57 protein-coding genes and 1 tRNA gene (2 of these 58 only partly in view) are annotated in these 55524 nt (G+C 66.8%); 29 read left to right on the top strand and 29 right to left on the bottom strand.

Annotation, left to right across the window (positions count from 1 at the left end):
- Positions 1–102, top strand: the final stretch of a protein-coding gene (locus tag V9K97_RS15705) for a DUF3574 domain-containing protein (RefSeq protein WP_337319133.1). It extends 339 nt beyond the left edge of the window; only the last 102 of its 441 coding nucleotides appear in the window; the start codon falls outside the window, past its left edge; the stop codon is at positions 100–102.
- Entirely contained in the window at positions 89–640 is a 552-nt protein-coding gene (locus V9K97_RS15700) for a GNAT family N-acetyltransferase (RefSeq protein ID WP_337319131.1), read from the top strand. The genes V9K97_RS15705 and V9K97_RS15700 overlap by 14 nt, the downstream gene beginning before the upstream one ends.
- Positions 641–667: 27 nt before the next feature.
- Here the strand turns inward: V9K97_RS15700 and V9K97_RS15695 are convergent, their stop codons facing one another.
- The 12 genes from V9K97_RS15695 to V9K97_RS15640 form a co-directional block, all read right to left on the bottom strand.
- On the bottom strand, positions 668–1948 hold the full coding sequence (locus tag V9K97_RS15695) for an amidohydrolase family protein (protein WP_337319128.1): 1281 nt from the start codon (positions 1946–1948) through the stop codon (positions 668–670).
- 36 nt (positions 1949–1984) lie between these two features.
- On the bottom strand, positions 1985–2443 hold the full coding sequence (locus V9K97_RS15690) for a hypothetical protein (protein ID WP_443303443.1): 459 nt from the start codon (positions 2441–2443) through the stop codon (positions 1985–1987).
- On the bottom strand, positions 2443–3366 hold the full coding sequence (locus V9K97_RS15685) for an ABC transporter permease (RefSeq protein WP_337319126.1): 924 nt from the start codon (positions 3364–3366) through the stop codon (positions 2443–2445). The genes V9K97_RS15690 and V9K97_RS15685 overlap by 1 nt, the downstream gene beginning before the upstream one ends.
- 133 nt (positions 3367–3499) lie before the next feature.
- Positions 3500–4561 carry an ABC transporter permease gene (locus tag V9K97_RS15680; protein ID WP_337319155.1) on the bottom strand — a complete coding sequence of 354 codons (1062 nt, stop codon included), beginning with the start codon at positions 4559–4561 and terminating at the stop codon, positions 3500–3502.
- Positions 4561–6171: an ABC transporter ATP-binding protein gene (locus V9K97_RS15675; protein ID WP_337319125.1), complete on the bottom strand. Its 1611-nt coding sequence runs from the start codon at positions 6169–6171 to the stop codon at positions 4561–4563. The genes V9K97_RS15680 and V9K97_RS15675 overlap by 1 nt, the downstream gene beginning before the upstream one ends.
- A 136-nt stretch (positions 6172–6307) precedes the next feature.
- Positions 6308–7252 (bottom strand): 5'-methylthioadenosine/S-adenosylhomocysteine nucleosidase, encoded by a 945-nt coding sequence (locus V9K97_RS15670; protein WP_337319123.1) that lies wholly within the window; start codon positions 7250–7252, stop codon positions 6308–6310.
- Between the two features lie 8 nt (positions 7253–7260).
- Positions 7261–8262: a BMP family protein gene (locus tag V9K97_RS15665; protein ID WP_337319122.1), complete on the bottom strand. Its 1002-nt coding sequence runs from the start codon at positions 8260–8262 to the stop codon at positions 7261–7263.
- A 70-nt stretch (positions 8263–8332) separates the two neighbouring features.
- Complete coding sequence (upp, locus tag V9K97_RS15660; RefSeq protein WP_013541661.1) at positions 8333–8962, bottom strand: uracil phosphoribosyltransferase; 630 nt, start codon at positions 8960–8962, stop codon at positions 8333–8335.
- 32 nt (positions 8963–8994) lie between these two features.
- Positions 8995–10407, bottom strand: coding sequence for a URC4/urg3 family protein (locus V9K97_RS15655; protein WP_337319121.1), 1413 nt, complete (start codon positions 10405–10407; stop codon positions 8995–8997).
- A complete protein-coding gene (locus tag V9K97_RS15650) occupies positions 10404–11756 on the bottom strand; it encodes a GTP cyclohydrolase II (protein WP_337297593.1) in 1353 nt (450 codons plus the stop codon). The genes V9K97_RS15655 and V9K97_RS15650 overlap by 4 nt, the downstream gene beginning before the upstream one ends.
- A gap of 116 nt (positions 11757–11872) precedes the next feature.
- Positions 11873–12340 carry a DUF6152 family protein gene (locus V9K97_RS15645; RefSeq protein ID WP_258506610.1) on the bottom strand — a complete coding sequence of 156 codons (468 nt, stop codon included), beginning with the start codon at positions 12338–12340 and terminating at the stop codon, positions 11873–11875.
- Positions 12341–12359: 19 nt separating this feature from the next.
- Complete coding sequence (locus V9K97_RS15640; RefSeq protein WP_337319119.1) at positions 12360–12779, bottom strand: hypothetical protein; 420 nt, start codon at positions 12777–12779, stop codon at positions 12360–12362.
- A 193-nt stretch (positions 12780–12972) separates the two neighbouring features.
- On the opposite strand from V9K97_RS15640, the gene V9K97_RS15635 reads away from it, so the two are divergent.
- Entirely contained in the window at positions 12973–13554 is a 582-nt protein-coding gene (locus V9K97_RS15635; RefSeq protein WP_443303442.1) for a sigma-70 family RNA polymerase sigma factor, read from the top strand.
- Positions 13551–14192, top strand: a complete 642-nt coding sequence (locus tag V9K97_RS15630; protein WP_337319117.1) for a DUF1109 domain-containing protein — start codon at positions 13551–13553, stop codon at positions 14190–14192. The genes V9K97_RS15635 and V9K97_RS15630 overlap by 4 nt, the downstream gene beginning before the upstream one ends.
- Before the next feature lie 38 nt (positions 14193–14230).
- On the opposite strand, the gene V9K97_RS15625 is transcribed toward V9K97_RS15630, so the two are convergent.
- Positions 14231–15742 carry a helicase HerA-like domain-containing protein gene (locus V9K97_RS15625; RefSeq protein WP_337319115.1) on the bottom strand — a complete coding sequence of 504 codons (1512 nt, stop codon included), beginning with the start codon at positions 15740–15742 and terminating at the stop codon, positions 14231–14233.
- Between the two features lie 101 nt (positions 15743–15843).
- Between V9K97_RS15625 and V9K97_RS15620 the strand changes: the two genes are divergently transcribed.
- From V9K97_RS15620 to fabG, 10 genes are read left to right on the top strand one after another with little or no spacing between them, the layout of a single operon-like run.
- On the top strand, positions 15844–16155 hold the full coding sequence (locus V9K97_RS15620; protein ID WP_055796895.1) for a phosphopantetheine-binding protein: 312 nt from the start codon (positions 15844–15846) through the stop codon (positions 16153–16155).
- Between the two features lie 3 nt (positions 16156–16158).
- Entirely contained in the window at positions 16159–16803 is a 645-nt protein-coding gene (locus V9K97_RS15615; RefSeq protein WP_126746037.1) for a hypothetical protein, read from the top strand.
- Positions 16804–16816: 13 nt separating this feature from the next.
- Complete coding sequence (locus V9K97_RS15610) at positions 16817–18526, top strand: AMP-binding protein (RefSeq protein ID WP_337319113.1); 1710 nt, start codon at positions 16817–16819, stop codon at positions 18524–18526.
- Positions 18526–19524, top strand: a complete 999-nt coding sequence (locus V9K97_RS15605; protein ID WP_258506603.1) for an acyl-CoA synthetase — start codon at positions 18526–18528, stop codon at positions 19522–19524. Before V9K97_RS15610 ends, V9K97_RS15605 begins: the two co-directional genes overlap by 1 nt.
- Positions 19496–20143, top strand: a complete 648-nt coding sequence (locus V9K97_RS15600) for an outer membrane lipoprotein carrier protein LolA (protein ID WP_258506601.1) — start codon at positions 19496–19498, stop codon at positions 20141–20143. Before V9K97_RS15605 ends, V9K97_RS15600 begins: the two co-directional genes overlap by 29 nt.
- Complete coding sequence (locus V9K97_RS15595) at positions 20140–22536, top strand: MMPL family transporter (protein WP_337319111.1); 2397 nt, start codon at positions 20140–20142, stop codon at positions 22534–22536. Before V9K97_RS15600 ends, V9K97_RS15595 begins: the two co-directional genes overlap by 4 nt.
- A complete protein-coding gene (locus tag V9K97_RS15590) occupies positions 22536–23378 on the top strand; it encodes a polysaccharide deacetylase family protein (protein ID WP_337319109.1) in 843 nt (280 codons plus the stop codon). The genes V9K97_RS15595 and V9K97_RS15590 overlap by 1 nt, the downstream gene beginning before the upstream one ends.
- Positions 23375–24148 carry a class I SAM-dependent methyltransferase gene (locus V9K97_RS15585; RefSeq protein ID WP_337319107.1) on the top strand — a complete coding sequence of 258 codons (774 nt, stop codon included), beginning with the start codon at positions 23375–23377 and terminating at the stop codon, positions 24146–24148. Before V9K97_RS15590 ends, V9K97_RS15585 begins: the two co-directional genes overlap by 4 nt.
- The gene (locus tag V9K97_RS15580; RefSeq protein ID WP_337319105.1) at positions 24145–24618 is read left to right on the top strand and encodes a hydroxymyristoyl-ACP dehydratase; all 474 of its coding nucleotides are present in this window, start codon (positions 24145–24147) and stop codon (positions 24616–24618) included. The genes V9K97_RS15585 and V9K97_RS15580 overlap by 4 nt, the downstream gene beginning before the upstream one ends.
- Positions 24615–25346 carry a 3-oxoacyl-ACP reductase FabG gene (gene fabG / locus V9K97_RS15575; protein WP_258506595.1) on the top strand — a complete coding sequence of 244 codons (732 nt, stop codon included), beginning with the start codon at positions 24615–24617 and terminating at the stop codon, positions 25344–25346. The genes V9K97_RS15580 and fabG overlap by 4 nt, the downstream gene beginning before the upstream one ends.
- Positions 25347–25373: 27 nt before the next feature.
- Here fabG and V9K97_RS15570 read toward each other — a convergent pair whose 3' ends face one another.
- From V9K97_RS15570 to V9K97_RS15555, 4 genes are read right to left on the bottom strand one after another with little or no spacing between them, the layout of a single operon-like run.
- Complete coding sequence (locus tag V9K97_RS15570) at positions 25374–26150, bottom strand: glycosyltransferase family 2 protein (protein ID WP_337319102.1); 777 nt, start codon at positions 26148–26150, stop codon at positions 25374–25376.
- On the bottom strand, positions 26117–26920 hold the full coding sequence (locus tag V9K97_RS15565) for a lysophospholipid acyltransferase family protein (protein ID WP_258506589.1): 804 nt from the start codon (positions 26918–26920) through the stop codon (positions 26117–26119). The genes V9K97_RS15570 and V9K97_RS15565 overlap by 34 nt, the downstream gene beginning before the upstream one ends.
- A 31-nt stretch (positions 26921–26951) precedes the next feature.
- Positions 26952–27980 carry a chorismate transformation enzyme, FkbO/Hyg5 family gene (locus V9K97_RS15560; RefSeq protein ID WP_258506588.1) on the bottom strand — a complete coding sequence of 343 codons (1029 nt, stop codon included), beginning with the start codon at positions 27978–27980 and terminating at the stop codon, positions 26952–26954.
- Positions 27981–27982: 2 nt separating this feature from the next.
- Complete coding sequence (locus tag V9K97_RS15555; protein WP_126746026.1) at positions 27983–28771, bottom strand: class I SAM-dependent methyltransferase; 789 nt, start codon at positions 28769–28771, stop codon at positions 27983–27985.
- A 115-nt stretch (positions 28772–28886) separates the two neighbouring features.
- On the opposite strand from V9K97_RS15555, the gene V9K97_RS15550 reads away from it, so the two are divergent.
- The 8 genes from V9K97_RS15550 to rng are packed head-to-tail and all read left to right on the top strand — an operon-like array spanning position 28887 to position 35759.
- Positions 28887–29612: a YebC/PmpR family DNA-binding transcriptional regulator gene (locus V9K97_RS15550; RefSeq protein ID WP_126746025.1), complete on the top strand. Its 726-nt coding sequence runs from the start codon at positions 28887–28889 to the stop codon at positions 29610–29612.
- A 28-nt stretch (positions 29613–29640) separates the two neighbouring features.
- Positions 29641–30939 carry a phosphoribosylamine--glycine ligase gene (purD, locus tag V9K97_RS15545; RefSeq protein WP_258506586.1) on the top strand — a complete coding sequence of 433 codons (1299 nt, stop codon included), beginning with the start codon at positions 29641–29643 and terminating at the stop codon, positions 30937–30939.
- Entirely contained in the window at positions 30939–31856 is a 918-nt protein-coding gene (gene hemF, locus V9K97_RS15540) for an oxygen-dependent coproporphyrinogen oxidase (protein ID WP_337319098.1), read from the top strand. The genes purD and hemF overlap by 1 nt, the downstream gene beginning before the upstream one ends.
- On the top strand, positions 31853–32479 hold the full coding sequence (gene nadD / locus V9K97_RS15535) for a nicotinate (nicotinamide) nucleotide adenylyltransferase (RefSeq protein ID WP_337319096.1): 627 nt from the start codon (positions 31853–31855) through the stop codon (positions 32477–32479). Before hemF ends, nadD begins: the two co-directional genes overlap by 4 nt.
- Positions 32479–33159: a ribosome silencing factor gene (gene rsfS, locus V9K97_RS15530; RefSeq protein WP_258506581.1), complete on the top strand. Its 681-nt coding sequence runs from the start codon at positions 32479–32481 to the stop codon at positions 33157–33159. The genes nadD and rsfS overlap by 1 nt, the downstream gene beginning before the upstream one ends.
- Positions 33156–33623: a 23S rRNA (pseudouridine(1915)-N(3))-methyltransferase RlmH gene (gene rlmH, locus V9K97_RS15525; protein ID WP_081270496.1), complete on the top strand. Its 468-nt coding sequence runs from the start codon at positions 33156–33158 to the stop codon at positions 33621–33623. Before rsfS ends, rlmH begins: the two co-directional genes overlap by 4 nt.
- Positions 33620–34225 carry a Maf family protein gene (locus tag V9K97_RS15520; protein ID WP_337319093.1) on the top strand — a complete coding sequence of 202 codons (606 nt, stop codon included), beginning with the start codon at positions 33620–33622 and terminating at the stop codon, positions 34223–34225. Before rlmH ends, V9K97_RS15520 begins: the two co-directional genes overlap by 4 nt.
- A gap of 7 nt (positions 34226–34232) precedes the next feature.
- A complete protein-coding gene (gene rng, locus V9K97_RS15515; RefSeq protein WP_337319091.1) occupies positions 34233–35759 on the top strand; it encodes a ribonuclease G in 1527 nt (508 codons plus the stop codon).
- A gap of 15 nt (positions 35760–35774) precedes the next feature.
- Here the strand turns inward: rng and msbA are convergent, their stop codons facing one another.
- Complete coding sequence (gene msbA / locus V9K97_RS15510; protein ID WP_337319090.1) at positions 35775–37559, bottom strand: lipid A export permease/ATP-binding protein MsbA; 1785 nt, start codon at positions 37557–37559, stop codon at positions 35775–35777.
- Between the two features lie 251 nt (positions 37560–37810).
- On the opposite strand from msbA, the gene tolB reads away from it, so the two are divergent.
- The 5 genes from tolB (at position 37811) to V9K97_RS15485 (ending at position 41317) form a co-directional block, all read left to right on the top strand.
- Positions 37811–39037, top strand: coding sequence for a Tol-Pal system beta propeller repeat protein TolB (gene tolB / locus V9K97_RS15505; RefSeq protein ID WP_337319088.1), 1227 nt, complete (start codon positions 37811–37813; stop codon positions 39035–39037).
- A gap of 25 nt (positions 39038–39062) precedes the next feature.
- Positions 39063–39581 (top strand): peptidoglycan-associated lipoprotein Pal, encoded by a 519-nt coding sequence (gene pal, locus V9K97_RS15500; RefSeq protein ID WP_258506566.1) that lies wholly within the window; start codon positions 39063–39065, stop codon positions 39579–39581.
- Entirely contained in the window at positions 39581–40330 is a 750-nt protein-coding gene (ybgF, locus tag V9K97_RS15495) for a tol-pal system protein YbgF (protein WP_258506564.1), read from the top strand. The genes pal and ybgF overlap by 1 nt, the downstream gene beginning before the upstream one ends.
- Before the next feature lie 19 nt (positions 40331–40349).
- Positions 40350–41186 (top strand): tRNA threonylcarbamoyladenosine dehydratase, encoded by an 837-nt coding sequence (locus V9K97_RS15490; protein ID WP_443303441.1) that lies wholly within the window; start codon positions 40350–40352, stop codon positions 41184–41186.
- A gap of 55 nt (positions 41187–41241) precedes the next feature.
- Positions 41242–41317 (top strand) — tRNA-Lys (locus V9K97_RS15485).
- 199 nt (positions 41318–41516) lie between these two features.
- Here the strand turns inward: V9K97_RS15485 and V9K97_RS15480 are convergent.
- Complete coding sequence (locus tag V9K97_RS15480) at positions 41517–42236, bottom strand: helix-turn-helix domain-containing protein (RefSeq protein WP_337297576.1); 720 nt, start codon at positions 42234–42236, stop codon at positions 41517–41519.
- Positions 42237–42424: 188 nt separating this feature from the next.
- On the opposite strand from V9K97_RS15480, the gene V9K97_RS15475 reads away from it, so the two are divergent.
- Positions 42425–42658 carry a hypothetical protein gene (locus V9K97_RS15475; RefSeq protein WP_258506558.1) on the top strand — a complete coding sequence of 78 codons (234 nt, stop codon included), beginning with the start codon at positions 42425–42427 and terminating at the stop codon, positions 42656–42658.
- Here V9K97_RS15475 and V9K97_RS15470 read toward each other — a convergent pair.
- From V9K97_RS15470 to V9K97_RS15425, 10 genes are all read right to left on the bottom strand, one after another.
- A complete protein-coding gene (locus V9K97_RS15470) occupies positions 42609–43112 on the bottom strand; it encodes a hypothetical protein (RefSeq protein ID WP_157614029.1) in 504 nt (167 codons plus the stop codon). The genes V9K97_RS15475 and V9K97_RS15470 overlap by 50 nt on opposite strands.
- A gap of 27 nt (positions 43113–43139) precedes the next feature.
- Positions 43140–45158 (bottom strand): ABC-F family ATP-binding cassette domain-containing protein, encoded by a 2019-nt coding sequence (locus tag V9K97_RS15465; protein ID WP_337319085.1) that lies wholly within the window; start codon positions 45156–45158, stop codon positions 43140–43142.
- Between the two features lie 137 nt (positions 45159–45295).
- Positions 45296–46177: a 50S ribosomal protein L3 N(5)-glutamine methyltransferase gene (gene prmB, locus V9K97_RS15460; protein ID WP_337319083.1), complete on the bottom strand. Its 882-nt coding sequence runs from the start codon at positions 46175–46177 to the stop codon at positions 45296–45298.
- Positions 46178–46298: 121 nt separating this feature from the next.
- Positions 46299–47477 carry a succinyl-diaminopimelate desuccinylase gene (gene dapE, locus V9K97_RS15455; protein WP_337319081.1) on the bottom strand — a complete coding sequence of 393 codons (1179 nt, stop codon included), beginning with the start codon at positions 47475–47477 and terminating at the stop codon, positions 46299–46301.
- A 28-nt stretch (positions 47478–47505) separates the two neighbouring features.
- A complete protein-coding gene (locus V9K97_RS15450; RefSeq protein WP_337319079.1) occupies positions 47506–48654 on the bottom strand; it encodes a PilT/PilU family type 4a pilus ATPase in 1149 nt (382 codons plus the stop codon).
- Between the two features lie 58 nt (positions 48655–48712).
- Positions 48713–49546, bottom strand: coding sequence for a 2,3,4,5-tetrahydropyridine-2,6-dicarboxylate N-succinyltransferase (dapD, locus tag V9K97_RS15445; RefSeq protein ID WP_337312449.1), 834 nt, complete (start codon positions 49544–49546; stop codon positions 48713–48715).
- Positions 49547–49589: 43 nt separating this feature from the next.
- The gene (gene dapC, locus V9K97_RS15440) at positions 49590–50810 is read right to left on the bottom strand and encodes a succinyldiaminopimelate transaminase (protein ID WP_337319077.1); all 1221 of its coding nucleotides are present in this window, start codon (positions 50808–50810) and stop codon (positions 49590–49592) included.
- A gap of 44 nt (positions 50811–50854) precedes the next feature.
- On the bottom strand, positions 50855–51502 hold the full coding sequence (locus V9K97_RS15435) for a LysE family translocator (protein ID WP_337319075.1): 648 nt from the start codon (positions 51500–51502) through the stop codon (positions 50855–50857).
- Between the two features lie 23 nt (positions 51503–51525).
- A complete protein-coding gene (argA, locus tag V9K97_RS15430; RefSeq protein ID WP_157614007.1) occupies positions 51526–52872 on the bottom strand; it encodes an amino-acid N-acetyltransferase in 1347 nt (448 codons plus the stop codon).
- A gap of 40 nt (positions 52873–52912) precedes the next feature.
- On the bottom strand, positions 52913–54895 hold the full coding sequence (locus V9K97_RS15425) for an AAA family ATPase (RefSeq protein ID WP_337319073.1): 1983 nt from the start codon (positions 54893–54895) through the stop codon (positions 52913–52915).
- A 479-nt stretch (positions 54896–55374) separates the two neighbouring features.
- Between V9K97_RS15425 and hrpA the strand changes: the two genes are divergently transcribed.
- Positions 55375–55524 carry the 5' portion of an ATP-dependent RNA helicase HrpA gene (hrpA, locus tag V9K97_RS15420; RefSeq protein WP_443303446.1) on the top strand. 3639 nt of this gene lie beyond the right edge of the window, so 150 of the gene's 3789 nt are visible here — the first part of the coding sequence; it begins with the start codon at positions 55375–55377; its stop codon lies beyond the right edge, outside the window.

Raw genomic sequence — 55524 nt, 5'->3', positions numbered from 1 at the left:
GACGACGATGCCGCCATCGCCCGGATCATCGACACCTACAGGCAGCGCTTCGGCCAGGAGGCCGTGCTGCAGGAAAGGCAGTCCGTCTGTGTCCGCTTCTGAAGAAAACGACCACAACGCCGTTCGCCGCCTGGCGGCAGCCGATGCTGCGGCCTACCGCGACTTGATGCTCGACGCGTACGCCACGCACCCCAGCGCCTTCACCACCACCGTTGAGGAGCGCTCCGGCCTGCCGCTTGGGTGGTGGGAAGAGCGGCTGGGTTCGGATGCAAGCGAGGCGAGCGTGGTCTACGGTGCTTTCGACGGCGCGGGCAGGCTGGTGGGTGCGGCCGGTTTGAGCTTCGAAGCGCGGCAGCGTGCCCGCCACAAGGCCACGCTCTTCGGCATGGCCGTGGCGGCTTCCGCGCGCCGCGCCGGCTTCGGCCGGCGGCTGGTGCTTGCGGTGCTCGCGCATGCGCGCGCGATCGAACGGCTGCGGCTGGTGCAGCTCACCGTCACCGAGGGCAACAGCACCGCGCAAGCCCTCTACGAGCGCTGCGGGTTCCAGATTTTCGGCGTGGAGCCGCTGGCCATTGCGGTCGATGGCGCCTTGCTGGCCAAGGTGCACATGTGGTGCGACCTCAGGGCCTCGCCTGCGTAGAGTGCCTGCGCGGCGGCAAGCGCAAAGCTAGGGCTTGCGAATCATCCAGCTTGTGGCCTGCTCGCGGCCTGGAAGGTGCAGCGCAGCGGTGGCGGCCGGCGTTTCCGCCAGCAGCTTTCCCTTGCGGAACACCTTGAGCCTGGTGGCGCGCAGCCGGATCGCTTCGACCGTGTCGCGCGCCTGCAGCAGCACAAAGCTCGCGTCGCAGCCCGCCTCGATGCCGTAGCCTTCGAGGTGCATCACGCGCGCGGCGTTCGTGGTCACGGCCTCGAAGCACTGGCGGATGCCGGCCTGGCTCGTCATCTGCGCCACATGCAACCCCATGTGCGCCACCTCGAGCATGTCGCCCGAGCCCATGCCGTACCACGGGTCCATCACGCAGTCGTGGCCGAACGCCACGTTCACGCCCGCGGCCATCAGCTCGGGCACGCGTGTCATGCCGCGGCGCTTGGGGTAGGTGTCGTGGCGGCCCTGCAGGGTGATGTTGATGAGCGGGTTGGACACCACGCTGACGCCGCTCTGCGCGATGAGCGGCAGCAGCTTGCTCACGTAGTAGTTGTCCATCGAATGCATCGACGTGCAATGCGAACCCGTCACGCGGCCCTGCATGCCCAGGCGCCAGGTTTCGGCGGAAAGGGTTTCGATGTGGCGCGACAGCGGATCGTCCGACTCGTCGCAATGCATGTCCACCAGCTTGCCGCGCTCGGCGGCCAGCTCACACAGCAGCCTCACGCTGGCCGCGCCGTCGGCCATGGTGCGCTCGAAATGCGGAATGCCGCCGACCACGTCCACGCCCTTGTCGAGCGCGCGCGTGAGGTTGTCGACGCCGCCTGCCGAGCGCAGCACGCCATCTTGCGGAAAGGCCACGAGCTGCAGGTCGAGGTACGGCGCAACCTGGCGCTTGACTTCGAGCAGCGCGTCGACCGCAAGCAAGCTCGGGTCGCTCGTGTCCACATGCGATCGCACGGCCAGCAGGCCCTTGGCCACCGCCCAATCGCAATACGCCAGCGCACGCTCGATCAGCGCATCGGCCTTGAGCAGCGGCTTGAGCTCGCCCCACAGCGCAATGCCTTCGAGCAGCGTGCCGCTTTCGTTGACGCGCGGCAGCCCGTAGCTCAGCGTCGCGTCCATGTGGAAATGCGGATCGACAAAGTGGGGCGAAAGCAGCAGGCCCTGGGCATCGAGCTTTTCACGCGCCGGTGCGTCGAGGCCTGCGGTGACTTCGGCGATTCGACCTCCCTGCACGGCAATCGACATGCCGGTGCGGCCGTCGGGGAGGGTGGCGTTGGTGATGAGGAGGTCGAGCATCGTGGGAGGTCTTCTTTTGTGTCGGCCGCCGTGCGTTCAGCGCGTGCGCTGCGCCCGGTAGCGGTACTGCCCCGGCGCCGGGCCGATCTCGATGGTCACGCGGCGCAGCTTGTCGTCGTGGCCGGACGCGGCCTTGGCTGTGACCACGATGCCGCGCGGCGTGGCGCGGCAGGCGAGGTCGGTGAGTGCGATCTCGGCATGGTCGTTGTCGAGCTCGGCAATGGCCAGCGTGTGATCGGCATGCAGGCTGCCGTTGGCGTCGCGCGCCATTCGCTGCACATAGAGGAACGACTGTGCGTACTGGTCGGCGTGCACCACGCGGTACATGCCCTCGTGGTTCTTGCCCCAGGTGCCGCACAGCTGCACCCAGGTGACCGAATCGGGCGTCTTGAAGGTGTCGTAGCCGAGGTCGCTGCCCAGTGCATGCGCACCGGCGCCGCACAACGTGGCCAGCACAGCGAGCAGCATCTTTCGCACTGCGGCAGCGCGCGGCATCAGCGCTCCCCCTTGCGATAAGGCTTCATCAGCGCCTGCGGATAGCTGGCCTTGCGCGCCACCAGCACCAGCGCGAGGATGGATAACAGGTACGGCAGCATCAAGTAGATCTGGTAGGGCAGCACGGCATCGCCCGATTGTTGCAGCCGCAGCTGCAGCGCGTCGAAGAATGCGAACAGCAGCGCGCCAAGCAGGGCCTTGCCGGGCCGCCACGAGGCGAACACCACCAGCGCCACGCAGATCCAGCCGCGGCCGTTCACCATGTTGAAAAAGAAAGCGTTGAAGGCGGAGAGCGTGAGGAACGAGCCCGCGGCGCCCATCAACGCCGAACCGGCGACGATGGCCCCGGTGCGCGTGGCCGCGACCGACACGCCCTGGCTCTCAGCCGCCTGCGGGTTCTCGCCGACCATGCGCAGCGCCAGACCCAGTGGCGTGCGGTAGAGCACCCAGGCCAGGGCCGGCACCAGCAGCAGCGCGAACAGGGTGAGCGATGTCTGCGCGTTCAAGATCGGCACCGGCAGCCACTCCATCGGCGCGAAAGGCGTGATGGTGGGTGGCGTGTTGACCTTCGGAAAACTCACGCGGTAGCCGAAGTAGCTCAGCGCAGTGGCAAGCAGCGTGATGCCCAACCCGGAGACGTGTTGCGACAGCGCGAGTCCGACGGTGAGAAAGGCATGCAGCAGCCCGAACACCATGCCCGTGAGCGCGGCCACGCCGACGCCGGCCCACAGCGGCGCACCGGCATATACCGCGAGCCATCCGGTGAAGGCGCCCGCGACCATGATCCCTTCGATGCCCAGGTTGAGCACGCCCGCGCGCTCGCACAGCAGCACGCCGAGCGTGCCGAGGATCAGCGGCGTGGCGATGCGCAGCACCGCGACCCAGAACGAGGGATTGGCGAGGATGTCGAGCAAATCCGTCATTGCGTATTTCTCCCTCCCCTTTTGGGGGAGGGTGGGGGTGGTGGGGGCACGCGGCGCTCGATGTGGGCGCCGATGCCCCCATCCCAGCCTTCCCCCAGCGGGGGAAGGAGCAAGACCGGGGAGCAGCGCGTTGTCATTTGAGCCGCACCCGGTATTGCGTCAACAGCGTTGCCACCAGCACCGCAATCAGCGAGGCCGCGACGATCACGTCTGCGATATAGGTCGGCACGCCCACTGCGCGGCTCATGGTGTCGGCACCGACCAGAACGCCCGCTACGAACACGCCCGCGGCAATCACGCCCAGCGGGTGCAGGCCTGCGAGCATTGCGATCACGATGCCGGTGTAGCCGTAGCCCGGCGACATGTCGAGCGTGACGTAGCTGGTGCGGCCCGCCACTTCGATGGCACCCGCGAGACCGGCCAATGCGCCCGAGAGCAGCGCCACCATCACGACGGTGCGCGTCACCGGCACACCGGCGAATTCGGCCGCGCGTGCATTGGCGCCGACTGCTCGAATGTCGAAACCCAGCACGGTGTACTTGAAGATCGCCCACACCGTCACCGCGAGCGACACGGCCCAGAGCAAGCCGGTATGCACACGCGTCTGCGCAACCAGCTTGCCGAGCTCCAGGTCAGGCTGCAGCGACACGCTCTGCGGCCAGCCCATGGCGGTCGGGTCTTTCATCGGCCCGTCGAGCAGCGCCGAAACGCCGAGCAGCACGATGAAATTGATCAGCAGCGTGGTCACCACCTCGTCGACGCCGAGCTTGTTCTTCATCAGCGCCGGGCCGAGCAGCAGCAGGGCGCCCGCCACGGCGGCGGCCAGCATCATCAGCGGGAACAGCAGCCAAGGCGAGAGCTCGAAACCCGTGCCGCCGTGCATGCCGCCCACGGCCACGGCGGCAAGCGCGCCGGCGAACAGCTGGCCCTCGGCGCCGATGTTGAAGAGCCGCGCCTTGAACGCGACCGTCGCGGCCAAGCCGGTAAGGATCAGCGGGACGGCGCGCGTAAGCGTTTCGCTCCAGGCGAACACCGAGCCGAAGCCGCCCTGCAGCAACAGCGCATAGGTCCGGCCGACCGGCGCGCCGGCCCAGAGCACGAGCAGTGCGCTCACCACCATGGTGAACACCACCGCACCGATGGGCGCGAGCACCAGCGCGGCGCGCGACGTCTCATGGCGTCGTTCGAGCCGCATCATGGGGCGGCTCCCGCTCGTGGTTGCAGCTGTTGCGGCGCCGTGCCACCGGCCATCGCCAGCCCGATGGCTTCGCGCGTCCAGGCCGCGGCCGGGCGCGCTTCGCCGAGGTGGCCGCCGTGCATCACGGCCACGCGGTCGCCGAGCGTCAGCACTTCGTCGAGGTCGTCGGAAATCACCAGCACCGCAGCGCCGGCATCGCGCGCGGCAATGAGTTGCTGCTGCACGTAGGCGACTGCGCCGATGTCGAGGCCCCAGGTCGGCTGGTGCGCAACGATGAGGCGCGGCGCGCGGTTCGGGTATTTCTTGTTGTCGGCGTCTTCCGCCTGCTCGGGCGCGAGCAAAGCGCGGCCGAGGATCAGTTTCTGCATGTTCCCGCCGGAGAGCGAGCGGGCCGGTGCCATCAGGCCGGCGCCACGTACGTCGTATGCTTTTTCGATGCGGCGGGCATGCAGCCGGGCGGCCGCGCGCCGCACGAACACGGACCAGCGCGAGAAGACCGGGCTGCGCAGCCGCTCGGCCACGGCGTTCTCCCACACCGGCAGGTCACCGACCACGCCGACGGCGTGCCGGTCTTCAGGAATGCGTGCGACGCCGCGCTGCACAAGCCGGGCGGGTGAGGGCGGCAGCGCGCGGCCCATCAGCTCGGCGGTGCCGGAGACGGCGCGGCGTGTGCCGCAGAGCAGCTCGGCCAACGCGACCTGTCCGTTGCCCGAGACGCCTGCGATGGCCGTGATTTCTCCGGCGCGCAGCGTCAGCGACACCTCGCGGAGGGCGCTTGAATGGCCTTGCCCGCCTCCCTTGGCCGATGCGGTGCTCACATGGTCGAGCACGCAGACCGCGTCGCCCACCGATTTGGCGGGCTGTCGCTGCGGCGCCTCGACCGCATGACCGACCATCCAGAGCGCGAGCTGCGCCTGCGTGGTGTCGGTGGTGCGGGCCTCTGCCACCAGCTTGCCGCCGCGCAGCACCGCAATACGCTGCGACACGCGCAGCACCTCGCCGAGCTTGTGGCTGATGAAGATCACCGAGAGGCCCTGCGCCACCATCTGCGCGAGCGTGGCGAACAGTGCTTCGCTTTCCTGCGGCGTCAGCACGGCGGTGGGTTCGTCGAGGATGAGGATGCGCGCGCCGCGGTACAGCGCCTTCAATATTTCGACGCGCTGCCGCTCGCCGACCGAGAGGCTGCCGATCTTCGCGTCGGGTTGCACCGGCAAGCCGAAGCGCTGTGCCACTTCGAGCAACCGGGCGCGAGCGGTGGCGCGTCGCGAGACGAGGCGCCAGAGCGGTTCCGTGCCCATCATCACGTTGTCGAGCACGCTGAGGTTGTCGGCCAGCGTGAAGTGCTGGTGCACCATGCCCACGCCCGCGGCCAGCGCGGCCTTCGGGTTGCCCGGCGGCAGCGGTGCGCCGAACACCTCGATGCTGCCTTCGTCCGCGACGTAGTGGCCGAACAGGATGGACATCAGCGTCGACTTGCCCGCGCCGTTCTCGCCCAGCAGCGCGAGCACCTCGCCGGCCTGCAGGTCGAGCGAAATGGCGTCGTTGGCGACGAGGGTGCCAAAACGCTTGGTGATGCCTTGCAGGCGGAGAACAGTAGTGCCGTTCATGAAGGTCTTGCTCCTTCCCCCGCTGGGGGAAGGTTGGGATGGGGGCAAGCAGCGCTCACAACGCCACTGCGATCGATCGAACGCCGCATGCCCCCACCCCAGCCCTCCCCCGGAAGGGGAGGGAGCGAAAGCGGGATTACTTCCACGCGGCCAGGAACGCCAGCATGACCTTGGCCGAGTTGTCGGCTGCAATGCCCATGAAGGTGCCCATCTCGTTCTCGCCTTCGCCGCCGCCCGCGAGATCGCTGAGCGAGCGGAAGGCGATGTAAGGCACGCCGTTGCTGTAGGCCACCATGCCCACGGCCGCGGTTTCCATGTCGAGCACGTTGGCCTGGAAGGTCTTGAAGGTGTATTCGCGGTACGCCTTGTTGTCCATGAAGGCCTGGCCCGAGACGCCGTTGCCGCCGACGACGAGTTGGGGCTTGCGCGCCAGGCACTTGCCGGCGCTGCAGTTCGCCAGGTCGACATTGCGGATGCTGCGCGCCACTTCGAGCATCTTCGGATCGGCCTCGAACCAGAACTTGCGTTCGATCTGCGGCTTGGCCGCCGAGCGCACCTCCACCGGGCGTGGGTGCATCATCCCGAAGTTGGGCATTTTCGCGTCGGTGATGAAGGGCGGGGCGGTGTACTTGCCCGGCGCGGTTTCGCGGGCCATCAACACTTCGAGGTATTGGCCCCATTGGGCCGGCACCGTGACGTCGCCGACGTGCAGTTGCGGATTCACCCCACCCGCGATGCCACTGAACACGATGCTGGTAACGCGAAAGCGGTCGAGCACCAACTGCGTGTTCATCGTCGCATTGGTCATGCTGATGCCAGAGAGGAACAGCACGACTGGCTTGCCTTCGAGCGTGCCGGTGGTGAACTCGACACCGTTGACGCTGTGCTTGGCGGGCGCTTGCAGGCGCCCGAGCAGCAGCTTGAGCTCGGGCTCGAAGGCCGAGATCACCGCAATGCGCGGCGTGTCGTCCAGGCGGATGCCGCCGATGGTGGCGCCGCCGGGCTTGTAGACACCGGCACAACCCGCGAGACCGAGGGCCAGCACGCCGGCCGCAAGAAGAGAGCGCCAGCGCATCGTCATCCTTCCCTTCACTTCGCGGTCGATTTGGGTTGCGAGTCGTCCACCTTGATGGCGACCTTGCCCGACAGGATGTCGGCCTGCTTGGCCTTGACCTTGGCGACGATGTCGGCCGGCACCTTCTTCTCGAACGTGCCGAGCGGCGCGAGCTCGGAGCCCTTGTGCTTCATGGTCGAGTAAACGCCGTAGTCCTCGGCGGTGAACTTGCCTTCCTTCACGAGCTTGATCGCGCGGTCCGCCGAGGGCTCGAAGTTCCACAGCGCAGAAGCCACCACCGTCTCGGGGTACTGCGCCTGCGTGTCGATCACGTTGCCGATGGCGAGCTTGCCTTTTTCCTTGGCTGCGTCCGAGACGCCGAAGCGCTCGGCGTACATCACGTCCGCCCCCTTGTCGATCATCGCGAAAGCCGCTTCCTTGGCCTTCGGCGGATCGAACCAGCTGTTGATGAAGCTCACGCTGAACTCCACCTTGGGGTTGGTTTCCTTCGCGCCGGCCATGAAGGCGTTCATGAGCCGGTTCACTTCGGGAATGGGGAAGCCGCCGACCATGCCGATGCGGTTGCTCTTGGTCATGCCGCCGGCCACCATGCCGGAGAGGTACGCCGGCTCCTGGATGTAGTTGTCGAACACGCTGAAATTGGGCGCCTGCGGCTTGAGCGACGAGCCCATGAGGAAGGCGACCTTGGGAAAGTCTTTCGCGACCTTGCGCGCCGCCGCTTCCACGCCGAATACTTCGCCCAGGATCAGCTGGTTGCCGCCCGTGGCGTACTCGCGCATCACGCGCTCGTAGTCGGCGTTGCTGACGTTCTCGGTGGCCTTGTATTCGATTTCGCCGCGCGCCTCTGCGGCCTTCAGCGCCTTGTGGATGCGGCCCACCCATTGCTGCTCGAACGGCACGGTGTACACCGCCGCCACCTTGAGCTTGGCCTGCGCAAGCGCAAGGCCGGGCGCGCCCACCGCAAGGGCCGCTGCAATGGCGGTGGAACGAATGATCAACTGACGGCGTGCTGTCACGGTGCTTCTCCTCGAGGTATGAAAATCTTCTTGTTGCTGCCCGAGCGACAGCGTGGCGGCCGTCGGGGCCTTACTTGGTGCCGAAGATGCGGTCGCCCGCATCGCCCAGGCCCGGCAGGATGTAGCCGTGGCTGTTCAGCTCGCGGTCGATTGCGGCGGTGTAGATCGGCACGTCGGGGTGGGCCTTCTGCATGGTGGCCACGCCTTCGGGGCAGGTCAGCAGGCAGACGAACTTGATCGATTTCGGGTTCAGCTCTTTCAGGCGCTCGACCGCAGCCACCGCCGAGTTGCCGGTGGCCAGCATCGGGTCGACCACGATCACGTCGCGGTTCTCCATTTCGCCGGGCATCTTGAAGTAGTACTCGACGGCCGTGAGCGTCTTGGGATCGCGGTACAGGCCGATGTGGCCGACGCGCGCGCCCGGCACCACGGTGAGCATGCCGTCCAGAATGCCGGTGCCCGCGCGGAGGATGGACACCAGCACCAGCTTCTTGCCGTCGATGACCTTGGCCTGCATGGTCTCGAGCGGGGTCTCCACTTCGATGTCCTGCATCGGCATGTCGCGCGTGACCTCATAGGCCATGAGCATGCTGATTTCGTTCAGGAGCCGCCGAAAGCTGTTGGTGGAAGCGTCCTTGCGGCGCATCAGCGTGAGCTTGTGCTGGACGAGGGGGTGGTCGACGAGATGGACGTTGCTCATTTGATTTTTCTGCCGTTGCTGGACCCGCGAGTCTAAAAGACGGTGCCGTCGCTTTCGATCAGGAGCGGTGGCGCTCCGTCACGCAAGCGCTGTGCCAGCACGCGGCCCGCCGCCCAGGTGCCGCCCTCGAGCACGCAGGCCAGCGGCAGTTCCTCCTCGGTGCGGTCGAGCATCTTGCGCACGCGGGGCGCCAGCTCGTCGAGCAGCGCCACGGTGAGTGCACGCCATTCGACGATGAACTCGTCTCCGGCTTTCCAGGTGCGCGCAAGAGAAGCCGGGTCTTTCGGCACGATCACGCCGCTGTCGATCAGGAGGCCGCCGTTGCGGTATTCGGGCAGGGCGGTGAGTGCATCGAGCTGGCGCACCTTCACGCCCGCCCACTCGAAGGGCTCGAGCAGCGAATAGGTGAGCCATTGCGAGAGTTTGTGGAACGGCATCCATCCGTTGGTGAGGCCGGGCCCGCGCACCGCGCTGTGGCGCCAGCAGTCGCCAAGCGCAAGGGCCGGGTCGCTCGAACCGATGCCGCCCGTGGTGTCGCTGCCGTCGACGGCAATGCTGTCGATGGAGTTGGCCGAGGGCCAGATGCGCGAGAGCGTTTCGAGCAGCAGCGACAGGATCTGGTGCGCGGTGATTTCTGCTGTGGGCGGTGCGGCAGCGCCGAAAGGAGCGACCAGCGCGTCGAACATGCCGGCTGGCCGTCCGTCGTCGCCGAAGGTTTCGGGCTGTTCGCTCATCGCTTCGCCCAGCCGGCGCAGCAGCACGGTGCGGCCGGCAAGGCCCACCAGCGGATTGACGTCGCTCACCTGGAAGGCATCGCCGAGCCGGTCGGTGACCAGGCCGCGCAATCCCGCCGCGTCGGCTTGCAGCGGATGGTCGGGGTCGGACGAGAAAAGCCCGCTCGTGAAGGCATGGAAGCTCGCCACGCCCAGGCCTTCGGATCGCGTGAAACGCTGGCCCGTGGCCGGCTCGGTGTAATGCCAGTTGGGGCCGGCGCCGGCATCGAGCAGCACGCTCACCAGCACCAGGTCGATGTGGGCGCGGGCCCGCTGGCGGGCGTCGATGTGGTTGCCGAGCAGTGCGTCGAGCTGCTTCAGCCGGTCGACGCCGCCAGCCTCGAAGTGGCGCCAGCGGCTGTGATACGGAATGGTGTCCCATGGGTAGCGCTCGCGCGTGACCTCGGCCACGGCGCGGGCCGCGTCGTCCGCTGCATCGTCGCCGCCGATGCGAAACCATCGCGACTCGCCGCTGCGTGCGCGAGCGAGCAGCGCGGCCGCGCGCTCGCGAATGGCACCGGTGGTGCGCAAGAGGGTGGCGGCGCCCGCGGGGCGGCTGGTGTCGGGGGCGAATTCGGTCGCCGGATCGATGTCGCCCGCGCTGCCGTCCGGCAGGTTGCCCGATCCGTCCACGGGCAGGTATTTGTTGCTGTGTTCCTTGTTGTCGCTCATTCGCTCAATCCCCGGCCTTTGGCCTTCTTGAGTTCTTCGGCGGTCGGCACCGGGCCGGGCGTGAAGTAGCCGGCGGCCATCTTCGCGTCCATCTCGACCCGGGCGTCGGCCGGAATCAGTTCGTCCGGAATGTTCACGCGCTCGCCGATCTCGATGCCCGAGCCGGTGATCGCGTCGAACTTCATGTTGCTCATCGACACGAGCCGATGGATTTTCTTGATGCCGAGCCAGTGGAAGACGTCCGGCATCAGTTCCTGGAAGCGCATGTCCTGCACGCCGGCCACGCACTCGGTGCGTGCGAAATACTGGTCGGCCGTGTCGCCGCCCACCTGGCGCTTGCGCGCGTTGTAGACCAGGAACTTGGTTACCTCGCCGAGGGCGCGGCCTTCCTTGCGCGAATAGGCAATGAGGCCGACGCCGCCGCGCTGCGCGCCCTGGATGCATTCTTCGATGGCGTGCGTGAGGTAAGGGCGGCAGGTGCAGATGTCGGAGCCGAACACGTCGGAGCCGTTGCACTCGTCGTGGATGCGCGCGGTGAGCTCCACCTCCGGGTTGGCCAGGTCGCGCGGGTTGCCGAAGATGTAGAGCGTCTGTCCGCCGATGGGCGGCAGGAAGACCTCGAGGTCGGAGCGAGTGACAAGCTCGGGGTACATGCCGCCGGTTTCCTCGAACAGCGTGCGCCGCAGGTCGGTCTCTGAGCAGCCGAATCGCCGCGCCACTTCGGGCAGGTACCACACGGGTTCGATGGCGGCCTTGGTCACCATGGCGGCACCGCCGGTGGTGAGAAAGTGGCCGTCGGCCTTGAGCCGGCCGCTTTGCAGCGCCTCGATCACCTCGGGCAGGATCACGTGCGCCTTGGTGATGGCAATGGTCGGGCGAATGTCGTAGCCGGCCGCAAGCTCCGCGGAAAACACATCGGCCACCAGCGCGCCCCAAGGGTCGAGCGAAACGATGCGGCCCGGCTCGCTCCACTGCGGATAGGGGCCGATCACGTCGGTGGGCGCGGTGTTGGTGAGGTCGGCCTTGTGTTCGCGCTTGAGCGCGCCTGCCGCCACGGCAAGCGCGCGGTAGACGCTGTAGGAGCCGCTGTGCGTGCCGATGACGTTGCGGTGCGCCCGCTTGGTCGTGGTGCCGACAACCGGCCCGCGCTCGGTGGCGGTGGCCGCGCCCCATCGGATGGGCAGCGCACCGAAGCCGCCGGCATGGGAGGTCAGCCGGATATGGCCGGTCGACGAGGAAGCGTGGAGCGGGGGAAGGGGAGAGACGGAGATCGCCGGATCCGCGGAAATGCCAGGGGTCGCGGGAGGCGCCGAGATGGAGGAACGGGTCGCTGTGCTATCTGCGGACATTGGAGGCCCTCAAAAAATGCAATGTACCGATGAGCCGCGCCGCTGGCAAGCAGCGGCGCACTCATGGCGATTGCATTCGCGGGCACTCGCGGAGCATGCCCGGGGAGGGGCCTGCTTCAGGCGGGCGAGGAGCGCAGTCCGTAGGCCTTGCCGCCGACGAAGAGGTATTCGGCGCGCAGCACCGGATCGCCTTTTTCGCCGGTGAAGGTGAAGCCCAGCACCGAGACGGGAGTGCCGGGCTTGATCTCCTCGACGCCCCACGCTTGAAGACGCGTGAGAGGGGCCAGCTCGACAAGCCACTTGCGGTCGCGGCGGGTGGGCAACTGGGCCTTGGCCAGCAACCCGGGGCCGTCGACGGCCGTGCTCTGCTTGGGCAGCGGGCGCTGCTTCAGGTCGGCGGGCAAGGTCGGGTTCTCGGGCAGTTCCAGCTCCAGCTCGCCATGAGGGTTGCGCCACATGACCTTGGTTGCGCGGCCCTCCAGGTAGAGCGGGCGGTCCTGGTCGAAACTGCTCCAGCCGTGGTGAGCCCAGGCCGGAAGGGCCAGGCCCAGCGAACCGGCAACGAACATGCGCCTTTGCATCATCTCGGACTCCTTGTTCAGTTCAGATGTAAGCGATCCAACGCCCGCAGATGATGACAGCGAGCCAAAACCCCAACGACAGCAGGCATTGCACCTTGGGTATGGCGCCGCTGGCCGCAAGGCCGCCGCGCGCGTGGAACCAGGCGGCGTTGGCGCCGGCCAGGCAGATCATGAGCAGCTTGACGCGGAATGCCGAGTTGGCGAGCAGTTCGCCGGGCTGGCTGGCAAACATCGTGAGGCCGGTGGCGGCGCACAGGCCAAAACCGGCCAGCGCCGGCAGCAGCGTAAGGCGGGCCAAATGGCTTTGCGACAGTTCCTTGCCTACGCCGAGCACGCGCAGCTCGAACACAAGCAGCCCGCCGAACAGCATGGCAATGCCCACGATATGCACCACCTCCAGCGCCGGGTAGGCCCAGGGGTGCGAAGCGAGGCCGGCCAGCATTCGCGTGCCTCAGGTGCGGGCCGAAGCCGGTTCAGGGGCCAAGGGGCATGCGGCAGCAGGTGGCACGGGCGCTCCTTCAGTGGGTTCGGGCGAGCTTAGCCCAGGACGCGACGCGGCGGGCGCCGGGGTCCGGCGGGTAACGGCACAATCCGGCGGAACCTTTTTCTTGAACGGGCTGTAACCAGCCGGTCCGATGGCACGAAACACTATGGACAGCAGGACGCGAATGAGCGACGCCGAGGCGGCGTTGCGGAGCCTGTTCCTGCGGGGCCTTGCCGGCGACGCAGCGGCTTACCGCGAATTCCTGCAAAAACTCAGCGCGCACTTGCGCGCTTTTCTGGGCAAGCGCCTTTTCGGCTGGCCCGACGAAGTGGAAGATCTTGTCCAGGAATGCCTGCTCGCCATGCACAACCAGCGCCATACCTACCAGAGCGACCAGCCGCTGACGGCCTGGGTGCATGCGATTGCGCGCTACAAGATGATCGACCTGCTGCGCGCCAAGTCGGCACGCGAAGCGCTGCATGATCCACTGGACGATGACCTGGCCGTGTTCGCCGAATCGGCCATCGACGCCAGCGATGCGCGCCGCGACATCGGCGGCTTGCTGCAGACCCTGCCTGAGCGCCAGCGCCTGCCCATCGTGCATGTGAAGCTCGAAGGCCTTTCGGTGACCGAAACGGCAAGCCTGACCGGCATGTCGGAATCGGCCGTGAAGGTCGGCATTCACCGCGGCCTCAAGGCGCTCGCGGCCAGACTCAGGAGCAAGACGCCATGAAAACCGACGATCTCGTGGCCATGCTGGCCACCGGTGCCGCGCCCGCGCCGCGCCGCGCCGCCGGGCGGCGCCTGGCGCTTGCCGTGCTGGCCGGCGTGCCGCTGTCGTTCGCCATCCTGCTCACCGAATACGGTGTTCGCCGCGATCTGGTGCAGGCCATGTTCTGGCCGATGTTCTGGGTCAAGGTGCTGTTTCCGCTGTGCATTGCCGCGGCGGCCTTCGTGGCGGTGCAGCGCCTCGCGCGCCCGGGCGTTCCGGTGCGGCGCGCCTGGATCGGCATTGCCGTGCCGCTGCTCGTGGTGTGGGTGCTGGCGGCGATGTCGTGGTTCAACGCGCCGCCCGAAGAACGCATGCCGCTGCTCATGGGCGAGTCGTGGCGCATCTGCGCGGTCAGCATCGGCCTCATGGCGCTGCCCGTCTTCGCGGCGGCGCTGGTGGCGTTGCGGGGGCTGGCGCCCACGCGTCCGGCCTTGGCGGGCGCGGCCGCCGGCGGTCTGGCGGGCGGGATGGGGGCGGCCGTGTACGCGCTGCACTGCATGGAACTGACGGCACCGTTCCTCGCGGTCTGGTACGTCAGCGGCATTGCGGTGCCGGTGGTGCTGGGCGCGGTGCTGGGGCCCCGCTTGCTGCGCTGGTAGATCGCGCCGAGATCGCGCCGGCCGGGCGGGGCCCGGCCTCAGCGCTTCTTGGCCCCGAAGATGCCGCCCAGAACGCCGCGCAGGATTTCCTTGCCGACCGAAGTGCCCATGGTGCGCACCGCCGACTTGGCCATGGTCTGCACCAGGCCGTCACGCTTGCCGCCGCGCGGGCCGGTGCTGCCGAAGAGCAGGTCATTCAGCATGCTGCTGCCACCCTCGGAAGCTTCCGCCGCGCCCTTGGCACCCGGCTTGGCGGCCGGTGCATCCGGCGCGGTCTCGGCGCGGCCCTTGAGCTTTTCGTAGGCCGATTCACGGTCCACCGTCTTTTCGTACACGCCGGCGACAAGCGAATTGGCGATCACGGCCTGGCGTTGTTCGGCAGTGACAGGGCCGATCTGGCTGCCCGGCGGCACCACGAACACGCGTTCCGTCACGCTCGGGCGGCCCTTGGCGTCGAGAAAACTCACCAGCGCCTCGCCCACGGCAAGCTCGGTGATGGCAGTTTCGATGTCCAGGCCCGGCTTCTCGCGCATGGTGGTGGCCGTGGCTTTCACGGCCTTCTGGTCGCGCGGGGTGAACGCGCGCAGCGCATGCTGCACGCGGTTGCCCAACTGGGCCAGCACCGAATCCGGAATGTCGAGCGGGTTCTGCGTCACGAAATAAACGCCCACACCCTTGGAGCGCACGAGCCGCACCACCAACTCGATGCGTTCGACCAGCGCCTTGGGCGCTTCGTTGAACAGCAGATGGGCCTCATCGAAGAAGAAGGCCAGCTTGGGTTGGTCCGGGTCGCCGATTTCGGGCAGCTGTTCGAACAGTTCAGACAGCATCCAGAGCAGGAACGTGGCGTACAGCCGCGGCGAGTTCATGAGCTTGTCCGCGGCCAGGATATTGACCACGCCCTTGCCGCCCACGGTTTGCATGAAGTCGGCAATGTTGAGCATCGGCTCGCCGAAGAACTTGTCGCCGCCCTGGGTTTCGATCTGCAGCAGCCCGCGCTGGATGGCGCCCACGCTGGCGGCGCTGATGTTGCCGTATTCGGTGGTGAACTGGCTCCCGTTCTCGCCCACGTACTGCAGCATGGCGCGCAGGTCTTTCAGGTCGAGCAGCAGCAGGCCGTTGTCGTCGGCAATCTTGAACACCAGGTTCAGCACGCCGGCCTGGGTTTCGTTCACGTCGAGCATGCGGCCCAGCAGCAGCGGGCCCATGTCGGAAACCGTGGCCCGTACCGGGTGGCCCTGTTCACCGAACACGTCCCACAGCGTAACGGGGCAGGCGGCCGGTTCGGGCAGGTCGATGCCGCGTTCCTTCAGCGTGGCCGCCATCTTCTCGCCGATGCTGCCTTTCTGGCTCATGCCGGTCAGGTCGCCCTTGACGTCGGCCATGAACACCGGAACGCCGATGCTCGAGAGCTTTTCAGCGATGGTTTGCAGGGTGACCGTCTTGCCGGTGCCGGTGGCGCCGGTGATCAGGCCGTGGCGGTTGGCCAGGCTGGGCAGCAGGGCGCACTCGGTGGTGTCGTGGCGTGCTATCAGGAGGGGGTCGGCCATTGAGGGCTCCGGGTCGTATCGAAGCGGGCAGTCTAATCAAGCGGCGCTCCTATAATCCACGGCCCCCGAGGTAGTTACGGAAAAAGTTTCAGGAGGTTTTTTTGTCATCGACTGCTCAGCCCCCCATTCCCGCCGTTGGCGATTCACCTGAACAGTCGCCGATTGAAAAAGAGTTGGCCGTCTTGCTCGTGAACGCGCTCAATCTGGAAGTCGCCCCCGAAGACATCGTGCCGACCGACCCGCTCTACGGCGAAGGCCTGGGCCTCGATTCCATCGACATCCTTGAGGTTGCGCTCGAAGTGTCCCGGCGCTACGGCTTCCAGTTGCGTTCGGACGACGAGCGCAACCAACAGATCTTCCAGTCGCTGCGCACGCTCGCGACCCACGTCGCCCAGCACCGCAGCGCCTCCTGATCCATGTCTCGATGGCGACTGGCGCTCCTGCTGCTGGTGGGAGTGGCCTATGCCGGCCTCTCTCACTGGATGATGCTGTTCCACCCCACCGAGCCGTGGGCGGTGGTGGTCTTGCTCGGCCCGCTCTGGCTGGCTGCCATGGGTTTTGCCGCCAGCAAGCTCGGCCGCTGGGGCTTCATTGCCGCCATGCTGCTCGGCATCGCGGGCTTCGCCTTGGTTTTCCTGGGTGAGGCGGGCGATACGAATCGGCTCTATGTGTTCCAGCATGTGGCCATCAACGGCCTCTTGTGCGGCTGGTTCGGCGCTTCGCTGCGCGGGCCCGGCCTGCCGCTGATCACCCAGTTTGCCCAGCGCGTGCATCCGCTCAAGGGCCATATGCTGGCCTACACGACGCAGCTCACCCGCATCTGGACCGCGTATTTCGCGCTCGTGGTCGTCTCGTCGATCGTGGTGTACCTGAGCCTGCCTTTTTCGGCCTGGTCGCTGCTGGCCAATGTGCTGACCCCGCTTTCGGTGACCCTGCTTTTCGTGGGCGAGCACCTGGTGCGCTACCGGCTGCACCCCGAATTCGAGCGCACGCGGCTCATTGATGCGGTGCGCGCCTTCCAGGGAACATCGCCCATCGACAACGGCACCGGCAGCCGGTAGAGCAGGGCCCTGCGTGACCGCCGAAACCCGCCTGCTGCCGCTCATCACCAACCGGGACCTCGACGCGCCCCTGGCCTGGCGCGCCGGCGTGCCGGTGAGCACGCGCCAGTTCCTGGCCGACGTGGCCCGGTTCGCGCCGGTGCTCCCCGCAGAGGGCAAGGCCGTCAACCTGTGCGTCGACCGCTACGCCTTTGCCGTCAGCCTGGCCGCTGCGCTGGTGCGCGGCCATGCAAGCCTCTTGCCGCCCGACGCCCGGCCCGACACGCTCGCGCGGCTGCTCGACTCCGGTGGGTCGAATCTCTTCGCGCTGACCGACGATGTCGGCCTGGCCACCCCCGGCATGCCGCGCGTGCTGATCGAAGACCGGTCCAGCCCCGAAGGCGGCGCCGGGCTCGAGGTGCCGGCCGTCGACGGCGGCATGCACGCCGTGAGCCTGCTGACCTCCGGCTCGACCGGCGTGCCCCAGCCGCACGCCAAGCGGTGGGAAACACTGGTGGGCGATGTGGCCGTGGCGGTGGAGCGGCTCGCCAGCCTGCTCGGGCGGCCATCGCTTGCCGGCCTGACGCTGGTTGCGACCGTGCCGGTTCAGCACAGCTACGGACTCGAATCGTCGGTGCTGCTGGCCATGCTGGGCGGCGCCGCATTCGAAAGCGGACGGCCGTTCTTTCCGGCCGATGTGGTGAAAACGCTGGCCTCGGTGCCGCGCCCGCGTGCGTTGGTCACCACACCTTTCCACTTGAAGACGCTGCTGCTCTCGGGCATCGAGCTGCCGCCTGTCGACCTGATTCTTTCGGCTACCGCGCCGCTATCGCCGCAGCTGGCGGCCCAGGCCGAGCAGGCGCTCGGCGGCGTGCTGATCGAAATCTACGGCAGCACCGAGTCCGGCCAGGTCGCCACCCGCCGCACCACGCAAAGCGAGGTCTGGGAGAACTTCGGCAACATTCGCGTGCATGCCGAACCGGGCGAGGGCGACGGACCCGAGCGCTTCATTTTCAGCGGCGACTTCCTGCCCGAGCCCACGCCCATGGCCGACGTGCTCGAACTTCTCGATGCGCGCCGCTTCCGGTTGTTCGGCCGGGCCAACGACCTGATTCACGTGGCGGGGCGGCGCAGTTCGCTCGCGCATCTGAACTATCACCTCAACAGCATTGCGGGCGTTGAAGACGGCGCGTTCTGGCTTCCCGACGAAGTGGCCGACGGTGTGGTGCGTCCCGTGGCTTTCGTGGTGGCGCCCACGCTCTCGGCCGGCGAAATCATCGCGGCGCTGCGGCAGCGGCTCGAGCCGGTGTTCGTTCCGCGGCGTGTGGTGCAGGTCAAGGCTTTTCCGCGCGAAGGCACCGGCAAGCTCACCGTGCGCGCGCTGCGCGAATTCGCGCTTGCGCAGCTTGCGGGAGACGACACCCCGGTGGAGTTTGCCCATGCGGTGCCCGTTGATCACCCGGCGTTCGCGGGCCACTTTCCCGGTCAGCCGCTGCTGCCTGGGGCGCTGATACTGGCCGAGGTCATGGAAGCAGTGCAGCGGGTGCCGGCACTGGTTGCCCGGCTTGGCACGCACCCCACGCTTGCTGCTGCCAAGTTTCTGGCGCCCGTGCGGCCGGGGAGCATGCTCTCCATCGAACTGCAACCCGAGGCGGGCGCCGCGCGCGGCGTGCGTTTCGACGTGCGCTGCGACGGCGTGGTGGCTGTCACCGGCCGCTGGACCGCGGCGCCAGGCTCCGCGTGATGAAGCACACCGAAGCCGAGACGCACGCCGTGAAAGAGGCGTCGCAGACGGGGCAGCGCGGCGACTGGGCGCGCGCCCCCGAGCGCAGCAACATGCTGGCCCTGCGCTTCATCTGCATGATGGCGCTGGTTTTCGGGCGCCACATCACGCGGCTGCTGCTGCCGCCGATCAGCCTGTACTTTCTCTTGTTCGCGCCCACGCCGCGCCGCCACATCAAGCGCTACCTGTTCAGGGCCATTGGCCCGCGCGCGGGGTGGATCGACGGCTATCGCCTGCTGCACGCCTTTGCCTCGACGGTGCTCGACCGCGTGTACTTCCTGCGCGGGCGCATGGATCTGTTCGACGTGAAGGTCAAGGGCAACATGCCGCTGGAGACCGAGGCGCTGCAAGGGCGGGGCGCCTTTCTGCTGGGCGCGCACGTCGGCAGCTTCGAGGCGCTGGGCGCCTGCAAGCACCACAGCCAGCACAAGCAGGAGTTGCGGCTCGCGATGCTGATGTATCCCGACAACGCGCAGCGCATCACGGCCATTCTGAACGCGATCAGCCTCCCTGAAGCGCGGCCTCACGTGATCGCGCTGGGCCGGCCGCATTCGATGCTTGCCCTGCGCGACTGGCTCGACCACGGCGGCCTTGGCGGCATGCTGGCCGACCGTACGCTGCCGGGCAGCGAGGACCAGCCCGCGCAGCAGCGCGGCAACAACATCGTGCTGCCCTTTTTGGGCCAGCCGGCCAGCTTCAACGACGGCCCGTTCCGCCTCGCGGCGCTGCTGCGGCGCAAGGTGTTCTTCATGGCCGGCCTGTACGGCGGCGGTGCGCGCTACGATGTCCAGTTCGACCTGCTGGCCGACTTCAGCGAACGCGCCTCCGACCCCGCCGAGCGGGAACGCCGCATCCGCGCGGCAGTCGAAGCCTACGTGGCGCACCTCGAAGCGCTGTGCCGCGCCTACCCCTACAACTGGTTCAACTTTCATGATTTCTGGCTCGAAGATTCGGTTTGACTGGCTTTGCAGGAGCCTGCTGCTGGCACTGGCCTGCTGCGCCGCGCCCGCGTGGGCTTTCGACTTGTCCGAGCTGATGGGTCTTCTTTCCAAGCAGAAGAGCGGCGAGGCGCGCTTCACCGAGCAGCGCTTCGTGCACGGCCTGGAAGGCCCGCTCGATGCGCGGGGCACGCTGAGCTTCGAGGCGCCGGACAAGCTGGTGCGACGCACCTTGTCGCCGCGCGTCGAAACCATGGCGGTCGAAGGCAACACGCTCACGCTCTCGCGCGGCGGCCGCAACCGCACGCTCACGCTCGACAGCATGCCCGAGCTGCTCGGCCTGGTCGAAGCCATGCGCGGCACGCTGACGGGCGACGGCACCACGCTGCAGCGCTATTTCCGCAGCACCGTGGGCGGGTCGGCCAGCAACTGGACGCTCGACCTCACGCCCATCGACAGCCGCCTGGCGGCGCAGATGCGCAGCATCCGCATCTCGGGCCGCGCCAGCGAAGTGCTGGGCCTTGAAATGGAATTCGTCGGCGGCGACCGCTCGGTGATGAACATCACGCCCGAGCGCGCGGGCGCCGCTCCCGTGGCTCCCTCTGCGCCAGCGGGCGCTGCCGGGCGCACCACGCCGTGACCGGGCGCCAGACCGCGGGAGGCCCGCCGAGCTGGCAGCGCCGCGCGTTGGTGCTGCTGGTGTGGGCGCTGGTCCTGATCGGCGGCGCGGTGCAGATCGCGCGCACGCAATTCAGCGCCGATCTTTCGGCTTTCCTGCCCAAGAGCCCCGATGTGCGGCAGCAGGTGCTCATCGAGCAACTGCAAAGCGGCGTCGCCTCGCGCACGTTGCTGCTCGGCATCGAGGGCGGTGCCAGCGTGGAGCAGCGCGCCGCGGTGTCCCGCGCGGTGGCCAAGGCCATGCGCGAAAGCCGTCTGTTCGACCTGATCCAGAACGGCGACACCGGCGACTGGACCGAAGCCGGCACCTGGGTCTTCGATCACCGCTACCAGCTCTCGCCAGGCGTCAAACCCGAGCAGTTCACCGTCGATGGACTGCGCGATGCAATCAACGAGACGCTCTCGATGCTGGGCACGCCGGCCGGCAACGTGATCAAGCCCTTGCTCGACCGCGACCCCACCGGAGAGACGCAGCGCATTGCCGTGGACCTGGCGCCGGCAAGCGCGCCGCGTACCGAGGGGGGCGTGTGGATGTCGCGCACCGCGCCGCGCGCGCTCATGATCGCCACCACGCGCGCCGCGGGCAGCGACCTCGACGCACAGGCCGCGGCCATCGCGCGCGTGCATGCGGCCTTCGATGCCGCCACGCGCGACATGGGCGAAGCCGGGCCCAAGCTGCTGCTCAGCGGCCCGCCGGTGTTCTCGGTGCTGAGCCGGGACAAGATCAAGACCGAAGCGATTCACCTTGCAATCGTGGGCGGCATCGTGATGGGCGGGCTGCTGCTGCTGGCGTTCGCGTCGCCGCGCGCGCTGGTCATCGCGTTCCTGCCCGTGGCCACGGGCGTGGTCATCGGCACTGCCGCGGTGAGCGTGGTGTTCGGCTCCGTGCACGGCATGACGCTGGGCTTTGGCAGCACGCTGATCGGAGAGACGGTCGACTACGCCATCTACTACCTCATTCAGGCGCGCGGCGCCGCCGTGGCCGGCACCGGCTGGGCCAGGTGGCGCGACGTGCATTGGCCCACCGTGCGGCTCGGGCTGCTCACATCGGTGTGCGGGTTTGCGGCGCTGGTGTTCTCTGGCTTTCCAGGCCTCGCGCAGCTGGGCGTTTTCTCGATAGCGGGGCTCGTGGCCGCCGCGCTCGCCACGCGCTACGCGTTGCCCATGCTCGCGCCGGACGGCGCCACCGGCATGGGCATGCGCAAGTACATGGCGCGCGGCGCCGGCCTGCTGGTTCGCGGCCTGCCACGCCTGCGCTGGGTGCTGGCGGGGCTCGGCGTCGCGGCGCTGGCGCTGGTCATCTGGCAGGGCGGCCATCTCTGGCGCGCCGACCTCGGTGCGATGAGCCCGGTGCCCAAGTCGGCCCAGCAGCTCGACGAAATGCTGCGCGCCGACATCGGCACCGGCGATGGCAGCACGCTGGTCGTGGTCTACGGCGCCGACGAAGAGGCCGCACTGCGCAATACCGAGGCAGCCGCGGCGAGGCTCGAGGCGCTGGTCGACAAGGGCGAGCTCGGCGGCTTCGAGACCGTGACGCGCGTGCTCCCGAGCGTGGCGACCCAGACGGCGCGCCTGGCCAGCCTGCCGGACGGCGAGACCCTTCGAACCCGGCTGGCCGAGGCCACGCAAGGCTCACCTTTGCCCGCCACGCGTCTCGGTCCTTTCTTGGCCGAAGTCGAAGCCGCGCGCAAGCTGGCGCCCGTGCGGCGAGCCGACTTGAAGGACGGCCCGCTCGGTTCGGTCGTCAACACGCTCATGTACCAGCGCCCGGGCGGCGGCTGGTCGACGCTGGTGGTTCTTCATCCGGGCCCGAAGTTCGATGCGGGGCGGCTCGAAGCGGCGCTTGCGGGCGCGCCTGAAGTGCAAGTGGTCGATGTGGGCCGCGAACTTGCCGGGCTCTATCAACGCTACCTGCATGAGGCCTTCGTCCAGGTGCTGCTCGGCGCATTGGCCGTGGTGGTGCTGCTTGGCATCTACCTGCGTTCGGGCAAGCGCCTGCTCGCGGTGTGCCAGCCGCTGGTGGTTGCAGTGGTGCTCACGCTCGGCGGCATGGCCGTGCTGCAGGTGCCGCTGGGCATCCTGCACCTGGTCGGCCTGCTGCTGATCGTCGCGGTCGGCTCCAACTACGCGCTGTTCTTCGACCAGCTGCGCGTGGCGGGCCGGGCCGATGAGGACACGCTGGCCTCGCTGATGCTGGCCAACCTGACCACCGTGGTGTCGTTCGGGCTGATCGCGATTTCGGACATTCCGGCGCTGTCGTCGATCGGCCGCGTGGTCGCCCCGGGTGCCTTGCTGGCGCTGCTGCTCTCGGCCGCCTTCGCGAGCCGCATGGCGCCGCCGCCCGCACGCGGCTGATGGGAAAATCCCGAGCCATGTCATCCGCATCCGCCGCACCGTCTGAATCGTGGCCCTGGCCGCCGGCCATTCGCGCGAGCGCGGCCTTGCACGTGGCCGCCATCGGCGCGGGGGCGCTGGTGCCGGGGGCGATGCCCTGGGCCATCGGCGCTGTGGTGCTGAACCATGCGCTCATCACCGGAGCGGGGCTCACGCCGCGCAGCAGTCTTCTGGGCCCCAACGTCACGCGCTTGCCCGAGGCGGCCGGCGCCCGGCGAGAAGTGGCCATCACCATCGACGACGGCCCAGAGCCCGAGGTCACGCCCCGGGTGCTCGAACTGTTGGACGCGCATGGCCAGCGCGCTACCTTTTTCTGCATAGCCGAGCGCGTGCTTGCGCACCCGGCGCTCGCGCGCGAGATCGTCGCGCGCGGCCACAGCGTCCAGAACCACACTGCGCGGCACCGGCACAATTTTTCTTTTCTCGGCCCCCGGGGCTTTGCGAGCGAGATCGCGCGGGCGCAGGAAATCCTTGCGGAAACCACAGGCCAGCGCCCGACCTGTTTCCGTGCACCGGCCGGCCTGCGCAATCCGTTCCTCGAGCCGGTGCTGCACCGCCTCGGCCTTTCGCTCGTGAGCTGGACGCGCCGCGGCTTCGACACGCGCGAAGGCGATCCCGCCAAGGTCATGGCGCGCCTTGCGCGCAACCTGCAGGCGCGCGACATTCTGCTTCTGCACGACGGCAACGCCGCGCGCACCCCTGAAGGAAATCCCGTGTTGTTGGAGGTATTGCCCTTGTTGCTCGAACGCCTGCGCGCCGAAGGCCTTAGCGCCGTCACCTTGCCCGAGGGCCTGAAGCGATGAACGCGGTGCTGCCTTCTTCGACCGGCACGACCGACAGCGCGTGGCGCGAACTGCACGAAGCCGCCACCATCCCTTACAAGAAGGGCGGCAGCTTTGCTTGGCACTTCGCGCGCGGCAAGCTGGGGCGCGACCCCGTATTTCGCGGGCTGCTCGAGCGCGGCCTGATTGGCGCGGAGCATCGGCGCGTGGTCGACATCGGCTGCGGGCAGGGGCTTTTTGCGAGCCTGCTCGCGTCGATGAGCCGCATGCAGGCGCAAGGCCGTTGGCCGGCCTCGTGGAAGCCTACGCCGGCGGCGGCCGACTACACGGGCATCGAGCTCATGCCCAAGGACGTGGCGCGTGCCGAGGCTTCCATCGGCCATCTGCAACTGGCGCCGAAGCTGGTCTGCGCCGACATGTGCTCGGCGGCGCTGCCGGATTGCGACCTGGTCGTGATTCTCGACGTGCTGCACTACGTGAACATCGAGGCGCAAGACGGCGTTCTGCAGCGTGTGCGCGATGCACTGCGGCGCGGCGGCAACCCGAACGCGCGGCTGCTGCTGCGCGTGGGCGATGCATCGAGCAAGCGCGGCTTCGCCATCAGCCAGTGGGTCGACCGCACGGTAACGCGGATCCGCGGCCACAAGGTGTCCCCCACCTGGGGCCGCCCGCTGGCCGATTGGATCGCGGTGCTGCAGCGGCTGGGTTTCAGCGTGCAGAGCATTCCCATGAGCGAGGGCACGCCCTTTGCCAACGTGCTGCTGGTGGCCGACCTGGAGCCCTCTGCGTGACAACGGCTCCGCAAACGCTCGACCGTGCGGGCATTGCGCAGCGCATTCCGCACAGCGGCAGCATGTGCCTGCTCGATCGCCTCGAGCGCTGGGACGCCGAATCCATCCATTGCAGCACCCGCACGCATACACAGCCCGACAACCCGCTGCGAACGGCGGGTGGTCTGCTCGCGCCCAACGCCATCGAGTACGCCGCGCAGGCGATGGCGTTGCACGGCGGCATGCTGGCCGCCGAAGGAAGCACGCCATCGGCCGGCTTTCTGGCGAGTGCGCGCAACGTACGCTTCTCGGTTGCTCGCCTCGACGACGTTGCCGGCGCACTGCAGGTGCAGGCGCGGCGCCTTTCGGGCGACACGAACCAGATCCTTTATGAATTCGCGGTGAAAGACAGCGACGGCCTCATGCTGGCCGAAGGCCGCGCCGTGGTGGTGCTGAACACACCGCTTGCAACCGGAGCGACCACCGCATGAGCCTCGAAGGAAAGCGCGCACTGATCACTGGCGCCAGCGGCGCATTGGGCGCCGCCATGGCCGAGCGCCTGGCACGCGACGGCGCCACCGTGCTTCTGCACGCCAATTCGCGGCCCGAAGCGGTGGAGCAGCTGGCAGCCACGATTGCGGCGGCTGGCGGCAAGGCCGAATGCCACGTTTTCGACCTGCGCAGCGACGAAGCCTGCCGTGTGGCGTGCGAACGGATGCTCGAAGATGGGCCGGTCCAGATCGTCGTCAACAACGCCGGCGTGCACGACGACGCCGTGCTGCCCGGCATGCGTGCCGAACAGTGGCACAAGGTGATCGACGTTTCGCTCAACGGCTTTTTTCGCGTGACGCAGCCGCTGCTGCTGCCGATGATGCGCACCCGCTGGGGCCGCGTGCTCAATATCTCGTCAGTCTCGGCGCTGACCGGCAACCGCGGGCAGGTCAACTATGCGGCCGCCAAGGGTGCGCTCAACAGTGCGACCAAGGCGTTGTCGCTCGAAGTGGCGTCGCGCGGCGTCACGGTCAACGCCATTGCGCCGGGCATCATCGCCTCGCCCATGGCCGACGCAACCTTCGACCCCGCCATGGTCAACCAGATGGTCCCGATGAAGCGCGCCGGAACGCCGCAGGAAGTGGCGTCGCTGGCCTCGTTCCTGGCCAGCGACGAGGCGGCCTACATCACGGGGCAGGTGATTTCCATCAACGGCGGAATGATCTGAGCTTGCTGCCCTGGGCCCTCCGAAGCGCTATCTCTGAAAAGGCGGCGCCCCCCGGAGCTTGCGAAAAACAAGCCCAGGCAGCCGCAGCACGAATTCGACCATCAGCCGCGTGTGCATCCACGTCAGCAGCACGTTGTCTCGCCCATAGCGAAAGTGCGAAACCCCGCCTTCCTCGGCCGTCAGGTACTTCACCGGCGCATCGATGTTCACGGGCTTGACACCCCGCCAGGCCAGCCGCACGACGGCTTCGGTGTCGAAGTCGAAGCGGCGCATCCACGGCTGCCGCGCCATCACGGCGATCAGGTCGGCCACCGGGTACACGCGAAATCCGTAGAGCGAATCGCCGACGCCGGCAAACAGGGTTTCCAGCTGCGTCCAGCCGTTGGACACGCGCCTTCCGCGCACGCGCAGCAGCGGGGCGGAGGCGTCGAACACCGGCCGGCCGAGCACCATGGTTTCGGGCCGCGCCTGCGATGCGGCCATGAACGAAGGAATCAGGTCGGCCGGATGCTGACCGTCGGAATCCATGGTCAGTGCATGTGTGAAGCCGGCCTCGCGTGCCGCGCGCAGGCCGTGCAGCACCGCCGCGCCCTTGCCCTGGTTCTGCGGCAGCAGCCAGACCCGCAGGCCCGGGTCGCGCGTGGCCATTTGCTGCAGGCGTTCGCCGGTGCCATCGGTGCTGCCGTCCACCACCACCCACACGGGGTTCCATTGGGCTCGCGCCGCTTCGACGGTCGAAAACAGGCGCTCGCCCGTGTTGTAGCTGGGGATCAGGACAAGGTGTGTGCGCGAGGCGTCTGGCATGCGGGGGACGCGTCGGTGGCGCGCTGTTCCATGTTTTGGCGAAAGTATTGTTCCAGCTCCGATTGCAGCACATGGCTGTCTTGCAACGGCGCGAACCGCTCACCCAGCCGCAGCTTGAAGACGATGGGCAGCGGCGGCACGCGCCACAGCGGCCAGCCCTTGCTGAGGTACGGCGAATCGGTTTCGATGAACACGGTCTGGATGGGGGCTTGCGCGAGCTTGGCAATCAGCGTTACGCCGTGCCCGAAGGGGTTGAGCGGCGGCGTTACCGTGCGCGTGCCTTCCGGAAAAATGACCAGCTGCCCGCCGTTGCGAAGGTCTGCCACGGCCAGGCGCACCATGGTGCGCGCCGATTCGTTGCTGATGTAGCGCGCAAGACGCGCACCCGCGCCAAGAAAGATGTTGCGCAGCAGGTCGGCCTTCATGATGCAGGCGCTGCGCGGCAGCCGAGCCACCAGCAGCAGCGCATCGAGCATCGTGGGGTGGTTGGCAACGAAGATCACGCCGGGCTCGCTGCGCATCGGGTCGAGGCAGCTCGCATCGATGCGCATCATTCCGGTCACCGAGGCAAGGCCCCAGAACATTCGGTAGGCAAGGGCGATGGTCAGGCGGCCCAGCTTGCGTGCGGGTGCCTCCGGCATGACCGGATACAGCAGCATGGCGACGAAGTTCCAGACCAGCGAAATCAGGCCCAGGAACAGCAGCAGCGCGTAGAGCATCAACGCGAGCGGAATGGTCGTGAGAATGCGCAGCACGCGGGTCATCGACATCTCGTCGGTCCGGTCGAATCGCAACAACGGGTCAGTCCCGCAGGCGACCCGGGGCGACGGCATGGGCTTCGATCTCCACCAGCAGGTCGCTGCGGCAGATGTCCGCCTCCAGGTAGACCGCATGGCGGATCATCGGCGCGTCGGCGCCCAGCGCGTTCTCGAGCACGCTGCGCACCGCGTCGGTGTCGGCCGGATGGCGCACATAAACCACGCAGTCGAGCATGGCGAGCGAAAACGTGGCCGTGACCTGGCTGTTGGCCGCCGCGATCACCGCCTCGAGGTTGCGCAGCGTTTCGCGCGTTTGCTCCAGCACGTCCCCCTGGTGAACGGTTTCGTGGCCCACGATGCTCGCGGTGCCCGAGATGAAAAGCGCCACGTCGCCATTGCCGACATCCGCCAGCGCGGCGCGCGAAAAGGTGGGCGAGCGCGGGCCGTAGGTTTCGGGATAGCGGTAGGCCGAAACCTGGCGCGGATTCTCGACCGGCACGGGCGCCGTTTGCCCGGCCAGGAACCGGATGGACAGCGCCCCCTGGTGAATGCCCAGCGCGCACGCCGCTGGGGCGCCTTCGAAGGCAGCGCGGCCGGCCTCGAAAAACGCTTCTTGCCGCCCGAGGTTGAACTGGCGGTATCGCTCCAGCCCGCCGCCGTCGGCATTGATCTGCGGCAGGTAGTTCCAGATGCGCAGCAAGTGCGGCGTGGCGGCGTGGTCGAGTGTCTTGAAGAGATCGCGGTACGCGCTGTGCGCGATTTCGGCGAGGTTCTGTTTTTCCGCGGATTCATCGATGTCGATGGCACCGAGCAGCCAGTGGCCGTTGCTGCGCCAGCGGGCGATGCCCGTGGTGCCCGACTGGACCTGCCCGCCGTTCACGTGCCACACGTCGGCCATGGCGCCCTCTGCGGAAAGTACGCGCGCGTTGACCGTCGGCATCCATGCCAGCCCGTGCGGCGTGCCGTAGCCGAGCGCTGCAAAAGGCGCGGTGCCGTTGGCGGCCAGCGCAAGGCTGTCGGACAGTGAAAGGCGCTCGACGCGCAGATGAGAAATTTCGCCCTGTACTCGCACGGTCAGCCGGCCTCGACGGTGTTTTCTGGCTTGCGGGCCATGTATTCGGAAAAAACCCCCAGGCTTGCATGCCGGCGCACTTCGGTGAAGCCGGCGGCACGCAAGGCCTCCAGAACGCGCTCGGGGGGAATGCAGGCCTCGATGGTGTCCCAGTAGTAGCGCCACAGCTCCGAGGTGTTGCTGCGGCGGCCGACGACCCGGGCAATCAGCGGCACCACAGCGCGCATGTAGCCCTTGAGCAGGGCGGTGGCGATGCGGCCCTGCGGCTTGGTGATTTCGAGCACCACCAGGCGGCCGCCGGGTCGCAGCACACGGTGGAACTCGCTGAATGCGGCCGCCACGTCGCTGATGTGGCGCATGGCGTAGCCCATGCTCACGAAGTCGCAGCTGGCATCGGGCCGGGGCAGCGATTCCGCCACGCCCGGAACCAGCTCCACGCCCGGCAGGTTGATCTGTTCCATCATGCCCACGCTGGGATCGACGCCCACCAGCTTGCCCGTGGGGCCGATGATCTTGAGCGCCTCGCGCGCAACCAGCCCGGTGCCGATTCCCACGTCGAGCACCTGCGCGCCCGCAACGAGGCCGGCTTGCGTCAGCGCGGCCCGCCGGTATGCCGGGCCGGTGCCGAAGGCGAGCACGCTCTCGATGCGGTCGTAGTCGGCGGCGGTGCTGTCGAAGATGCGGCGCAGAAACGCCTGGTGCTCCGCCTCGTTCTTGTAATACAGCGGCAAGGGGGTGTGCGGCGGCAGGATGGCCGGATTCCCGGGAGCGACAGAAGGCGATGGCGTCATCGAAGGATTATCACCAAAAGACCTGGCCGCTTCGGCTCCGCCGACGGGCCGTTGCGTGCGCCGGACAGTAAACTCGGAGCCTGCTTTGAAAACACAGGATTGCGAGAAAGAAGTCATGGCCGGACACAGCAAATGGGCAAACATTCAGCACCGGAAGGGCCGCCAGGACGAGAAGCGCGGCAAGCTCTGGACGCGCGCCATTCGCGAAATCACAGTGGCCGCCCGCACCGGCGGCGGCGACCTAAGTGCTAACCCTCGGTTGCGGCTGGCGGTGGAAAAAGCCAAGGCAGTCAACCTGCCGATCGACACCGTCAAGCGCAACATCGACAAGGCCACCGGCAACCTCGAAGGCGTGAATTACGAAGAAATTCGTTACGAGGGGTACGGAATCGGCGGCGCGGCAATCATCGTCGACACCATGACCGACAACCGCGTGCGTACCGTGGCCGAAGTGCGCCACGCATTTTCCAAGCACGGCGGCAACATGGGCACCGAAGGCTCGGTGGCCTTTCAATTCAAGCACTGCGGGCAGATCATCTTTGCGCCCGGCACCGACGAAGACAAGGTGATGGAGCTTGCGCTCGAAGCCGGCGCCGAAGACGTGGTGACCGACGATGACGGCGCCATCGAGGTGCTCACCGCCGTTGGCGACTTCGAAGCCGTGAAGAACGCGCTGGAGGCCGCCGGCCTGAAGCCCGAGGTGGCCGAGGTCACCATGCGGCCTGAAAACACCGTCGAAATAACCGGCGAAGACGCGGCCAAGATGCAAAAGCTGCTCGATGTGCTCGAAGACTTGGACGATGTCCAGGAGGTCTATCACAACGCGGCGCTTTCCGAATGAACGACATACAGCGAATGAAGGCCTGCGAATGAAGGTACTGGTAATTGGAGGAGGGGGCCGCGAACACGCCTTGGCGTGGCGCCTGGCGCAGGCCAACCGGGTCAGCCGCGTGTACGTGGCGCCGGGCAATGGCGGCACCGTGAGCGACGAGCGCTACGACTGCATCGACATCACCGAGCCCGCCGCGCTGCGCGAGTGGGCCATGAAGGAAAAGATCGCGCTGACCGTGGTCGGCCCCGAGGCGCCATTGGCTGCCGGCGTGGTGGATGAATTCCGCGCGCACGGCCTGCGCATCTTCGGCCCCACGCAGGCCGCGGCGCAGCTGGAAAGCTCCAAGGCGTTCTCCAAGGCGTTCATGAAGCGCCACAAGATTCCCACGGCCGAGTACGAGGCCTTTACCGACGCGGCCGCGGCCCACGCGTACATCGATGTCAAGGGCGCGCCCATCGTCGTCAAGGCCGACGGCCTCGCTGCCGGCAAGGGCGTGGTGGTGGCCATGACCGCACAAGAGGCGCACGAGGCCGTCGACTTCATGCTGGTCGACAACAAGTTCGGCGTGTCGCACAACGACGGCGGTGCGCGCGTCGTCATCGAAGAGTTCCTGCAGGGCGAAGAAGCCAGCTTCATCGTGCTGTGCGACGGCAAGAACGTGACCGCGCTGGCCACCAGCCAGGACCACAAGCGCCTGCTCGACAACGACGAGGGCCCCAACACCGGCGGCATGGGAGCCTATTCGCCCGCGCCGGTGGTCACGGCCGAGGTGCACGCGCGTGCCATGCGCGAGATCATCCTGCCGACGATTCGCGGCATGGAAAAAGACGGCATTCCGTACACCGGTTTTCTCTATGCCGGCCTCATGATCGATCCGTCGGGCCACCCCAAGACGCTCGAGTTCAACTGCCGCATGGGCGACCCCGAGACGCAGCCGATCATGATGCGGCTCAAGTCCGACCTGTTTGAGGTGTTCTGGCACGCGACCGACGGCACGCTCGACCAGGTCGAGCTGCAGTGGGACCGGCGCGTGGCGCTGGGTGTGGTGATGGCGGCGCACGGCTACCCGCTCTCGCCGCGCAAGGGCGACCGCATCACGGGCATTCCGGCCGAGGCGCCCGATGCCGTGGTGTTCCATGCCGGCACCACGCAGCAAGACGGCGAACTCAAGACCAGCGGTGGCCGCGTGCTTTGCGTGACCGTATTGGCGGACAGCGTGAAGCTCGCGCAGCAGCGGGCTTATGAAGTGGCGGCGCGCATCAACTTCGATGGCGCGCAGTACCGCAAGGACATCGGGTACCGGGCGGTTCACGCGCGCAACAACCCGCAGGCTTGATGCAGCAGACCAATCCGGCAGCAGTCGGCGACTACCTGCGCGGCCTTCAGCAGCAGATCGTCGAAGCGGTAGAAGCAGCGGACGGCGGCGCCTGCATGCGCGATGCCTGGCAAAAAGAACCTGGAGAGGCTTTGCAGGGACACGGCCTTACCTGCATTCTTGAAGGCGGAGAGCTGTTCGAGCGGGCGGGCTGCGGTTTCTCGCAGGTACGCGGGCCCAGGCTGCCGCCTTCAGCCACGCAGAACAGGCCTGAACTCGCGGGCGCCCCCTTCGAGGCCATGGGCGTTTCGCTGGTGTTCCACCCGCGCAATCCTTACGTGCCCATCGTTCACATGAACGTGCGCATGCTGGCCGCGTTGCCTGAGGGCAAGGACCCGGTGTGCTGGTTCGGCGGCGGCATGGACCTGACGCCTAGCTACGGCTTCGAGGAAGACGCGGTGCACTTTCACACCGTGTGCCGCGATTCGCTCGCTGCATTCGGCGACGACAAATACCCGCGCTTCAAGACGTGGTGCGACGAGTATTTCTTTCTGAAGCACCGCAATGAGCAGCGCGGCATCGGCGGCATCTTTTTCGACGACTTTTCCGAAGGCGGTTTCGAGAACGGTTTTGCCATGCTGCGTTCCGTGGGCAATGCTTTTCTGCCGGCTTACATGCCCATCGTAGAGCGCCGCCGCGGCATGCCGTGGGGCGAGCGCGAACGGGCGTTTCAGCTGTACCGGCGCGGGCGGTATGTCGAGTTCAACCTGGTGTGGGACCGCGGCACGCACTTCGGGCTGCAGTCCGGCGGGCGCACCGAATCGATCCTGCTGTCGATGCCGCCGCTTGCAAGCTGGGCCTACCGCCAGCAACCCGAACCTGGCAGCCCCGAAGCCGCGCTGTACAGCGACTTCATCGTGCGGCGCGACTGGTTGTGAGTTTCTCCGGCGCTCCGCGCATCGGCGTTTTCGGCGGCGCATTCGATCCGCCTCACAACGCCCACGTGGCCCTGGCCGAAGCAGCGCTTTCGCAGCTCGGCCTGGCCGAACTGCACATCATTCCTACTGGCCAGGCCTGGCACAAGAGCCGCACGCTCACGCCGGCGCAAGACCGTCTTGCGATGGCGCGGCTGGCTTTTGCAGGGCTTGCGGGCACCGTGGTGGTCGACAGCCGCGAAGTGTTGCGCGACGGCCCCACTTACACGCTCGATACTCTGCATGAGTTGCGGAATGAACAACCCGGTGCGCAGCTGGTCTTGATCATGGGCGCCGACCAGGCCACCGCCTTGCCCACATGGCACGGCTGGCAGGCTATACTCGGCATTGCTATTGTTTCTGTAGCGTATCGCGCACTATCGACGGGCGGCATTGCTCGTTTTGATCCGAAAATGCTGCCCGGCCTTCCGGCTGGCGCACGTTTCGAAGCGCTCGAATTACCGGCCATGGACACCAGCGCCACCGAAATCCGGCGGCGCGCGGTGCTTGGCGAGGACATTTCCTCGCTGGTTCCGTCCGCCGTTGCACGCTATATTGACCAACACCACCTTTACCGCCCTGCCTGATGACCACTGAAGCCGCCGCCAAGAAAGACACCCAGAAACTCCAGCGAGCCATCATCGATGGACTCGAAGACGTCAAGGCGCAGGACATTCAGGTTTTCGACACAGAGCATCTTTCGCCGCTGTTCGAGCGCGTGATCGTTGCCTCGGGCACCTCCAACCGCCAGACCAAAGCGCTGGCCGCGAGCGTTCGCGACGCGGTGCGCGAGGCCGGTTTCGGCAAGCCGCGCATCGAGGGCGAGGACAACGGCGAGTGGATCATCGTGGACTGCGGCGCGGCCGTGGCGCACATCATGCAGCCCGCCATTCGCCAGTACTACCACCTCGAGGAGATCTGGGGCGACAAGCCCGTGCGCGCGAAGCTCGGCGGCACCAAGCCGGCGCTTGCCACCGCCGCCAAGGTGACCGAAGAGAAGAAGCCCGTCGCCGCCAAGATGCCCAACCTGCGCCGTACCAGCGCGGCCAAGACCGCCATTCGCGCGGCCGAGCAAGAGGCCAAGGCCGAGAAGGCCAGCCGGAGCCCGGCGAAGAAAACCGCCGCGAAGAAGGCGCCTGCCAAGAACGCTCCCGCCAAGAAGACCACGACCGCGCGCGTGCCGGTCAAGGTCGTGGGCAAGCCCGCCGCGAAGAAGCCCGCGGCAAAGAAGGCGCCTGCCAAGAAGGCGCCAGCGCGCCGCGCATGAAGCTCCTGGTGGTCGCCGTCGGGCAGCGCATGCCCGACTGGGCGCAGACTGCCTGGGACGACTACGCCAAGCGCTTCCCGCCGGAGCTCAAGCTCGAGCTGCGTGCGGTCAAGACCGAACCCCGCGGCTCCAAGTCGCTCGAAACGCTTTACGCCGCTGAACGCGAGCGCATCGAAGGCGCCATTGCCAGGGGCATGCGCATCGTGGTGCTCGACGAGCGCGGCACCGCGCTTACTACCAAGGCACTGGCCGCGCGCCTGCAAAGCTGGCAAGGCGAGGGCGATGACGTCGCGCTCGTCATTGGCGGGCCCGACGGGCTCGACCCGGCTTTCAAGGCTGCGGCACATGAACGTATTCGCTTGTCCGACCTGACCCTGCCGCACGCCATGGCGCGCGTGCTGCTGGTCGAGCAGCTGTACCGGGCCTGGTCCGTCAACGCGGGCCATCCGTACCACCGGGAATGACACCAGACTTCATCTATCTCGCGTCGCAGAGCCCGCGCCGTGCCCAACTGCTCGGCCAACTTGGCGTTCGCCATGAACTGCTGCTTGCCGGCCCCGATGAAGACGCCGAATCGCTCGAAGCGGCGTTGCCCAACGAATCGCCCACCGCCTATGTGCAGCGCGTCACAGGGCTCAAGCTCGACGCTGCCGTTGCGCGGCGCAAGCGCCACGGCCTGGCCGATGCGCCGGTGCTCTGCGCAGACACCACGGTCGCGCTGGGCCGCACGATTCTCGGCAAGCCCGAAGACGCGCGCGACGCCGAGCGCATGCTCGCGTTGCTCTCCGGCGCCACGCACCGCGTGCTGACGGCCGTCGCGCTGCAGCACGGCCGCCGCCGCTACGCCGCGCTCAGCGTTTCGCGCGTGCGCTTCGCGGCAATCGGCAAGAAGCAGATCGCGCGCTATGCCGCAAGCGGCGAGCCGCTCGGCAAGGCCGGCGCCTATGCAATTCAAGGGGCGGCGGCTGCGTTCATCGAACACATCAGCGGGTCCTATTCGGGCATCATGGGACTCCCGATGTTCGAGACCGCGCAGCTTCTTCGCAGCGCCGGTTTCAATACCTGAGAACTCCATGCAAGACATCCTGATCAACTGGTCCCCGCAAGAGACCCGTGTGGCGCTGGTCGAGCACGGCGCCGTGCAAGAGCTGCACATCGAACGCACGCTGGAGCGCGGGCTGGTCGGCAACATCTACCTGGGCAAGGTTTCGCGCGTGCTGCCGGGCATGCAGTCGGCCTTCATCGACATCGGCCTGGAACGCACGGCCTTCCTGCATGTGGCCGACATTGTGGCGCCGTTCACGCCGGGCTCGCGGCCGAGCGCACCCGCGCCCGACCGCGACCACCGCAACGGCGGGCCGATGGTGCCCATCGAGAAGCAGGTGTTCGAAGGCCAGTCGCTCCTGGTGCAGGTGATCAAGGACCCGATCGGTACCAAGGGTGCGCGGCTCTCGACGCAGATCAGCATTGCGGGCCGGCTGCTGGTGTTCTTGCCGCAAGACAACCACATCGGCGTTTCACAGAAGATTCCTTCGGACCAGCGCGAATCGTTGCGCGCTCGCATGCTCGCGCTGATAGAGGCTGCCGCGGCAGCCGACAGCGGCGGCGTGGTGCCGGCCAACACGGGCGGCTTCATTCTGCGCACCAACGGCGAAGACTCGTCCGATGCCGAACTGGCCGAAGACATCGCCTACCTTCGCAAGACCTGGTCTCGCATTCGCGATTCGTCGGGCAAGGTGCCGCCCATGTCGCTGCTGCACCAGGACTTGAGCCTGCTGCAGCGCGTGCTGCGCGACATGACCAGCGAAGACACGCAGACCATCCGCATCGACTCGCGCGAGCAGTTCGAGGTGCTGCTGAAGTTCGGGCTCGAATACATGCCGCAGGCGGCCGGCAAGCTTCAGCACTACAAGGGCGAGCGGCCGATCTTCGACCTGTATTCGGTCGACGAGGAAATTGCGAAAGCACTGGGTCGGCGGGTCGATCTCAAGTCGGGCGGCTACCTGGTGGTCGACCAGACCGAGGCGCTCACCACGGTGGACGTGAACACAGGCGGCTTTGTGGGCGCGCGCAATTTCGACGACACCATTTTCAAGACCAACCTCGAGGCGGCGCAGGCCATTGCGAGGCAGCTGCGGCTGCGCAACCTGGGCGGGATCATCATCGTCGACTTCATCGACATGGGGCGCGACGACCATCGCGAGCAGGTGCTGGCGGAGTTTCGCAAGCAGCTCGCGCGCGACCGCGTCAAGACCACTGCCGGCGGCTTCTCTCAGCTCGGGCTGGTCGAGATGACGCGAAAGCGCACGCGCGAATCGCTGGCGCACATGCTGTGCGAACCCTGCGCGGCATGCGGCGGGCAAGGCATCGTGAAAACGGCGCGCAGCGTGGCCTACGACGTGATGCGCGAGATATTGCGCGAGGCGCGGCAGTTCACGCCGCGCGAATTCCGCATCGTTTCATCGCCGCAGGTGATCGAACTGTTCCTGGACGAAGAAAGCCAGCACCTTGCGGGCTTGAGCGACTTCATCGGCAAGCCTATTTCATTGCAGGCCGAGCCCGCCATCGGGCAAGGGCAATACGACATCGTATTGCTCTGACCCGAAGGCCTCGGTTCAGAGCGTCGGGTCCTGTCCCGGCGTTGCACTGCGCACAGCCAGCGTCTGCAGGCGCGCATAGAGCCCGTCGAGCGCCATCAGCTGTTCATGGCTGCCTTGCTCGGCAATGCGGCCTTTTTCCATCACGATGATGCGGTCGGCGTGCTGGATGGTCGAAAGCCGGTGCGCCACGATCAGCGTGGTGCGGTTCTGCATCAGGCGCTGCAGGGCGTCTTGCACCAGCCGCTCCGATTCGGTGTCGAGCGCGGAGGTGGCTTCGTCGAGCAGCAGGATGGGCGCGTTCTTGTAGAGCGCGCGCGCAATCGCCAGGCGCTGCCGCTGGCCACCCGAAAGCTGCGTGGCGTTGTGGCCGAGCACGGTGTCGATGCCCAGCGGCAGGCTCTCCACATGGCTGGACAGGTTCGCTGCATCTATGCACTGCTGCACCCGGTCGCGATCGATTTCGGAGCCCAGCGCCACGTTGGCGGCCAGCGTGTCGTTGAGCATCACCACGTCCTGGCTCACCATGGCGAACTGCGCGCGCAGGCTCTTGAGCTCCCATTCGGCGGTGTCGTGGCCGTCGAGCAGCACCTGCCCGCCGCTCGGCAGCACGAAGCGCGGCAGCAGGTTGACCAGCGTGGTCTTGCCGGAGCCCGAGGGGCCGACGAAAGCCACCACTTGCCCAGGCTCGATGGCAAGGCTCACGCCGTCGAGCGCGCGGGCTTCGTCTTCGCCGCGGTAGCTGACCACCGCATCGCGCAGCTCGATGCGGCCTTGCGCACGTTCGATGCGGAAGCTCCCTTGCGGCTCGGAGGACACATCGTCGATCAGCACCAGGCCGCGCTCGAGGGCGGCCAGGCCGCGGGTGATGGGCGCGGCCATGTCCGCGAGGCGGCGAATGGGCGCAATCAGCATCAGCATGGCGGTGATGTAGGCGACGAAACCGCCCACCGTGAGGCCCTGCTCGCCGCTTTGCCAGAGCGCAATCATCACCACCACCGACAGCGCAAGCGACGCCATCATCTGCGTGAGCGGCGTCGTGGCTGCCTGCGCGATGGTCGACTTCACGGCCAGCCGGTTCAGGCGCTGGCTCAGCTGCTCGAAGCGTTCGCCTTGCGCTTCTTCGGCGCCGTGCAGCCGCACCATGCGGTGCGCGAGCACGTTTTCTTCCACCACGTAAGCCAACTCGTCGGTGGCTTGCTGGCCTTGCTGCGTCAGGCGATAGAGGCGCTTGGAGAACACCTTCATGATCCACGAGATGCTCGGCACCAGGAAGGCGACGATGAGCGTGAGCTTCCAGTTCAGGTAGACCAGGTAGGCGAGCAGCGCAACCAGCGTGAAGCCGTCGCGCGAAAGCCCGAGCAGCGCCTGCACCAGCAGCATGGAGCCGGTCTGCACCTCATACACCACCGTGTTGGAAAGCGCGCTGGCCGACTGGCGTGAGAACAGCGCCAGCTCGGCCCCGAGCAGCCGCTGGAACAGCACGCGCCGCAGCCGCTGCATGCCTTCGTTGGCAATGCGCGAGAGCGCGTATTGGGAAATGAACTGCGCAATGCCGCGCACCGCAAACAGCAGCAGCACGGCAGCGGGCACCATCCAAAGCGCCAACTGCCCGCGGTTGAATCCGCGGTCGAGCAGCGGCTTGAGCAGGGCGGCCATCAAGGGCTCGGTAATGGCCGCCATCAGGGCGCCGACGATCCCGACGGCCCACCAATGGCGTGAGCCGCCGAACCAGGTCATGAGGCGCGCCAGCCGGCGAATCAGGGGAGGGCGTGCGGTCTCACTGCCGGGGGATGCTTGCATGGCGGCGGATTCTACGGGGCGCCCAAACAGGCCTTCAGCAAGGTGTCATGTAGGACCGCGCCGCCCAATACACGTTTTGTGACGGCACGATCAAACCAGTGTGTAACATGTGGCCCGTCGCATCGGGTAGAACTTTTTTCCCCGAAACATCTCCGAACCGCATGAACAAGCCGTTGCCAGTTTCCATTCCAACTCCTTCTTCATCGTTTTTTGCACGCCGCGGTCTTGTCGCGGCTCTTGCTGCAACTCCCATGCTGCCCGTGCTCGCCCAGTTCCGGGTCGAGGTGTCGGGCGTCGGGCTGACGCAGCTGCCCATTGCGCTGGTCCCGTTCAAGGGCCAGGACGCCTCGCCCCAGAAAATTTCCGAGATCGTGCAGGCCGACCTCGAACGCAGCGGCCAGTTTCGCGGCGTCGATGCCTCCGGCCAGGCGCTCGACGAAGCCTCGCGCCCCGACCTCGCGCTGTGGCGCCAGCGCACCGCGGATTCGCTGGTGGTCGGCAGCGTCACGCGGCTGGGCGATGGCCGCTTCGACGTGCGCTTTCGCCTCTGGGATGTGGTGCGCGGACAGGACCTCGGCGGCCAGAGCTACACCGTTCCGCAGGGCGACCTGCGGCTCGCGTCGCACCGCATTGCCGACTACGTCTATGAAAAGCTGACCGGCGACAAAGGCATCTTCTCGACCCGCATTGCCTACGTGACCAAGGGCGGCAGCCGCTATTCGCTGTGGGTGGCGGACGCCGACGGCGAGAACGCGCAGGCCGCGCTCGCGAGCCCGGAACCCATCATTTCGCCCGTGTGGTCGTCCAACGGCCAGCAACTCGCGTATGTGTCCTTCGAGTCGCGCAAGCCCGTGGTGTACGTGCACAACGTGGCCAGCGGCCAGCGCCGCCTGCTTGCGAACTTTCGCGGCTCCAACAGCGCGCCGGCATGGGCACCCGACGGCAACTCGCTGGCGGTTACGCTCAGCCGTGACGGCGGCTCGCAGCTCTACACCATCGCGGCCGGCGGCGGCGAGCCGCGACGCCTGACCCAGAGCGCCAGCATCGACACCGAGCCTGTCTACTCGGCCGACGGCAGCACGATCTACTTCGTGAGCGACCGCGGCGGTGCTCCCCAGATCTACAAGATGAGCGCCGGAGGCGGCGCGCCAACCCGTGTCACCTTCAGTGGCACCTACAACATTTCTCCTTCTGTCAGCGGCGATGGTCGGTGGTTGGCCTACATCTCCCGCGTTGGCGGTGCGTTCAAACTCCACGTGATGGAGTTGGCAACCGGCAATGTCTCGGCCATCACCGACACCTCGGCAGACGAGAGCCCAAGCTTTGCCCCCAATAGCAAGCTGATCGTCTACGCAACGCACCTGCAAGGCCGCGAAGCGCTCATGACGACCACGCTGGACGGAAAAATCAAGGCACGGCTGGCGGGGCAGGCGGGAGACATTAGAGAACCGGACTGGGGTCCGTTTCAAAAGCAATGACCAAGGTTTATTTGAGGAGTACCCAATGTTGAAACGTACGATTTATTCGCTGGCCATCGTGGCTCTGATTGCTGGCTGCTCGTCGGGCACCAAGCTCAACGACACACCGGTGACCGACCGCTCCGGAACCGCCGGCAGCCAGCAGGGCAGCGCCAGCGGCGTCGCGCCCGTCACCATCGACCCCAATGCCGGCACCGCGCAAGGGCCGGTCGGTATCGAACGCATCGTCTATTTCGACTACGACAGCTACACGGTCAAGCCCGAGTTCCAGTCCCTGATCGACGGCCATGCCCGTTTCCTCAAGGCCAATCCGCAGCGCCGTGTTTCCATTGAAGGCCACACCGACGAGCGTGGCGGCCGTGAGTACAACCTTGCACTGGGCCAGAAGCGTTCCGAAGCCGTCCGCCGCTCGCTGACGCTGCTGGGCGTGAACGATGCCCAGATCGAAGCCGTGAGCTTCGGCAAGGAAAAGCCGGCGGCTCAGGGCTCGGGCGAAGACGTCTGGGCTCAGAACCGCCGCGCTGAACTCCGCTACACCCGGTGATGCAACACGCTCTATTGCGAGGCGCGGCACTGGCTGCCGCCTTGCTCTGCGTTTCGGCAGGCTCGCAAGCCGCGTTGTTCGAGGATGACGAGGCGCGCCGCGCCATCCTCGACCTGCGGCAGCGTGTCGAAGCCATGCGCCAGCAGACCGACCAGCGGCTGACCGACGAAAACGGCCAGCTGCGCCGCAGCCTGCTCGACCTGCAAAACCAGATCGAGCAGATGCGGGGCGATCTTGCGCGCATGACCGGCCAGAACGAGCAGCTGCAGCGCACGCTGAGCGAAATGCAGTCCCGCCAGAGCACCATCGACGACCGGCTGAAGCAGAACGAACCCACGAAGGTTTCGGTGGACGGACGCGAGTTCACCGCCGACCCCAAGGAAAAAGCCGACTTCGACGCCGCGCTCGGCATCTTCCGTGCGGGGCAGTTCGCGCAGGCGCAGACCGCCTTCGCGGAGTTCGTCAAGCGCTACCCGCAGAGCGGCTACAACGCCTCCGCGTTGTTCTGGCTCGGCAATGCGCAGTACGCCACGCGCAACTACAACGAGGCCATTGCGAACTTCCGCTCCATGCTGTCGCTCGCGCCCGACCACGCCAAGGCTCCCGAGGCCGTGCTGTCGATCGCGAACTGCCAGATCGAGCTGAAGGACACGCGCGCCGCGCGTCGCACGCTGGAAGACCTGACCAAGGCCTATCCGCAATCCGAAGCCGCCCAGGCGGGCCGCGAGCGCCTCTCGCGCCTGCGTTGAAGCCGGCGGAGCACTCCGCTTGAATGCAATCCTTCCGGAAGCACTGAACGCCGCCGCGGCTGTCGTCACCGACACCGCGGCGCCTGACTTTGCGCGCCGCTTCGGCGGCCTCGAACGCCTCTATGGCGTGGCGGGCGCCGCGCGCATCCGCAACGCGCATGTGCTCGTCGTCGGCATCGGTGGCGTCGGCTCCTGGGCGGTCGAAGCCCTGGCGCGCAGCGGAGTGGGGCGGCTGACGCTGATCGACCTCGACCACGTTTCGGAGTCGAACATCAACCGCCAGATCCACGCGCTCGATTCGACCGTAGGGCAAGCCAAGGTCGAGGCGATGCGCGATCGCATTGCGCAGATCAACCCCGAGTGCAAGGTGTTCGCCATCGACGAATTCGTTGAGCCCGGCAACTGGACTGCGCTGCTGGATGCGTCGCAGGCCGAGAACGGGCCCGCAACCGCCGTCATCGATGCATGCGACCAGGTGAAGGCCAAGCTCGCGATGGCGGCATGGGCACGCGCATCGCGCGCCGCCTTCGTCACCGTGGGTGCGGCCGGCGGCAAGCGGCAGGCGCACAAGGTCGACATCGACGACCTTTCGCTCGTCACGCACGACCCGCTGCTTGCGCAACTGCGCCAGCGCCTGCGCAAGGAACACGGCGCACCACGCGAAGGCCGCAAGATCGGCGTGGCCTGCGTCTTCAGCCGCGAAAGCGTTGCGCCGCCCGATGCCTCCTGCGCCATCGAAGGCGACGGCTCGCTCAACTGCCATGGCTACGGTTCAGTGGTGAGCGTGACGGCCACTTTCGGCCAATGTGCAGCAGGTTGGGTTCTCGACAAAATCGCGAGCAACGTCGCGCTATAATCTTTGGCTTTGCCGGATTCAACTCTGGCAAAGAAGCGAAAAAGAAAATGGTTCCGGGACGTTAGCTCAGTTGGTAGAGCAGCGGACTTTTAATCCGTTGGTCACTGGTTCGAATCCAGTACGTCCTACCACCCGAATCGCGTGAATATTGAAAGCCTGCTGTCGAGAGATAGCAGGCTTTTTTGTTTGCCAAAAAAAAACAGCCCGCACAAGGGCGGGCTGGAAGGTGACCTGCTGGAGGAGGGAGGATCAGAGAGGATGCAGGCCACGGGGAGAAGGAGCCTCTACTGTGCCCGCCGAACCTGCACGCAACCTGACCTGGCGCGTGCGTCAGTCTTCGTCTTCCCACTTGCCGATGACGGTGCCCAGCACGATGAACTCCGCGCGGATCGGCTCGTGCCTGGGGTTCAACGGCAGCAGCCAGCGGCGGCCGTCTTCTTCCTTGAAGACCTTGAACGTGACCTCGTTGTTCGACTCGAGCCTGGCGATGATGCGTTCGCCGTCGGCGGGCGCTGTTCGCAGCGTGTCGACGAAGATGATCGATTCCGCGGGGTAGCTCTTCAGGTGGCCGTGCGGGGCGGTCATGCTGTCGCCGCGCACGCGCAATGCATAGGTGTTGCCGGCGCTGTGATGCGCAACGCAGGGAATCCATCGCTCGGCATCGATCGGACCTCGGCCGCCGCCGCCGGCCCATGCGGCCGCCTGCGTCCATGCGATGAGCGGCACCGTACCGGGCGTGCCCGGGCTGAATGAAGGGCTCGAGGGCGGCGTTCGCGTGACCCGGTACGGGCCGGGAGGTTCATTGGCGTTGTCTCGGGCCGGACGCAGCTGCACTTCGTCCCATGGAGCGGGGCCGTCGCCGGTGTCGAGCCAGTTGGGGTCGACGCGATACGCGCGAGCGAGGGCGAGCAGGCCCATCGAGCGGCCGGTGTCGCCCCGTTCGATCTTCGAGATGTTCGACTGCTTGACGCCCGAAGCGGCTTCGGCCTGCTTCTGGGTCATCTTGGCGTATTTGCGTGCTGCCAGTGCACGCGCTGCAATAGTCTCCATGGGCGCAGATTTAAGCGCAGGCGAATATTCAACTTGGACTCTAGAATAGTTGAAAGGGAGTATTTGCCATGAAACCACGCAAGTTGGTGCTGGCGCCGAAAGCCTCAGGGCCAACGCAAAAGCAAACGGAAAAACGAGCGCGCGGCATAAAGCCGTGCCACGGTCAGGTTTACCCCATGGGCTGAACCATGCAAAGGCCATCGACACCGGGCCTGTGGCTCGACCGGGCGCTTTGCGCGCTGTTGGCGCTGCTGTCTGCCGCAGCGCTCTTCTACGGAATTCGCCTGCGTGACTACGGCCTGGGTGGGCTGGCCATTTCAGGTCTGGTCACCGCGGCTTGCGTCGGCCTTGCGCTGTTCGACGACTGCGCCTTCAGGCGGGCGCGTGCGGTTCGGGAGGCGATAAGGCGAGGGTCGAGCTGACGCGCACGCAGTCCTTGATGTGCTGCTCGCCCAACGCACGCAAGGCGGCGTAGCCTAACGCGGCCGAAACGATCTGCCCGGCAATCGGCACGTACTTGGCGGCCTGCTTGGCCGTGAGCTTCACGCCGGCATGCCGTGCTAGCTTGATCAGCAAGTCGCGCGTGACCAGCCGGCCGACGAGCAAGGCCCCGACGGTGGTGGCAGCCTTCTGGATGCGCTCGCGCTGGTGCGGCGCGAGCTTTTCGACCTGGGTGACTGAAAGGCCGAATTCGGCGCTGATCTGCGGTACGAGGCGCGAGAGCAGGGCGGCATCGGCCGCCCAGTCGACGCCGGGCACCGGAATGGCGCTGGCGGCAGCGGCCATCAGGGCCTTGCGGCCGATCAGCCGGCGGCTGCGGTGGACCGCGGCAATGAGCTTTTCGTCACCCCGGGCCAGTTCGATGGCGGACGGCATGGCGCGTGTCTCCTTTGCAGGTTCGGTTCAGGCCGCCAGCGCCTCGAGCTGGTCGGACAGGGCCAGCCAGCGCTCCTCGAGGCGGCCGATTTCTTCGTTGAGGATTTTCAGCCGCTTGCCTGCTTCGGCAATTTCAGCCGACGGCAGCGGCTGCGCAAGGCGCGCCTCCAGGGCCGTGCGTTCGGCGCCTGCCGCGCCCAGGCGTTCGTCGATCTGCGCAATTTCGCGCTTGATGGGCTTGGCCTGGTCGCTGCGTTGCTGGCGGCCCTGGGCGTCTTGCTTGCGCTGCTGCGGGTTCTTGCTGGCGGCAGCGGATTCGCTCTCGGCCGCAGCCGGCGCAGGCGCAGCCACGGCGGGTGCAGCGGCACTTGCGGCCTCGCGCACGGCCACCTTGGCCTCTTCGCGCAGCCGCTTGGCTTCGTCGAGCAGGTAGCGCTGGTAGTCGTCGAGGTCGCCGTCGAAATCGGTGACCACGCCGCGGCCCACCAGCCAGAATTCGTCGCACACCGAGCGCAGCAGCGCACGGTCGTGGCTCACGAGCATCAGCGTGCCTTCGAACTCGTTCAGGGCCACGGCCAGGGCCTCGCGGGTGGCCAGGTCCAGGTGGTTGGTGGGCTCGTCCAGCAGCAGCAGGTTGGGGCGCTGCCACACCATCATCGCGAGCACCAGCCGCGCCTTTTCGCCGCCGCTCATGGTGCCCACGGGCTGCTTCACCATGTCGCCGCTGAAGTTGAAGCTGCCCAGGAAGCCGCGCAAGGCCTGCTCGCCGGTGGCCTCTTTCACGCTGCTGCCGAGCTCGCGCGCCATGCGCACCATGTGCTCGAGCGGTGTGTCCTGCGGGCGCAGCACGTCGAGTTCCTGCTGCGCAAAGTAGCCGATGTTCAGGCCCTTGCCCTCCGTCACCTGGCCGGCCAGTGCGCCCATTTCGCGCGCAATGGTCTTCACCAGGGTCGACTTGCCCTGGCCGTTGGCGCCCAGAATACCGATGCGCTGGCCCGCCAGCACCGAGCGGCTGACGCCGCGCAGAATGGTCTTGGGCTCTTCGCCTTCGATCTCATAGCCGAAGCTCGCGTTGCTGATCGAGAGCATCGGGTTCGGAATGTTGCCGGGCTCCTTGAATTCGAAGGTGAAGTCGGCTTCGGCCAGCAGCGGCGCCACGCGCTCCATGCGCTCCAGCGCCTTGACGCGGCTTTGCGCCTGCTTGGCCTTGCTGGCCTTGGCCTTGAAGCGGTCGATGAACTTCTGCAGGTGGGCGATCTTGTCCTGCTGCTTGCTGAAGGCAACTTGCTGCTGCTCCATCTGCAGCGCGCGCATGTCCTCGAACTTGCTGTAGTTGCCGCCGTAGCGCGTGAGCTGGGCGTTGGCAATGTGCAGGGTCACGTCGGTCACGGCATCGAGAAACTCGCGGTCGTGGCTGATGACGATCATGGTGCCGGCGTATTTCTGCAGCCAGGCTTCAAGCCAGACGAGCGCGTCCAGGTCCAGGTGGTTGGTGGGTTCGTCGAGCAAAAGCAGGTCGCTTGGGCACATCAGCGCGCGGGCCAGCTGCAGGCGCATGCGCCAACCGCCCGAGAAGCTGTTCACGGGCTCGTCGAGCTCATGCGACTTGAAGCCCAGGCCAAGAATCAGCGCCTGCGCGCGCGGCACTGCGTCGTGTTCGCCGGCATCGGCCAGGTCGGTGTACGCGTGGGCCAGTTCCATGCCGATGTCGCCATCGTCGGGGTTGGCTTCGTAGGCAGCCTCGATGGCGGCCAGTTTTTCGCGCAGCTCGGTCAGGCGGGTGTCGCCGCCTACGACGAATTCGGTGGCCGACTCGTCGGTTTCGGGCATGTTCTGCGCCACCTGGGCCATGCGCCAGTGCTTGGGCACCGAAAAGTCGCCGCCGTCTTCGTGCAGCGTGCCGTTGAGCAGCGCGAACAGCGTCGACTTGCCCGCGCCGTTGCGGCCCACCAGGCCGACCTTTTCACCGGGATTGAGAGTGACGGTGGCGCCGTCGAGCAGAACCTTGGCGCTGCGGCGAAGAATGACGTTTTTGAGAGTAATCATGAAATAGGAACCGTAGGGGCGATTATCCCGCCCAGCCCCGGACGGCCTGGCGCAAAGGGGCATAGGGGCGAAGAGCGCCCGATAAAGGGGCCGCAGCGCAGGCTGCGGAAAGCGGTGGAGGGGCTTGGCCGGCGCAGCTAACGCGCGCCGGCGCCGGCCAGCAGGGCGGCGCGGGTGACCAGCAAGACCTGGTCCTCGCCCGCCGACGTTTCGAGCCACACCACCTCGAGCTGCGGAAACGCCGCCTCGAAGTAGTCGCGCTCGTTGCCGATTTCAAGCACCAGCACCGCCTGCTCGCTCATGCGCGAAGGCGCGTCGGCGAACAGCTGGCGCACAAAGTCCATGCCGTCGGTGCCGCCGGCCAGCGCCAGTTCAGGCTCGGCGCGGTATTCGGCGGGCAGGGCGGTCATGCTCGCGCTGTTCACATAGGGCGGGTTGCACAGCACCAGGTCGTAGGGGCCGGCTACCTTCTTGAGGCCGTCCGATTCGATCAGCGTCACGCGTGCATCGAGTTGGTGCCGCGTCACGTTGATGGCGGCTACTTCGAGCGCCTCCACCGACAGGTCGGCGGCGTCCACCGTCACGTCCGGATAGGTCAGCGCCGCGAGCACGGCCAGGCTGCCGTTGCCGGTGCACAGGTCGAGCACGCGCTGCGTGTGCTCGCCCAGCCAGTAGTCGATGCTGCCGTCGGCAATCAGTTCGGCAATGAAGCTGCGCGGCACGATGGCGCGCTCGTCTACATAGAAGGGCACGCCCTGCAGCCAGGCTTCTTTCGTGAGATAGGCGGCGGGCTTGCGCGTGGCAATGCGCTCTTCGATGAGTGCTTGCACCTTGGCGGCATCGGCGGGGGACACGGGTGTGTCGGCCACCGCGTCCAGGTCGTCGAGCGGCAGCTTCAGGCGCCACAGCACAAGCCAGGCGGCTTCGTCGAACGCGTTGGCGGTGCCGTGGCCGAAGGCGACGCCGGCCTCTTCCAGCTGCTTGGCGCCGGCTTCGATGAGTTCGATGACCGTGCTCATGGATTTGCTCCTTCCCCTTTTGGGGGAAGGTTGGGATGGGGGCGGGCAGAGCGTCCAATAGATGCGCCGATTGCCCCCACCCCGGCCCTCCCCCGGGAGGGGAGGGAGAAAGACAAGCGCTTCATGATGGGTTGAGCAGCACTTCGAGCCGCTCCAGCGTGCGCTTGTAGATGTTCTTCAGCGTCTCGATCTCGGCCACGTCGATGTGCTCGTCGATCTTGTGGATGCTGGCGTTGACCGGGCCGAGCTCGACCACCTGCTTACAGATCTTGGCGATGAAGCGTGCATCGCTGGTGCCGCCGCTGGTCGAGAGTTCGGTCTGGATGCCGGTTTCGTCCGCAATGGCCGCCTGCACCGACGCCACCAGTTCGCCCGGCGTGGTAAGAAAGGGCAGGCCGCCCACGGTCCAGGCGAGCGTGTAGTCGACGCCATGGGCATCGAGCACCGCGTGCACGCGCTTCTGCAGCGATTCGGGTGTCGATTCGGTCGAGAAGCGAAAGTTGAAGTCGACGACCGCGCTGCCCGGAATCACGTTGCTCGCGCCCGTGCCCGAATGGAAATTGCTGATCTGCCAGCTGGTGGGCTGGAAGTACGCATTGCCCGCGTCCCAACCGCCGGCCGCGTTGATGGCCACCAGTTCGGCCAGCGCAGGCGCAAAGGCGTGCACCGGGTTTTTTGCCAGGTGCGGATAGGCGATGTGGCCCTGCACGCCGTTCACCGTGAGCTTGCCGCTCATGGTGCCGCGGCGGCCGTTCTTGATCATGTCGCCACAGCGCTGGACGGCTGTGGGCTCGCCGACGATGCAGTAGTCGATGGTTTCGCCGCGCGCAGCGAGAGCGTTGCATACGACGACGGTGCCGTCGACGCCGGGGCCTTCTTCATCGCTGGTGAGCAGCAGCGCGAGCGTGAGCTTGGGGTCGGGCGTGGCCTTGAGAAATTCTTCGATCGACACCACGAAGGCGGCGACCGAGGTCTTCATGTCGCAGGCGCCGCGGCCGTAGAGCTTGCCGCCGCGGTGCGTGGGCGTGAAGGGGTGGCTGGTCCATTGCTCGAGCGGGCCGGTGGGCACCACGTCGGTATGGCCGGCGAACACCAGCGTCTTGGTCGCCGCGGCCCCGGTGGGCCGGCGCACTGCCCACAGGTTGGTCACGCGAAAGTCGGCCGGGCCGCTCTCGATGGTTTCAAGTGTGAAGCCCAGCGGCGCCAGCCGTTCGCCGATGATCTGTTGGCAACCCGCATCCTCGGGGGTGACGGAGGGGCGCGAGATGAGTTGTTCGGCGAGCTGGAGCGTACGGGACATCGGAAAAAAGCCGGAAGGGCTGGGTCGGTCAGAACTTCACGTCCAGCGTGATGTCGGTAAAGGTGGGTTCGTCGACCTGGTCCGTCAGGTGACGGTCTTCGGTCTTGGGCTTGGGCGCGGCGCGGTTCTGCAGGCGCCACATCAGGTTGGTGGGCGAGTCGGCCTGGGCCAGGCCTTCCTCGCGCGTCACGCGCTCTTCGGTGATGAGGCGGGCAATGTCTTCCTCGAAGGTCTGCGAGCCTTCGGCCATCGACTGTTCCATGGCCTCCTTGACGGCGGAGAAGTCGCCTTTTTCGATCAGCTCGGCCACCAGGGCCGTGTTGAGCATGACTTCGAGCGCCGGCACGCGGCCGCCGGTGGGCGTGCGCAGCAACCGTTGCGACACGATGGCGCGCAGGGCCGAGCCCAGGTCGCCCAAGAGCGTGGGGCGCACCTCGACCGGGAAGAAGCTCAGGATGCGGTTGAGCGCACGGTAGCTGTTGTTGGCATGCAGCGTGGCCACGCACAGGTGGCCCGACTGCGCATAGGCAATGGCTGCCGTCATGGTTTCGCGGTCGCGGATTTCGCCGATCTGGATCACGTCGGGCGCCTGGCGCAACGCGTTCTTGAGCGCAACCTGCAGCGACTCGGTGTCGCTGCCCACGTCGCGCTGGTTCACCAGCGACTTCTTGTTGGTGTAGGTGAACTCGATGGGCTCTTCCACCGTGAGGATGTGGCCCGTGGCGTGCTCGTTGCGGTAGTCGAGCATCGAGGCCAGCGTGGTGGTCTTGCCCGCGCCCGTGGCGCCGACCATCAGGATCAGCCCGCGCTTTTCCATGATCAGCGTCTTGAGAATGTCGGGCAGGTTCAGGTCGGCAAAGCTGGGAATGGTCGAGGCAATGTGCCGCACCACCACCGCATAGCTGCCGCGCTGGCGCATGGCGCTGATGCGGTAGTTGCCGGCGCCTTCGACCATCACGGCCATGTTGAGCTCGCCCGTTCTTTCCAGCTCCTGGATGCGGGCTTCGGGCACCACTTCGGCCAGCAGCGCGAGCGGCGCTGTGGCGGGCAGCACCTGCGCATTGATCGGCACGCAGGTGCCGTTCATGCGAATCAGCACCGGGGAGTGGGCCGAGAGGTAGATGTCGGAGGCCTTGCGCTCGGCCATCAAACGAAGAATTCGCTCCATCATGTTCATCGGTCTCTCTCCTCGGGTGCTGTTGTTTTCTAACGGGACAAAGGCGGGAGCCTGTCGATCAGTCGCGCAGCAGGTCGTTCAGGCTGGTCTTGGAACGCGTTTGCGCATCGACCGTCTTGACGATGATTGCCGCGTAGGTGCTGTAGTCCTGGCCCGACTTGGTCTTCTTGGGCAGGTTGCCGCTGATGACCACGCTGCCGGACGGCACGCGGCCGAAGAAGGTTTCTCCGGTGTCGCGGTTGAAGATGGGCGTGCTCTGGCCGATGTACACGCCCATGCCGAGCACGGAGTTTTCTTCGATCACCACGCCTTCGACCACTTCGGAGCGGGCGCCGATGAAGCAGTTGTCTTCGATGATGGTCGGGCCGGCCTGCAGCGGCTCGAGCACGCCGCCGATGCCGACGCCGCCCGACAGGTGCACGTTGGCACCGATCTGCGCGCACGAGCCCACGGTGGCCCAGGTGTCGACCATGGTGCCTTCGCCGACGTAGGCGCCGATGTTCACGTAAGAGGGCATCAGGATCGCGCCCTTGGCGATGTAGCTGCCGCGGCGCGCCACGGCCGGCGGCACGATGCGAACGCCCGATTCCTTCAGTTCGCCAGCCGACAGGTGCGAGAACTTGGTCGGCACCTTGTCATAAAAGCCCAGCGATCCGGCCTGCATCTGCTCGTTGTCCTTCAGGCGGAACGACAGCAGCACGGCCTTCTTGATCCACTGGTGCACCGTCCACTTGCCCACGCCTTCACGCGTGGCAACGCGCAGCTTGCCGTTGTTGAGTTCGGAGATCACGTGCTCGACCGCGTCGCGCACTTCGGCGGAGGCGGCGGTGGGCGAGACATTGGCGCGGTCTTCCCACGCGGCGTCGATGATTTGTTGCAGTTGCTGGGTCATGGGAGAGTCTCAGGTAAAAAATGGGAGCCGGGAAAGCAGCGGTTCAGCGCTGGCCTTGCGCACCGGATTGGACGAAGCGGACGATGCGTTCGGCGGCTTCCACGCATTCGGCAGTTTCGGCCACCAAAGCCATGCGGATGCGGCCACGGCCGGGGTTGGGGCTGTGCGCCGTGTCGCGCGCCAGATAGCTCCCCGGCAAAACCGTAACATTGTATTGAGCGTAGAGCTCACGGGCGAAGGATTCGTCGTCGCCAGCCCACACTTCGGGTACCCCTGCCCAGAGGTAGAAGCTGGCATCCGGCAGCCGCACATCGAGCACCGGTTCAAGCAGCGGCGTGACGGCGTCGAACTTGGCGCGGTACTTGGCGCGGTTTTCGACCACGTGGGTTTCGTCGCCCCAGGCCGCAATGCTGGCCGCGGCCACGGTGCCGCTCATGGCGCTGCCATGGTAGGTGCGGTAGAGCAGAAAGCTCTTGATGATGGCGGCATCACCCGCCACGAAGCCGCTGCGCAGGCCCGGAACATTGCTGCGCTTGGACAGCGAGGTGAGCGCAATCAGGTTCTTGAAGTCGCCCCGGCCGAGCTTGGCGGCGGCTTCCAGGCCGCTGAGCGGCGGCTCGTCGCGGAAGTAGATCTCGCTGTAGCACTCGTCGGCGGCAATCACGAACCCGAAGCGATCGGACAGCGCGAAAAGCTTCTTCCATTCGTCCCGCGGCATCACGGCGCCGGTCGGGTTGCCCGGCGAGCAGACGAACACCAACTGCGTGCGCTCCCAGACCGCCTCGGGCACGCTGTCCCAATCGACCGCGAAATTGCGCGACGCCACGCTCGGAACGTAATAGGGCTCAGCGCCGGCGAGAAGCGCCGCGCCTTCGTAGATTTGATAGAACGGATTGGGCGAAACCACCACCGGCGCGGGCGATTTGCTGGCGTCGACCACCGTTTGCGCCAGCGAGAACAGCGCCTCGCGCGAGCCGTTGACCGGCAGCACCTGTAAGCCCGGGTCGAGTTGCAGGGCGTAGCGGCGCTTCAGCCAGTCGGTAAAGGCGGTGCGCAGCTTCAGGTTGCCCGCCGTTGCGGGGTAGGCCGCCAGTGTCGACATGCTGGCCGCCAGCGCCTCCTTGATGAACTCTGGCGTGGCGTGCTTGGGCTCACCGATGCCCAGGCTGACCGGCGCGTAATCGGCATTGGGCTTGACGCCCTCGAAAAGGAGCCGCAGCCGCTCGAAGGGGTAGGGCTGGAGCTTGGAAAGCAGGGGATTCATGGAGAGCGATTATCGGCGACGGGTCGCCGGCCGCTCCGCCCTGCTCAGGTGCCGCTGCGCCGGTAGAACGCCAGCGAGCCGGCCAGCGCCAGCAGCATCGCACCGCAGGTGCGGTCGATCCAGCGGGCCGCGGCGGCCGTGAGCAGCCGCATGGCGCGCGCGCCGACGAAGGCGTAGACCAGCATGACCGCTGCGTCGAGCGAGGCGAACAGCACGGCAATGATGGCGTACTGCATGCCCTGCGCGGCCGACGGGTCGATGAACTGCGGCATCAGCGCCGAGCAGAACAGGTAGCCCTTCGGGTTGGTGACCGCCACCAGGAATGACTTGAGGAAGACCTTGCGGCCCTCCTTGGGAGCGCCGGAGGAAGGGGTGCCCACACTGGCCCGAGGCGCATCGAAGCTGCCGCCCTTGGAGCGCAGCATGCGAATGCCCAGCCAGGCAAGGTACACGGCGCCCACCCACTTGAGCATGGAAAACCAGAACTCAGAGGCGGCCAGCAAGGCGCCCAGGCCGAGGGCAACGGCGCCGACCAGGACGAAGTCGGACAGCACGGCGCCCAGAATGCCCGGCAGCGCGCCGCGGACGCCGCGTCTCGATCCGTTGCTCAGCGCCAGCAGCACGGTCGGGCCGGGCGTGGCAATGGCGGCCAGCGCCACGATGGAGAACAGCAGGGCGGTGGCGAGCGTCATGGCGGCGGGCTTCCTTTATGAGTTCAGATTTTCTTGACCAGCACCTGGCTCTTGCGGTCCCAGTTGTACTTGCGCTTGCGGGCTTCGGGCAGCCAGTCCGGGTTGACCTGCTGGAAGCCGCGCTTCAAAAACCAGTGCATGGTGCGCGTGGTGAGCACGAAGATGCTTTCTAGGCCCATGGCCTTGGCGCGATGCTCGATGCGCTTGAGGATGCGCTCGCCATCGCCTTGCGATTGCGATTGAGGCGACACCGTCAGCGCCGCCATCTCGGCCGTGCGTGCCTCGGGGTAGGGGTAGAGCGCCGCGCAGCCGAAGATCACGCCGTCGTGCTCGATGACGGTGTAGTGGCCCACGTCGCGCTCGATTTCGGTGCGGTCGCGCTTCACCAGGGTGCCGTCGCGCTCGAAGGGCTCGATCAGCTGCAGGATGCCGCCGATGTCGTCCACCGTGGCTTCGCGCAGGCTTTCGAGCTTCTCGTCGATGACCATGGTGCCGACGCCGTCGTGCACATACACCTCGAGCAGCAGCGAGCCGTCGAGCGCAAACGGCAGAATGTGGTTGCGCTCCACGCCGGCCTTGCAGGCCTTCACGCAGTGCTGCAGGTAAAACGCGGTGTCGGTGGGTTTTTGCGGCGGCGGCAGCGACGCCAGCAGCTTCTCGGCCGCGGCGAGCGGCAGCTCGGTGTCGATCGGGTTGTCTTCGCTCTCGGGCAGCTCGCTGTCGATGCGGATGCCCGGAATTTCGGTCAGGAAGATCAGCTTGTCCGCCTGGATCGAAATGGCCACGCTGGTGGCGACTTCTTCCATCGTCAGGTTGAACGCCTCGCCGGTGGGCGAGAAGCCGAAGGGCGACATCAGCACCATGGCGCCGAAGTCGAGCGTGCGGCGGATGCCCACCGCATCGACCTTGCGCACCAGGCCCGAATGCTTGAAGTCCACGCCGTCGACCACGCCGATGGGCCGCGCCGTAATGAAGTTGCCCGAGATCACGCGCACCGTAGAGCCGGCCATTGGCGTGTTCGGCAGGCCCTGGCTGAATGCGGCTTCGATCTCGTAGCGCAACTGCCCGGCGGCCTCCTGGGCGGAATCGAGCGCCACCTCGTCGGTAATGCGGATGCCGTGCGAATAGCGCGCCTCGTGCCCCTTGGCGGCGAGCTGCTCGTTGACCTGCGGGCGGAAGCCGTGCACCAGTACGATCTTGACGCCCATGCTCTGGATCAGCGCCAGGTCTTGCGCAATGTTCTGCAGCTTGCCCGCCGCAATCGCCTCACCCGCCAGGGCGACCACGAAAGTCTTACCGCGGTGCGTGTGGATGTAGGGCGCGACCGAGCGGAACCAGGGCACGAAGGTGAAGTTGAAAACGGTGGACATGGAGCGTGATTGTGCATTCTTGAACGAAGGTTCGCGCAGCTCAGGCCAACGCGCGCAGCAGCCGGGCGGCGCCGGGGCCGCCCGGCGCCTCGGGAGGCTCCGAACCGGGCAGCTTGCGTGCCCTGAAGGTGGCCAGCAGCGCGGCATAGGCGTCGGTCGATTCGCCCGCGTCGGCGGGCAGGTCGAGCATTTCGGCCAGTTGCGACGGCGCCACGGAGCCTTCGCGCATCAGCGCATCGACCACCGCCATGAAGGCCGGCGTGTGCGCCTCGAGCAGCGCCAGCGCGCGTGCATGCTCCTGCGCGAGCAGCGCTTCGATCTCCGGGTTGGTGGCCTTCAGGTCGGTGTTGAGGTTGTCCTCGGCGTCGTTGGCCACGTCGGTGCGGCTCAGCCGCGTGCCGAACGCGTAATGGCGCACGTACTGCGCGGCGAAAGCGGTGGCCTTGCGGAAGTCTTGCGACGCACCCGAGGTGCAGGCCTGTTCGCCGAACACCAGTTGCTCCGCGGCCCGGCCCGCCAGACCGACGCAGATACGGTCGCGCAGGTTCTGCCGCGACCATGCCTTGCGGTCTTCGTAGCTGTTGTAGCCGCCCTCAAAAGACGCGACGTTGATCTTGATCTCCTGCGGCGCGCGGCCGAACAGCAGGCCGTAGGCCACGCCGTGGCCGGCCTCGTGCACCGCCAGCAGGGCCCGAAAGTCTTCGTTCGAGCGCTGCTTGAGCCGGTTGAGCTCGAGCGTGACCGCAAAGCTGCGGCGCACCTCGCGCTTGCCTTCCCGGTACCGAGCCACGATGCAAGCCTTGTCGCCCGTCGTTTCAAGCGACAGCCACACCGGCTCTGTACCGCCCGCGCCTTGCTCCAGCGCCCAGAGTGCCGCGTTGACCAGCGTCGCGCTCAGGATCGCGTGGATCGAGGAGAACAGCGGGCGCGTGCCCTGTGCCGGGAAAACGGCGTTGGCGTAGATCTGCTCGTACACACTGGACTCGAGCATGAAACGCACGCCCGAGCTTTCGCGGATCTCTTCCACATAGCGGTCGCAGATCGACAGAATCAGCTGCACGTAGGTGGCCCGGCTGAACGACGGGTAGATGACGTGGTTGTTGCCCAGCCGCGCCACCTGCTCGGGCTTGAAGCGCTCAGCCAACGCCTTCTTCACATCGATCAGCGAGAGCTTCTTGGTCAGCGCATGGAAGATGTCGGCGTCGGTGTCGCAGTCTTCCACGCGGCGCGCGGTTTCGGCATACATCTCGTCGAGGTTGCCCGAGACGAACACCAGCAGCTTGCTGTAGTCGGTCTCCCAACTCTGCTGCGCGTCGCGGAAGGCGCGCAGCCGTGCATGCACCTCGGAAGGCTTCCAGGCCATGATCTGCAGCAGCGTTTCGGGCAGCTTGAGGCAGCGCTTGATCTCCTGCGCCTCCCAAGGGGCGAGGTGGAGCTTTCGCTTCTTCGCCTTCTTCTTGTCGGGCGGGCCGTCACGGTCCTGTTCGTATTCGGCCTGGGCGAGCGAGGCTTCGATCTCGCCGAGCATCGACAGCGCCGGCGGCAGCCGGCCGTCGGAGAGCAGCGCCCACACGTCCTGGTAGCGCTCGACCTTGGCGTCGTTGCCGTTGCTCTCGAGCGTGCGAAAGCGCTGGAACTCGTCGAGCACCAGGATGCCCGGCGTGCCTTCGTCGATGCCCGATTCGGCCAGCATGGCCGAAATCGAGCCGCGGCTGCTGTAGCCCGAGCCGTGGCTGAAGCCGTCCATCTGCACTTCGATGAAGCGGTCGTAAAAGCCCAGGTGCTGCGCGAGCCTGCGCACCAGCTGCGTCTTGCCGGTGCCCGTGAGGCCCCACAGGCACACGATGACCGGGCGGCTGATGAGTTGCGGAAACACGTACCACGCCCGCAGTGAATCGATCACGCGGTCGATGATGTCGTCGATGCCGAAGAGCTCGGTCTTGAGCGCCTGGGCAACTGCCTGCAGATGGCGCGTCCGCTCGGAGAGCGCCGCATGCAGGTCTGGATGAATGTCGTTGGACATGGAATTCTTGAAAATAAAAACGGAAATGAAGAAGCCGCCGCTCCCTCGCGGGCGAGAAGGCGGCAATGCAGATGCTGTGTGAGGGTCGGTTGCTGCGCTTCGGCCGTGGAAGCGAGCAGGGCGTCCGGTGCAACGGACGCGCGGGCTTCTTCTTCAGGCCGGACGCGGCAGCTCGACCCCGCCATGCACCGGGGCATGGCTTGCGCGGCGGCCGCGCAAAGTGGGGGGTACGAGGAAGGAGGTCATGGGCGCAATCGTAGCGGCGGGTTGCGCGGGAGTAAAGACTATTTACTCCGCCTGTTGCGTGGCAGCCGCGCATTGTGGGAGCCGTGCAACAGTGGCGGCGCGCGCCGATAATCGACGGTTTGCCTGCCGCGTCTTCTCCGAATAGCTTTCCCTTGACGACCACGACACCTTCCGCTCCCTTGCGCATCGACTTTCCCGAATCGCTCCCGGTCTCCGGCCGGCGCGATGAAATCATGGCCGCCATCGAGGCGCACCAGGTCGTGATCGTCTGCGGCGAAACGGGCTCGGGCAAGACCACCCAGCTTCCGAAGATCGCGCTGGCGCTCGGCCGCGGCAAGCTCAATGCGCCGCCGGGCAAGGGCCGACTCATCGGCCACACGCAG

This window comes from Variovorax sp. CCNWLW186, assembly GCF_037203865.1.
Lineage (GTDB): Bacteria > Pseudomonadota > Gammaproteobacteria > Burkholderiales > Burkholderiaceae_C > Variovorax.
The sequence above is the reverse complement of the archived record's forward strand: the minus strand, read 5'-3'. Positions and strand labels throughout refer to the sequence as shown.

Coding starts and splice junctions, on each gene's coding strand:
- V9K97_RS15695 (WP_337319128.1), bottom strand. CDS start 1,948: ATGCTCGACCTCCTCATCACCAACGCCACCCTCCCCGACGGCCGCACC.
- V9K97_RS15690 (WP_443303443.1), bottom strand. CDS start 2,443: ATGCCGCGCGCTGCCGCAGTGCGAAAGATGCTGCTCGCTGTGCTGGCC.
- V9K97_RS15685 (WP_337319126.1), bottom strand. CDS start 3,366: ATGACGGATTTGCTCGACATCCTCGCCAATCCCTCGTTCTGGGTCGCG.
- V9K97_RS15680 (WP_337319155.1), bottom strand. CDS start 4,561: ATGCGGCTCGAACGACGCCATGAGACGTCGCGCGCCGCGCTGGTGCTC.
- V9K97_RS15675 (WP_337319125.1), bottom strand. CDS start 6,171: ATGAACGGCACTACTGTTCTCCGCCTGCAAGGCATCACCAAGCGTTTT.
- V9K97_RS15670 (WP_337319123.1), bottom strand. CDS start 7,252: ATGACGATGCGCTGGCGCTCTCTTCTTGCGGCCGGCGTGCTGGCCCTC.
- upp (WP_013541661.1), bottom strand. CDS start 8,962: ATGAGCAACGTCCATCTCGTCGACCACCCCCTCGTCCAGCACAAGCTC.
- V9K97_RS15655 (WP_337319121.1), bottom strand. CDS start 10,407: ATGAGCGACAACAAGGAACACAGCAACAAATACCTGCCCGTGGACGGA.
- V9K97_RS15650 (WP_337297593.1), bottom strand. CDS start 11,756: ATGTCCGCAGATAGCACAGCGACCCGTTCCTCCATCTCGGCGCCTCCC.
- V9K97_RS15645 (WP_258506610.1), bottom strand. CDS start 12,340: ATGATGCAAAGGCGCATGTTCGTTGCCGGTTCGCTGGGCCTGGCCCTT.
- V9K97_RS15640 (WP_337319119.1), bottom strand. CDS start 12,779: ATGCTGGCCGGCCTCGCTTCGCACCCCTGGGCCTACCCGGCGCTGGAG.
- V9K97_RS15635 (WP_443303442.1), top strand. CDS start 12,973: ATGGCACGAAACACTATGGACAGCAGGACGCGAATGAGCGACGCCGAG.
- V9K97_RS15630 (WP_337319117.1), top strand. CDS start 13,551: ATGAAAACCGACGATCTCGTGGCCATGCTGGCCACCGGTGCCGCGCCC.
- V9K97_RS15625 (WP_337319115.1), bottom strand. CDS start 15,742: ATGGCCGACCCCCTCCTGATAGCACGCCACGACACCACCGAGTGCGCC.
- V9K97_RS15615 (WP_126746037.1), top strand. CDS start 16,159: ATGTCTCGATGGCGACTGGCGCTCCTGCTGCTGGTGGGAGTGGCCTAT.
- V9K97_RS15605 (WP_258506603.1), top strand. CDS start 18,526: ATGAAGCACACCGAAGCCGAGACGCACGCCGTGAAAGAGGCGTCGCAG.
- V9K97_RS15600 (WP_258506601.1), top strand. CDS start 19,496: ATGATTTCTGGCTCGAAGATTCGGTTTGACTGGCTTTGCAGGAGCCTG.
- V9K97_RS15590 (WP_337319109.1), top strand. CDS start 22,536: ATGGGAAAATCCCGAGCCATGTCATCCGCATCCGCCGCACCGTCTGAA.
- V9K97_RS15585 (WP_337319107.1), top strand. CDS start 23,375: ATGAACGCGGTGCTGCCTTCTTCGACCGGCACGACCGACAGCGCGTGG.
- fabG (WP_258506595.1), top strand. CDS start 24,615: ATGAGCCTCGAAGGAAAGCGCGCACTGATCACTGGCGCCAGCGGCGCA.
- V9K97_RS15570 (WP_337319102.1), bottom strand. CDS start 26,150: ATGCCAGACGCCTCGCGCACACACCTTGTCCTGATCCCCAGCTACAAC.
- V9K97_RS15565 (WP_258506589.1), bottom strand. CDS start 26,920: ATGTCGATGACCCGCGTGCTGCGCATTCTCACGACCATTCCGCTCGCG.
- V9K97_RS15555 (WP_126746026.1), bottom strand. CDS start 28,771: ATGACGCCATCGCCTTCTGTCGCTCCCGGGAATCCGGCCATCCTGCCG.
- V9K97_RS15550 (WP_126746025.1), top strand. CDS start 28,887: ATGGCCGGACACAGCAAATGGGCAAACATTCAGCACCGGAAGGGCCGC.
- purD (WP_258506586.1), top strand. CDS start 29,641: ATGAAGGTACTGGTAATTGGAGGAGGGGGCCGCGAACACGCCTTGGCG.
- hemF (WP_337319098.1), top strand. CDS start 30,939: ATGCAGCAGACCAATCCGGCAGCAGTCGGCGACTACCTGCGCGGCCTT.
- rsfS (WP_258506581.1), top strand. CDS start 32,479: ATGACCACTGAAGCCGCCGCCAAGAAAGACACCCAGAAACTCCAGCGA.
- rlmH (WP_081270496.1), top strand. CDS start 33,156: ATGAAGCTCCTGGTGGTCGCCGTCGGGCAGCGCATGCCCGACTGGGCG.
- V9K97_RS15520 (WP_337319093.1), top strand. CDS start 33,620: ATGACACCAGACTTCATCTATCTCGCGTCGCAGAGCCCGCGCCGTGCC.
- rng (WP_337319091.1), top strand. CDS start 34,233: ATGCAAGACATCCTGATCAACTGGTCCCCGCAAGAGACCCGTGTGGCG.
- msbA (WP_337319090.1), bottom strand. CDS start 37,559: ATGCAAGCATCCCCCGGCAGTGAGACCGCACGCCCTCCCCTGATTCGC.
- tolB (WP_337319088.1), top strand. CDS start 37,811: ATGCTGCCCGTGCTCGCCCAGTTCCGGGTCGAGGTGTCGGGCGTCGGG.
- pal (WP_258506566.1), top strand. CDS start 39,063: ATGTTGAAACGTACGATTTATTCGCTGGCCATCGTGGCTCTGATTGCT.
- ybgF (WP_258506564.1), top strand. CDS start 39,581: ATGCAACACGCTCTATTGCGAGGCGCGGCACTGGCTGCCGCCTTGCTC.
- V9K97_RS15480 (WP_337297576.1), bottom strand. CDS start 42,236: ATGGAGACTATTGCAGCGCGTGCACTGGCAGCACGCAAATACGCCAAG.
- V9K97_RS15475 (WP_258506558.1), top strand. CDS start 42,425: ATGCAAAGGCCATCGACACCGGGCCTGTGGCTCGACCGGGCGCTTTGC.
- V9K97_RS15470 (WP_157614029.1), bottom strand. CDS start 43,112: ATGCCGTCCGCCATCGAACTGGCCCGGGGTGACGAAAAGCTCATTGCC.
- V9K97_RS15465 (WP_337319085.1), bottom strand. CDS start 45,158: ATGATTACTCTCAAAAACGTCATTCTTCGCCGCAGCGCCAAGGTTCTG.
- prmB (WP_337319083.1), bottom strand. CDS start 46,177: ATGAGCACGGTCATCGAACTCATCGAAGCCGGCGCCAAGCAGCTGGAA.
- dapE (WP_337319081.1), bottom strand. CDS start 47,477: ATGTCCCGTACGCTCCAGCTCGCCGAACAACTCATCTCGCGCCCCTCC.
- V9K97_RS15450 (WP_337319079.1), bottom strand. CDS start 48,654: ATGAACATGATGGAGCGAATTCTTCGTTTGATGGCCGAGCGCAAGGCC.
- dapD (WP_337312449.1), bottom strand. CDS start 49,546: ATGACCCAGCAACTGCAACAAATCATCGACGCCGCGTGGGAAGACCGC.
- dapC (WP_337319077.1), bottom strand. CDS start 50,810: ATGAATCCCCTGCTTTCCAAGCTCCAGCCCTACCCCTTCGAGCGGCTG.
- V9K97_RS15435 (WP_337319075.1), bottom strand. CDS start 51,502: ATGACGCTCGCCACCGCCCTGCTGTTCTCCATCGTGGCGCTGGCCGCC.
- argA (WP_157614007.1), bottom strand. CDS start 52,872: ATGTCCACCGTTTTCAACTTCACCTTCGTGCCCTGGTTCCGCTCGGTC.
- V9K97_RS15425 (WP_337319073.1), bottom strand. CDS start 54,895: ATGTCCAACGACATTCATCCAGACCTGCATGCGGCGCTCTCCGAGCGG.